At 71.2% G+C, this 57,671-nt stretch carries 47 protein-coding genes, 1 tRNA gene and 1 riboswitch (2 of these 49 cut by a window edge); of the genes, 20 read left to right on the top strand and 28 right to left on the bottom strand.

Annotation, left to right across the window (positions count from 1 at the left end; all coding sequences use genetic code 11):
* Both ACIQPR_RS13415 and ACIQPR_RS13410 read right to left on the bottom strand, forming a co-directional pair.
* Positions 1-972, bottom strand: partial view of a SpoIIE family protein phosphatase gene (locus ACIQPR_RS13415; RefSeq protein ID WP_403646422.1) — the 5' portion only. It extends 696 nt beyond the left edge of the window; 972 of the gene's 1,668 nt are visible here — the first part of the coding sequence; the start codon lies at positions 970-972; its stop codon lies off the left edge, out of view.
* Positions 973-1,205: 233 nt separating this feature from the next.
* Positions 1,206-2,573 carry an NAD(P)/FAD-dependent oxidoreductase gene (locus ACIQPR_RS13410; protein WP_403646420.1) on the bottom strand — a complete coding sequence of 456 codons (1,368 nt, stop codon included), beginning with the start codon at positions 2,571-2,573 and terminating at the stop codon, positions 1,206-1,208.
* Between the two features lie 377 nt (positions 2,574-2,950).
* On the opposite strand from ACIQPR_RS13410, the gene ACIQPR_RS13405 reads away from it, so the two are divergent.
* Positions 2,951-3,724 (top strand): TetR/AcrR family transcriptional regulator, encoded by a 774-nt coding sequence (locus ACIQPR_RS13405; RefSeq protein ID WP_403646417.1) that lies wholly within the window; start codon positions 2,951-2,953, stop codon positions 3,722-3,724.
* Positions 3,725-4,037: 313 nt separating this feature from the next.
* Positions 4,038-5,996, top strand: coding sequence for a sigma-70 family RNA polymerase sigma factor (locus ACIQPR_RS13400; protein WP_403646416.1), 1,959 nt, complete (start codon positions 4,038-4,040; stop codon positions 5,994-5,996).
* On the opposite strand, the gene ACIQPR_RS13395 is transcribed toward ACIQPR_RS13400, so the two are convergent.
* Together ACIQPR_RS13395 and ACIQPR_RS13390 are read right to left on the bottom strand one after the other, a co-directional pair.
* The gene (locus ACIQPR_RS13395) at positions 5,983-9,261 is read right to left on the bottom strand and encodes a BTAD domain-containing putative transcriptional regulator (RefSeq protein WP_403646413.1); all 3,279 of its coding nucleotides are present in this window, start codon (positions 9,259-9,261) and stop codon (positions 5,983-5,985) included. The genes ACIQPR_RS13400 and ACIQPR_RS13395 overlap by 14 nt on opposite strands.
* A gap of 392 nt (positions 9,262-9,653) precedes the next feature.
* Complete coding sequence (locus tag ACIQPR_RS13390) at positions 9,654-11,747, bottom strand: asparagine synthase-related protein (RefSeq protein WP_403646410.1); 2,094 nt, start codon at positions 11,745-11,747, stop codon at positions 9,654-9,656.
* A gap of 671 nt (positions 11,748-12,418) precedes the next feature.
* Here ACIQPR_RS13390 and ACIQPR_RS13385 point away from each other — a divergent pair.
* The 4 genes from ACIQPR_RS13385 (at position 12,419) to ACIQPR_RS13370 (ending at position 17,374) form a co-directional block, all read left to right on the top strand.
* Entirely contained in the window at positions 12,419-13,843 is a 1,425-nt protein-coding gene (locus tag ACIQPR_RS13385) for an MFS transporter (RefSeq protein WP_403646407.1), read from the top strand.
* 86 nt (positions 13,844-13,929) lie between these two features.
* On the top strand, positions 13,930-15,189 hold the full coding sequence (lhgO, locus tag ACIQPR_RS13380; RefSeq protein WP_403646404.1) for an L-2-hydroxyglutarate oxidase: 1,260 nt from the start codon (positions 13,930-13,932) through the stop codon (positions 15,187-15,189).
* Between the two features lie 12 nt (positions 15,190-15,201).
* Entirely contained in the window at positions 15,202-16,005 is an 804-nt protein-coding gene (gene trmB / locus ACIQPR_RS13375; protein ID WP_403646401.1) for a tRNA (guanosine(46)-N7)-methyltransferase TrmB, read from the top strand.
* 49 nt (positions 16,006-16,054) lie between these two features.
* Positions 16,055-17,374, top strand: coding sequence for a PrsW family intramembrane metalloprotease (locus tag ACIQPR_RS13370; protein ID WP_403646398.1), 1,320 nt, complete (start codon positions 16,055-16,057; stop codon positions 17,372-17,374).
* 6 nt (positions 17,375-17,380) lie between these two features.
* Here ACIQPR_RS13370 and ACIQPR_RS13365 read toward each other — a convergent pair whose 3' ends face one another.
* The 6 genes from ACIQPR_RS13365 to ACIQPR_RS13340 form a co-directional block, all read right to left on the bottom strand.
* Positions 17,381-18,325, bottom strand: a complete 945-nt coding sequence (locus ACIQPR_RS13365; RefSeq protein ID WP_403646396.1) for an aldo/keto reductase — start codon at positions 18,323-18,325, stop codon at positions 17,381-17,383.
* A gap of 47 nt (positions 18,326-18,372) precedes the next feature.
* Positions 18,373-19,380 carry a M23 family metallopeptidase gene (locus ACIQPR_RS13360; protein ID WP_403646393.1) on the bottom strand — a complete coding sequence of 336 codons (1,008 nt, stop codon included), beginning with the start codon at positions 19,378-19,380 and terminating at the stop codon, positions 18,373-18,375.
* An 11-nt stretch (positions 19,381-19,391) separates the two neighbouring features.
* Positions 19,392-19,548: riboswitch (cyclic di-AMP (ydaO/yuaA leader) on the bottom strand.
* A gap of 153 nt (positions 19,549-19,701) precedes the next feature.
* On the bottom strand, positions 19,702-20,886 hold the full coding sequence (locus ACIQPR_RS13355) for a PP2C family protein-serine/threonine phosphatase (RefSeq protein WP_403646390.1): 1,185 nt from the start codon (positions 20,884-20,886) through the stop codon (positions 19,702-19,704).
* 27 nt (positions 20,887-20,913) lie between these two features.
* A tRNA-Met gene (locus ACIQPR_RS13350) sits at positions 20,914-20,987 on the bottom strand.
* 52 nt (positions 20,988-21,039) lie between these two features.
* Entirely contained in the window at positions 21,040-22,245 is a 1,206-nt protein-coding gene (locus tag ACIQPR_RS13345) for an alginate lyase family protein (protein WP_403646387.1), read from the bottom strand.
* A gap of 140 nt (positions 22,246-22,385) precedes the next feature.
* The gene (locus ACIQPR_RS13340; RefSeq protein WP_403646384.1) at positions 22,386-23,516 is read right to left on the bottom strand and encodes a dihydrofolate reductase family protein; all 1,131 of its coding nucleotides are present in this window, start codon (positions 23,514-23,516) and stop codon (positions 22,386-22,388) included.
* Between the two features lie 66 nt (positions 23,517-23,582).
* On the opposite strand from ACIQPR_RS13340, the gene ACIQPR_RS13335 reads away from it, so the two are divergent.
* From ACIQPR_RS13335 to ACIQPR_RS13320, 4 genes are all read left to right on the top strand, one after another.
* Positions 23,583-24,080 (top strand): MarR family winged helix-turn-helix transcriptional regulator, encoded by a 498-nt coding sequence (locus ACIQPR_RS13335; protein ID WP_403646382.1) that lies wholly within the window; start codon positions 23,583-23,585, stop codon positions 24,078-24,080.
* A 164-nt stretch (positions 24,081-24,244) separates the two neighbouring features.
* A complete protein-coding gene (ribA, locus tag ACIQPR_RS13330; RefSeq protein ID WP_403646379.1) occupies positions 24,245-24,886 on the top strand; it encodes a GTP cyclohydrolase II in 642 nt (213 codons plus the stop codon).
* Between the two features lie 131 nt (positions 24,887-25,017).
* Positions 25,018-27,234, top strand: a complete 2,217-nt coding sequence (locus ACIQPR_RS13325) for an MMPL family transporter (RefSeq protein WP_403646377.1) — start codon at positions 25,018-25,020, stop codon at positions 27,232-27,234.
* Positions 27,235-27,416: 182 nt separating this feature from the next.
* On the top strand, positions 27,417-28,352 hold the full coding sequence (locus tag ACIQPR_RS13320; RefSeq protein WP_403646374.1) for an SGNH/GDSL hydrolase family protein: 936 nt from the start codon (positions 27,417-27,419) through the stop codon (positions 28,350-28,352).
* An 11-nt stretch (positions 28,353-28,363) separates the two neighbouring features.
* Here the strand turns inward: ACIQPR_RS13320 and ACIQPR_RS13315 are convergent, their stop codons facing one another.
* The 8 genes from ACIQPR_RS13315 to ACIQPR_RS13280 form a co-directional block, all read right to left on the bottom strand.
* Positions 28,364-29,509, bottom strand: a complete 1,146-nt coding sequence (locus tag ACIQPR_RS13315; RefSeq protein WP_403646372.1) for a GTP-binding protein — start codon at positions 29,507-29,509, stop codon at positions 28,364-28,366.
* 6 nt (positions 29,510-29,515) lie between these two features.
* The gene (rpmF, locus tag ACIQPR_RS13310; RefSeq protein ID WP_403646369.1) at positions 29,516-29,686 is read right to left on the bottom strand and encodes a 50S ribosomal protein L32; all 171 of its coding nucleotides are present in this window, start codon (positions 29,684-29,686) and stop codon (positions 29,516-29,518) included.
* A 69-nt stretch (positions 29,687-29,755) separates the two neighbouring features.
* Complete coding sequence (locus tag ACIQPR_RS13305; RefSeq protein WP_403646366.1) at positions 29,756-30,181, bottom strand: Fur family transcriptional regulator; 426 nt, start codon at positions 30,179-30,181, stop codon at positions 29,756-29,758.
* The gene (locus ACIQPR_RS13300; protein ID WP_403646364.1) at positions 30,181-31,020 is read right to left on the bottom strand and encodes a metal ABC transporter permease; all 840 of its coding nucleotides are present in this window, start codon (positions 31,018-31,020) and stop codon (positions 30,181-30,183) included. The genes ACIQPR_RS13305 and ACIQPR_RS13300 overlap by 1 nt, the downstream gene beginning before the upstream one ends.
* The gene (locus ACIQPR_RS13295) at positions 31,017-31,928 is read right to left on the bottom strand and encodes a metal ABC transporter permease (RefSeq protein ID WP_403646361.1); all 912 of its coding nucleotides are present in this window, start codon (positions 31,926-31,928) and stop codon (positions 31,017-31,019) included. Before ACIQPR_RS13295 ends, ACIQPR_RS13300 begins: the two co-directional genes overlap by 4 nt.
* On the bottom strand, positions 31,925-32,833 hold the full coding sequence (locus ACIQPR_RS13290; RefSeq protein ID WP_403646359.1) for a metal ABC transporter ATP-binding protein: 909 nt from the start codon (positions 32,831-32,833) through the stop codon (positions 31,925-31,927). Before ACIQPR_RS13290 ends, ACIQPR_RS13295 begins: the two co-directional genes overlap by 4 nt.
* Positions 32,830-33,822 (bottom strand): metal ABC transporter solute-binding protein, Zn/Mn family, encoded by a 993-nt coding sequence (locus ACIQPR_RS13285; RefSeq protein WP_403646356.1) that lies wholly within the window; start codon positions 33,820-33,822, stop codon positions 32,830-32,832. Before ACIQPR_RS13285 ends, ACIQPR_RS13290 begins: the two co-directional genes overlap by 4 nt.
* Before the next feature lie 163 nt (positions 33,823-33,985).
* The gene (locus ACIQPR_RS13280; RefSeq protein WP_403646353.1) at positions 33,986-35,332 is read right to left on the bottom strand and encodes a jacalin-like lectin; all 1,347 of its coding nucleotides are present in this window, start codon (positions 35,330-35,332) and stop codon (positions 33,986-33,988) included.
* Between the two features lie 287 nt (positions 35,333-35,619).
* Between ACIQPR_RS13280 and ACIQPR_RS13275 the strand changes: the two genes are divergently transcribed.
* The 6 genes from ACIQPR_RS13275 to ACIQPR_RS13250 all read left to right on the top strand — a co-directional run bounded on the left by ACIQPR_RS13275 (position 35,620) and on the right by ACIQPR_RS13250 (position 40,526).
* Positions 35,620-37,299: a PP2C family protein-serine/threonine phosphatase gene (locus ACIQPR_RS13275; protein ID WP_403646351.1), complete on the top strand. Its 1,680-nt coding sequence runs from the start codon at positions 35,620-35,622 to the stop codon at positions 37,297-37,299.
* The gene (locus tag ACIQPR_RS13270; RefSeq protein ID WP_403646349.1) at positions 37,296-38,384 is read left to right on the top strand and encodes a B12-binding domain-containing protein; all 1,089 of its coding nucleotides are present in this window, start codon (positions 37,296-37,298) and stop codon (positions 38,382-38,384) included. Before ACIQPR_RS13275 ends, ACIQPR_RS13270 begins: the two co-directional genes overlap by 4 nt.
* Entirely contained in the window at positions 38,381-38,800 is a 420-nt protein-coding gene (locus ACIQPR_RS13265) for an STAS domain-containing protein (RefSeq protein ID WP_403646347.1), read from the top strand. The genes ACIQPR_RS13270 and ACIQPR_RS13265 overlap by 4 nt, the downstream gene beginning before the upstream one ends.
* 168 nt (positions 38,801-38,968) lie before the next feature.
* Positions 38,969-39,553: an RNA polymerase sigma factor gene (locus ACIQPR_RS13260; RefSeq protein WP_403646344.1), complete on the top strand. Its 585-nt coding sequence runs from the start codon at positions 38,969-38,971 to the stop codon at positions 39,551-39,553.
* The gene (locus tag ACIQPR_RS13255; protein WP_403646341.1) at positions 39,550-40,170 is read left to right on the top strand and encodes an Asp23/Gls24 family envelope stress response protein; all 621 of its coding nucleotides are present in this window, start codon (positions 39,550-39,552) and stop codon (positions 40,168-40,170) included. The genes ACIQPR_RS13260 and ACIQPR_RS13255 overlap by 4 nt, the downstream gene beginning before the upstream one ends.
* Complete coding sequence (locus tag ACIQPR_RS13250; protein WP_403646338.1) at positions 40,167-40,526, top strand: hypothetical protein; 360 nt, start codon at positions 40,167-40,169, stop codon at positions 40,524-40,526. The genes ACIQPR_RS13255 and ACIQPR_RS13250 overlap by 4 nt, the downstream gene beginning before the upstream one ends.
* 45 nt (positions 40,527-40,571) lie before the next feature.
* On the opposite strand, the gene ACIQPR_RS13245 is transcribed toward ACIQPR_RS13250, so the two are convergent.
* Both ACIQPR_RS13245 and ACIQPR_RS13240 read right to left on the bottom strand, forming a co-directional pair.
* Positions 40,572-41,153, bottom strand: a complete 582-nt coding sequence (locus ACIQPR_RS13245) for a helix-turn-helix domain-containing protein (RefSeq protein ID WP_403646336.1) — start codon at positions 41,151-41,153, stop codon at positions 40,572-40,574.
* A gap of 75 nt (positions 41,154-41,228) precedes the next feature.
* A complete protein-coding gene (locus ACIQPR_RS13240) occupies positions 41,229-42,758 on the bottom strand; it encodes an SDR family oxidoreductase (protein WP_403646491.1) in 1,530 nt (509 codons plus the stop codon).
* Between the two features lie 288 nt (positions 42,759-43,046).
* Here ACIQPR_RS13240 and ACIQPR_RS13235 point away from each other — a divergent pair, with 288 nt between their 5' ends.
* Positions 43,047-45,089 carry an ATP-binding protein gene (locus tag ACIQPR_RS13235; protein ID WP_403646333.1) on the top strand — a complete coding sequence of 681 codons (2,043 nt, stop codon included), beginning with the start codon at positions 43,047-43,049 and terminating at the stop codon, positions 45,087-45,089.
* A 70-nt stretch (positions 45,090-45,159) separates the two neighbouring features.
* Here ACIQPR_RS13235 and ACIQPR_RS13230 read toward each other — a convergent pair whose 3' ends face one another.
* The 5 genes from ACIQPR_RS13230 to ACIQPR_RS13210 form a co-directional block, all read right to left on the bottom strand.
* Positions 45,160-46,041: a DUF1206 domain-containing protein gene (locus tag ACIQPR_RS13230; RefSeq protein ID WP_403646330.1), complete on the bottom strand. Its 882-nt coding sequence runs from the start codon at positions 46,039-46,041 to the stop codon at positions 45,160-45,162.
* Positions 46,042-46,098: 57 nt separating this feature from the next.
* Positions 46,099-46,791, bottom strand: a complete 693-nt coding sequence (locus ACIQPR_RS13225; RefSeq protein WP_403646327.1) for a response regulator — start codon at positions 46,789-46,791, stop codon at positions 46,099-46,101.
* 28 nt (positions 46,792-46,819) lie between these two features.
* Positions 46,820-48,160, bottom strand: coding sequence for a sensor histidine kinase (locus tag ACIQPR_RS13220; protein ID WP_403646324.1), 1,341 nt, complete (start codon positions 48,158-48,160; stop codon positions 46,820-46,822).
* A 16-nt stretch (positions 48,161-48,176) separates the two neighbouring features.
* On the bottom strand, positions 48,177-48,980 hold the full coding sequence (locus ACIQPR_RS13215) for a lysostaphin resistance A-like protein (protein ID WP_403646322.1): 804 nt from the start codon (positions 48,978-48,980) through the stop codon (positions 48,177-48,179).
* 682 nt (positions 48,981-49,662) lie between these two features.
* Positions 49,663-50,736 (bottom strand): hypothetical protein, encoded by a 1,074-nt coding sequence (locus tag ACIQPR_RS13210; RefSeq protein WP_403646320.1) that lies wholly within the window; start codon positions 50,734-50,736, stop codon positions 49,663-49,665.
* A 295-nt stretch (positions 50,737-51,031) separates the two neighbouring features.
* On the opposite strand from ACIQPR_RS13210, the gene ACIQPR_RS13205 reads away from it, so the two are divergent.
* The 3 genes from ACIQPR_RS13205 (at position 51,032) to ACIQPR_RS13195 (ending at position 53,333) form a co-directional block, all read left to right on the top strand.
* Positions 51,032-51,253 carry a hypothetical protein gene (locus tag ACIQPR_RS13205; RefSeq protein ID WP_403646317.1) on the top strand — a complete coding sequence of 74 codons (222 nt, stop codon included), beginning with the start codon at positions 51,032-51,034 and terminating at the stop codon, positions 51,251-51,253.
* Between the two features lie 303 nt (positions 51,254-51,556).
* Positions 51,557-52,177: a hypothetical protein gene (locus ACIQPR_RS13200; protein WP_403646315.1), complete on the top strand. Its 621-nt coding sequence runs from the start codon at positions 51,557-51,559 to the stop codon at positions 52,175-52,177.
* A 67-nt stretch (positions 52,178-52,244) separates the two neighbouring features.
* Positions 52,245-53,333 (top strand): helix-turn-helix domain-containing protein, encoded by a 1,089-nt coding sequence (locus ACIQPR_RS13195; RefSeq protein ID WP_403646312.1) that lies wholly within the window; start codon positions 52,245-52,247, stop codon positions 53,331-53,333.
* Positions 53,334-53,673: 340 nt separating this feature from the next.
* On the opposite strand, the gene ACIQPR_RS13190 is transcribed toward ACIQPR_RS13195, so the two are convergent.
* From ACIQPR_RS13190 to ACIQPR_RS13180, 3 genes are all read right to left on the bottom strand, one after another.
* Positions 53,674-56,388, bottom strand: a complete 2,715-nt coding sequence (locus ACIQPR_RS13190; RefSeq protein ID WP_403646309.1) for a TIGR02391 family protein — start codon at positions 56,386-56,388, stop codon at positions 53,674-53,676.
* Positions 56,389-56,684: 296 nt separating this feature from the next.
* A complete protein-coding gene (locus tag ACIQPR_RS13185; RefSeq protein WP_403646308.1) occupies positions 56,685-57,311 on the bottom strand; it encodes a hypothetical protein in 627 nt (208 codons plus the stop codon).
* Between the two features lie 93 nt (positions 57,312-57,404).
* Positions 57,405-57,671, bottom strand: partial view of a GNAT family N-acetyltransferase gene (locus ACIQPR_RS13180; protein WP_403646305.1) — the 3' end only. The gene runs 273 nt beyond the window's last position; 267 of the gene's 540 nt are visible here — the last part of the coding sequence; its start codon lies off the right edge, out of view; it ends in the stop codon at positions 57,405-57,407.

Here is a 57,671-nt window from a genome sequence, read left to right as displayed (position 1 = left end):
GTCGGCGCGCTGGACCGTGCCCGTCTCGTCGCGGACGAGGATCGGGAGGTGGCCCGCGGAGGCGTACACCAGGCGGCCCTCGTTCGGGTCGAAGATGGCGTACACGCAGGTGGCGATCTGGTTGGCGTCGATCTCCGTGGCGAGGCCGTCCAGCAGCTGGAGGATCTCGTGCGGGGGCAGGTCGAGGCGGGCGTACGCCCGGACGGCGGTGCGGAGTTGGCCCATGACGGCCGCCGCGCGCACCCCCCGGCCCATGACGTCGCCGATGACGATTGCGGTCCGGCCGCCGCCGAGGGTGATCACGTCGTACCAGTCGCCGCCGACCGCGGCCTCGGTGCCGCCGGGCTGGTAGGTGGCGGCGATGCGGAGGTCGTCGGGCTCTTCGAGTCCCTGGGGGAGCAGGGAGCGCTGGAGGGTGACGGCGGTTTCGCGCTGGCGGCGCTCGCTGGTGCGCAGGCGCTCGGCGGCCTCGGCGTGGTCGGTGACGTCGGTGGCGAAGATCAGCACACCGCCCTCGCCGCCGTCGGCGCTCTTGGCGACCGGGGTGCAGGTGAACGTGTAGGACCGGCCGCCGGGCGCCTTGCGGGACTTGAGGGTGCGGGGCTTGCCGCTGCGCAGGACCTGGTCGAGGAGCGGGAGCAGGCCGAGTTCGTCGAGCTCGGGGAGCGCCTCGCGGGCCGGTGCGCCCAGGGGGCGGTCGCCGAAGGCCGTCGTATAGGCGTCGTTGACGTAGGCGATGCGCTGGTCGGGGCCGTGGACCAGGGCGACGAGGGCCGGGACGCGGTCGAGGACCTCACGGACGGGCAGGTCGTCCACGGCGGGGACGGGCGGCGGCTCGTCGGTGAGCTGCTCGGCGCGGGCCGCGGGCACGGAGCCCTCGCCCCGGCGGTCCGGGGTGACCTGGTGGTCGGTCCGCGCTGCGGCGCGGCGCTGCGTTCCGGGGAGCCGGGCGCTCCAGCGCGTGAAGTTCACGAATCCTTGCCTCGTGTAGGTGTCGTCGGCCGGTTCCGGACCCGGCCGGGGTCCGGGGCCGCGCGGCGGGGCCGCACATCGGTCGCCGGGGGATGCAGCACAGTGGGGAGAGCCTCTTGGGTGGGACGGGCGGGCGCGGGCCCGTCCGAACGTCGGGGACCAGTCTGGCAGTGTGGCGGACCGGGCCGATATTCGTCAGACGCCCCGGCCGCCGGTGGAGTTCCTCGGTCCGGTCAGTTCGACCCCTTCGGGTCGTGCGGGGGCCTGCCACCGGCCGCGAGTTCGAACTCGGCCCGCGGGTGTTCGAGTGAACCCAGGGAGACGATCTCCCGTTTGAAGAGCCCCGCCAGGGTCCATTCGGCGAGTACGCGGGCCTTGCGGTTGAAGGTGGGGACCCTGCTGAGGTGGTAGACGCGGTGCATGAACCAGGCAGGGTAGCCCTTCAGCTTCCGTCCGTAGACCTGCGCGACACCTTTGTGCAGTCCCAGGGAGGCGACCGAGCCGACGTATTTGTGGGCGTACGTCTGGAGGGGCTCGCCGCGCAGGGAGTGCGCGATGTTGTCGCCGAGGACCTTGGCCTGGCGGACCGCGTGCTGGGCGTTGGGGGCGGTCTCCGTGCCGGGCGCGTCGGCGGTAACGTCCGGGACGGCCGCCGCGTCGCCCGCGGCCCACGCGTGCGTGGCGCCCTCGATCGTCAGTTCGGGGGTGCATTTGAGGCGGCCGTGCGTGGTGAGCGGGAGGTCGGTGGCGGCGAGGACCGGGTGGGGTTTGACGCCGGCCGTCCACACGAGGGTGCGGGTGGGGAAGCGCTGGCCGTCGTCGAGTATGGCGACACGGTCGGCGCAGGAGGCGAGGCGGGTGTCCAGGAGGACCTGGATGTTGCGTCTGCGCAGCTGGGTGACGGTGTAGGTGCCCATCTCCGCGCCGACCTCGGGGAGGATGCGGTTCGAGGCCTCCACGAGGATCCACTTCAGGTCGTCGGCCTGGACGTTGTGGTAGTAGCGCACGGCGTAGCGGGCCATGTCCTCCAGTTCGCCGAGCGCCTCGACGCCGGCGTAACCGCCTCCTACGAAGACGAAGGTCAGGGCCGCGTCGCGGACCGCGGGGTCGCGGGTGGAGGAGGCGATGTCGAGTTGTTCGATGACGTGGTTGCGCAGGCCGATGGCCTCCTCGACGGTCTTGAAGCCGATGCCGTGCTCGGCGAGACCGGGGATCGGGAGGGTGCGCGAGACGGAGCCGGGCGCCAGGACGAGTTCGTCGTACGACAGCTCTTCGGTGCCGGTGCCCTCCTCCTCGGTGGCGAGGGTGCTGAGGGTCGCGGTGCGCTTGGCGTGGTCGATGGCGGTGGCCTCGCCGATGACGACCCGGCAGCGGTCCAGGACGCGGCGCAGCGGGACGACGACATGGCGGGGGGAGATCGAACCGGCGGCGGCCTCGGGGAGAAAAGGCTGATACGTCATGTAAGGGTCGGGAGAGACGACGGTGATCTCCACCTGCCCGCGCTTGATTTCACGTTTCAACTTCTTCTGAAGGCGCAGGGCTGTGTACATCCCGACGTAGCCGCCACCGACAACGAGAATGCGCGCGCGTTCCTTCACCATCCCATGACGCACCCGGCGCTGGAGTTTGTCCACAGGCTCGACAAATTGTGTGACCGGCGAGGGAGGTCGTACGCGAGCGCCGGAATTGCCGGATTACGCGGCAGGTACGCAGGTCAGCGGGGGTGACGGGGGTACTGCCCGTGGGGGCAATCGGGATGTATGCGACCCGTACTCCGATCGGGGGGCGCTCCGTGCGGAACCTGCCCCTTCTGAATTGACCCCCTCTCAACTATGTTCGTGTGTCGACGGGGTGAAGGGGGATGCGCTCAACGAGCCCGCGAGGCGCGTGGTTCGTGAACCGGGCTTGTCTCACGATGCTCCGGCTGCCAATGGCGGGGAGTCTCCGGGGGGAGACGTCATTAACCGGGGGAACGTGTATGCATATTCAGGACTCTCATTGGACATCCGCGTCTGCCGTCGCATCCGGCGGCGCGGTCGGAGCGGCGGCGGGAAACGGACGCGGGGACAGCTCGCGCACCACGCCGTTGCGGGTGGACGCACAGCGCAATCTGGAGCACGTGCTGCGGGCGGCACGTGAGGTCTTCGGCGAACTGGGCTACGGCGCGCCGATGGAGGACGTGGCGCGGCGCGCGCGGGTCGGTGTCGGCACGGTGTACCGGCGCTTCCCGAGCAAGGACGTCCTGGTGCGCCGGATAGCCGAGGAGGAGACCTCCCGGCTGACCGACCAGGCGCGTTCGGCGCTCGGCCAGGAGGACGAGCCGTGGTCGGCGCTCTCGCGCTTCCTGCGGACGTCGGTGGCCTCGGGTGCCGGGCGGCTGCTGCCGCCGCAGGTGCTGCGCGTGGGCGTCGCCGACGAGGGCCCCGAGGGCTCCCTGTTCGACGAGGCGCGGGTGCCGCAGCAGCGGACGCAGCCGGGCGCGGGTGAACTGCGGCTGGTTCCGGACGAGTCGGCCGGGTCCCTGGGCTCGGTGGTCGACGACGCCGGGGCGGCGGCGCTGCTGGAGGTCGTGGGGCAGCTCGTGGACCGGGCGCGGGCGGCGGGTCAGCTGCGGCCGGACGTGTCGGTGTCGGACGTACTGCTGGTGATCGCGACGGCGGCGCCCTCGCTGCCGGACGCGGCGCAGCAGGCGGCGGCGTCCGCGCGGTTGCTGGACATCCTGCTGGAGGGGCTGCGGTCGCGGCCTCTGTGAAGCGGGGCGGTGACGAGGTCGAGCGGTCCGTTCGCGGGTGACTCGAATAGGTGACTGTGGTGCGTGGGCACGGTGCGGCCCGCGCCCCGAGTGATGCCCGGGATCATTCCGGGCATTTCAGTCACCGGCGCCAACTCCCTTTCCGGGGACGACAGTTGAGCCTTCCCCGGAGGGGTGAACGCTAGTACTGCGTTGCGGGAAGTCCCCACGGACGAGTGGATGGTCCGTACGACGGGGTCCTGAACAAAAGCCAATATGGCTACGCTGAGCCGGTGTTCGGGACTGGTTGGGCAGGCGGCGGGGGCTTTCCGCGATGAGCGTTGACGGGCGGGACGAGTCACGGGGTGACGGTGACCCGGAGGCCGGTGGGCTGACCTCACCACAGGTGCCGAGCCAGGGCGGGCCCGGCGGGGTCCCCCAGGCGGGCGGGGTCCCCGGTGAGGACACCGTCCCGGCCCAGCGCGAGGGCAGCGTCCTGCCGCCGCCGTACGAGCGGCCGGCGGCCGACGCCTCGCTGATCGAGCGGATGCGCGCCGGTGACGACACGGCGTACGAGGAGCTGTACCGGCGCCACGCGGACGCCGTGCGCCGGTACGCCCGCACCTGCTGCCGGGACGCGCACACCGCCGACGACCTCACCGCCGAGGTCTTCGCCCGCATGCTCCAGGCGGTGCGCGGCGGCTCCGGGCCCGAGCACGCCGTACGCGCCTATCTGCTGACCTCCGTCCGGCGGGTCGCCGCGAACTGGACGAAGTCCGCCAAGCGGGAGCAGCTCGTCGACGACTTCGCGGTGTTCGCCGCGCAGTCCGCGCGGGTCTCGGAGGTGTCGGACGACGACACACTGGACCTGGGCGCCGACGTACGGGCCATGCACGAGGCCGAGCAGTCGATGGCCATGCGGGCGTTCCGGTCGCTGCCCGAGCGGTGGCAGGCCGTGCTGTGGCACACCGAGGTCGAGGACGAGTCGCCGAGCGAGGTCGCCACGCTCTTCGGGCTCGACGCCAACGGCACGCGCGTGCTGGCCAGCCGGGCCCGCGAGGGCCTCAAGCAGGCCTACCTCCAGGCCCATGTCAGCGCCACCCTCACCGACGACGAGGAGTGCGCGCGCTACGCCGACCAGCTCGGCACCTACGCCCGCCGCCGGCTGCGCACGCGGGCCGAGCGGGGGCTGCGCAAGCACCTGGAGGAGTGCGCCAAGTGCCGGCTGGCCGCGTTGCAGATCGAGGAGGTCGCCAGCGGGATCCCGGCGGTCGTCCCGGTCGCGGTCATCGGCTGGTTCGGCGCCGCCGGGTACGCCAAGGCGGTCGCGCTCATCGCGGGCGGCGCGGGAGCGGGCGCGGCCGGTGCGGCGGGCGCCGCCGCGGCGGCGAGCGGGAGTTCGTCCGGCGGCGCGGGCGCTGCCGGCGCGTCCGCGGCGGCCGGCGGCAGTTCCTCGGGCGGGGCCGGTGCCGGTGGCGCGGCGGCCTCCGAGGGGCTCGGGGCGCCGGTGAAGGCGGGCATCGCGGCCGGTGTGGTCGCGGTGGGCGTGGTGGCGGCGGTGGCGTTCGCGCTGGCCAACCACAGCGGTCCGGCGAAGCCGCCCGAGGCCAAGCCCGCCCCGTCCTCCTCCCCCGTCGTCAAGCCCGAGCCGCCGACCCCGACACCGGCCCCGAAGAAGCAACCCGCCCAGGTACCGGCGGTGTTGGCCCCCGCACCGACCCCCACCCCGAGCCCCACCCCCAGGCCCGCACCCAGGCCGACCCCGACGCCCACCCCCAGTGCCACCCCGACACCGACCCCGACCCCCCGGCCCACTCCCACGCCCACCCCGACACCGACCCCGACGCCCCCGCCGGCCCCGACCGTCTTCCAGGTGAGCGAGCTCGCCTACAACGTCACCGGCGACGGCACCGCCCCGGAGATCCGGCTCGGCGACAGCAGCTGGGTGTGGCAGCGCTACGGCGTCGCGATCGACGGCACGCGCTACCCCCACGGCATCACCGTGCACGGCCGCTCCTCCGTGACGATCGACCTCAACCGCCAGTGCGTCTCCTACGACGCGAGGGTCGGCGTCGACGACATGATGCTCGGGCTCGGCAGGGTCTCCTTCGCGGTGTACGCCGACGGGGTCCGGCTGTGGAGCTCCGGGGAGATCGGCGGCGGGGACCCGGCCGTGCCGGTCCATGTGGACATCGCCGGGCGCAGGACCGTACGGCTGGTGGTCGAGCCGCACAGCCCCTTCGACGACCTGGCCCTCGCGGACTGGGCCGAGTCGAAGTTCACCTGCCAGTAGGACCCGGCTGCGGGGACGGCAGTTCGGCCAGCGCCTCGTCCACGGTGAGGGACTCGCCCCGGGCGCGCTCGGCGGCGTAGCGGTCCGCGCCCAGTGCGGTGCGGGCCCTCTCCTCGACGCGCTCGGTCCGCGCGCGCTCCGGCATGGGGCGCGGATGACCACCGCGCAACCGGTCGGCCACCGCGAACATCCGCACCGCGCCGGGGAGTTCACCGAGTGCGGCGAGGAGTGTCGCCGTGTAGTCGACCAGGGCCGCGGTGACCACCTCGGCGCAGCGCATCCGCACCGCCTCGCGCAGGGCGGCGGTCATCGCCACCAGCCCGCGCGCGGGGCCCGACTCGGCGGCCGTGACCAGGGCCGCGACCGCGCCCAGCGCCGCCCGGAACTGCGGTGGCGGTGTGCCGCGTTCGCTCTCCTCGTGGGCCCGGTCGCACAGCGCGCGGGCGTGCGCCGCGTCCCCGTCCTCCAGGGCGATGTGCGCGCGCAGCAGCTGGATGAACGCGTGGGCGTCCGCGACCCCGTGCCGGTCGGAGGCCTCGGTCGCCTCCTCCAGGCCCGCGACGGCGCTCTCGCGGTCGCCCGCGCGGAAGGCCAGTTCGGCGAGCCGGGCGATGAGGAACGGTGTCTCGGTGTGGGCGCCGACCTCGTAGGCGAGCGCGAGCGCCTCCTCGTACGCCCCCTTGGCCTCCTCGAACCGGCCGCGGCTCATGGCGGCCTCGCCGACCGCGCTGGAGACCTGGGCCCGCACCCAGCGGTCGCCGACGCGACGGCAGAGCACGCGCAGTTCGGCCAGGTCGTCGTCGACGCCCGCCATGCCGCCCGGGGAGTCGACGACCATGTGGGTGCGGAACATCAGGATGACGGCGATCTCCCAGTCCCCGCCGTACGCGCGGGCGTTGGCGACCGCCACGTCCATGACGTCCCGGATGTCCATCGTGTCGCGCAGGAAGTAGGCGGTGAACGGCCAGGCGAGCCCCGGCATACGGGCCGCGTCCGGGCCGCCGCCCGTGAAGTGGGCCTGCACCAGGGAGACGTACCGGCGCAGCCGCTCGTCCCGCAGTCCGTTCGGCAGGTGGTCCAGGGCTCCGGACTCGGCGCCGAGGAAGAGGTGCAGCATCCGGAGGTTCATGCGCTGGGTGCGCAGGGGGTGGCCGGTCTCCGCGTCCGGGGCGGCGAGGTAGGCGTCGAAGGGGCCCGCCGTGTCCCCCGGGGTGCTGAGGGCGAGGACGCGCTCGGTCCAGTCGACGCCCTCACGGCGGTAGTTGCGCAGCCACCAGAACCAGCCGACGGCGAGGGCCAGCGCGCCCGCCTCCGCCTCGTCGCCCGCGGTGACGGCGCGGTCGAGGGCCGCGCGGAAGTTGTCGAGCTCGGTCTCCAGGCGGGCGATCCACGGCAGTTGCTCCCCGGAGCGGAGCAGCGGCTCGGCCTCCTCGACGAGGGCGCGCACCCAGGCCCGGTGGCGGTGCTCGGCAGCCGTGCGCAGGTCCGGGGTCTCGGCGGCGCGCTCGACGGCGTACTCGTGGATGGTCTCCAGCATGCGGTAGCGCATGCCGCCCGGTGCCTCCCCCGGGGTGGCCAGGATCAGGGACTTGTCGACGAGGGCGCCGATCAGGTCCGCCGCGGGGCCGGTGCACACGGTCTCCGCCGCCGCGAGGTCCCAGCCGCCGGCGAACACGGAGACCTCGCGCAGCAGGGTCCGCTCGCGCTCGTCGAGCAGGTCCCAGGACCAGTCGACGACGGCCCGCAGGGTCTGCTGGCGGGGCAGCACCGTGCGGCTCCCGGAGGTGAGGAGGCGGAAGCGGTCGTCCAGGCGGTCGGCGATCTGGCGGGGGGTGAGCAACCGCAGCCGGGCGGCGGCGAGTTCGATGGCCAGGGGCAGGCCGTCGAGGCGGCGGCAGATCTCCGTGACCGCTTCGGTGTCCTGGAGCACGGACCGCGCGTCCGGGTGGACGGCGGCGGCGCGCTCCGCGAAGAGGCGGTGTGCCTGGTCGGGGACGAGGGGTTCGACCGGGCGCACCGACTCGCCGGGGACGCCCAGGGGTTCACGGCTGGTGGCGAGGATCGTGAGCCCCGGGCAGCGGGTCAGGAGGGTCTCGGCGAGGTCGGCCGCCGCGCCGATGACATGTTCGCAGTTGTCAAGGATCAGGAGTCGGCTGCGCGCCGCGCAGTACTCGATCAGCAGGGCGACGGGGTCGTCCTGCGGGACCGCCAGCTCGGTGGTCATCAGTACGGTCTCGCGCAGACCGAGGGCACTGACCACCGCGCCCGGCACCGCCTCCGGCCGGTCGAGCCGGGCGAGCTCGACCAGCCACGCCTGCGGGAGCCCGGCGGCGGCTTCCTCGGCGAGACGGGTCTTTCCGGAGCCGCCCGGTCCGGTGAGCGTGACGAGGCGGGCCCTGTGCACTTCGGAACGGATGGCGGCGATCTCGGGTTCCCGGCCCACGAACGAGGTAAGCCGCGGACGCAGGTTGCCGTCACGTTCGGACTGCCGGGCGGGATGGACCGACCGGGCCGAACCCGAACCCGGTGCCGGCGCTGGCGCTGGCGCCGCTGCTGTGAGCAACTCGCCGTACAGGGCTCGCAGTTCCGGCCCCGGGTCGGTGCCGAGGCCGTCGGCGAGCGCGCGCCGGACGCTCTCGTAGGCGGCGAGCGCGTCGGCGCCCCGGCCCGCGCCGCGCAGGGCGCGGATGAGGAGGGCGTGCAGCGGTTCGTCGTACGGGTGGGCCGCGGTCAGTTCCTTCAGCTCCGGTACGGCGTCGGCGGCGCGGCCCAGCAGCAGGTCGGCCTCGACCCGCGCGCGGGTGGCCTCCTGGCGCAGCGCGTCCGGGCGGGCGGCGGCGGACCGGTCGGGGAGGTCGGCGAGGGCGGGCCCGCGCCACAGGGCGAGCGCCTCGCCGAAGTCGCGGGCCGCGGCGGTCGCCTCGCCCCGGTCCAGGGCGGCCGTGCCCTGGCGCACCAGCCGTTCGAAGACGTACAGGTCCACGTCGTCCCGGGTCGCGGCGAGCCGGTAGCCGCCCGGGTCGGAGACGATCGCGTCCTTGCCGACGGTACGGCGCAGCCGCCCGACGAGGGCCTGGAGGGCGGCCGGGGCGTCCAGGGGAGGTTCGTCGCCCCACACCTCGTCGATCAGGGTCCCGAAGGGGACGATCCGCCCCGCGTGCAGGGCGAGCACGGCGAGCAGCGCACGCAGCCGCGCCCCACCGAGCGCCACGACGGCGCCCCGCTCGTCCTCCGCCCGGGTACTCCCCAGGATTCCGTACCGCACCGGGCCATTGTCCCCGCGCACGAGGCCCGAGGTCACGGCGTTTGTGAGGGGGCTCGGGGTGGGGGGTGGTTTGTGGGGGTGCGGTGCGTTGAGTCTTCGGGGCGGGGAGGGGCGGCAGGTAGACATGCAGGTAGGCACGTCCTACTGGTGGATGGCTCGGGCGACGCCTCCTGGCAGGACGCTCAGGCCACACCCACTGGCCGGGCGCCCGCGCCAGACTCTCTGGCCGGATCCTCAGATCACGCCCGTCGGCGAGCCGCTCGGCCAACGCCCATCGGTGGGCCACTCGCGCCACGCCCCCGGGCCCGGTGCTCGACCGACTCTCCCTGGCCGACCGCTCAGAGGCCGCGCCCACTGGAGAGCGCCTCAGGCAACTCCCCCTAAGGAGCCTCTCAAGCCACCCCCGCGCCCCCGCCCGAAGCCAACGCCCCCCGTTGTGGTCTGATCCCCGCCGGTACCGCTCGGGCGCGGGCCGGGGTGCCTGTCCAGCAGGTGCCTCGGCGGGCCAGCAGGCGGCCTAGCCACAGTTCCAGGGAGACGAGGTCCGCGAGGCCGTCCAGGGGGAGGGGTTCGCCCTGGGCCGCCGCGCGGAGGGCCTTGCGGACGACTCGGGCCTCGACCAGGCCGGCCTGGGCCAGCAGGGGCGTGTCGAAGAGGGCCATCAGGGAGTCCGCGGCGACCCGGAGGCCCGTGCGGGACGCGGCCGCGGCCGACGCGTGGGAGGGGGCGCCCCAGCCGGGCGGGAGTTCGCCCACGCCGGCGCCCTCCAGGACCGTACGGAGGATGGCCGCGCGGGCGCCGGGCTGGACGCGGAGGGCTTCGGGAAGGGAGCGGCAGGCGCGGACCACCTGGTTGTCGAGGAACGGCGTGTGCAGGCGCTGGGAGCGGATCTCCGCGGCCTGTTCCAGGACGCGGAGGTCGGAGGCGTGGCGGGCGAGGGCGGCCCGCGCGCGGAAGTCGCCGGGGCGCTGTCCCGGGCCGACCCCTTGGCGGCTCGGCGCCCCCTGTAGGCGAACCGATACTTCAGCCAGGGCCTCACCGGTCAGCCAGCGGGCCGCGGGCCCCGGTCTGGCCCAGGTGAGCGCGGCGAGGGAGGCGCCGACGGCACCGCCGGGCTCGTCGAAGCGCTGGTTCATCAGCCGGTCGGCGAGGACTTCGAGCCCGGCGCCGTAGGGCGTGCGGGCCAGGCGGCGGGCCGCGCCGTACACGCGCGCGGGGACCATCACCGAACCGTCCGCCTTCGCCAACGCGGCCACCGGGCGCACCAGATGGCGCCGCTTGCGGTCCATGAGGAGGTCGGCGAGGCGGGCCGGGTGCGCGTCCAGGACCTGGCGGGCGCCGTACCCGGTGAAGTGGTCGGCGCTGCCCGCGGCGAGCCGGGCGCGGTGGCGGGCGGCCGTGATCAGGGAGGGGCCGGGTTCGTCGGTGAGGGGGCCGTCGAGTTCGGCGTAGGGGAGGACGTCCTCGCCGCCGGTCACGACGACGTGGTGGAGCCGGGGGTTGGCGGCGAGGGTGCCCGCGCGCTCCACCTCCGACTCGCGTCCGCGCACGGCGAGATCGTTGAACGTGACGGCCAGGAGCCGTTCGCCGGCGCCCGTGCCGTGCCCGAGGACCGTGCCCGGCGCCCCCGGGAGGCCGGCGGCGAGCAGCGCGAGGGTTCCGGAGGCGGGCCCGCCCGAGAGGTCGGAGCCGATGCCGGGGACGGGCATCCCGCGCGCGGCACGTCGTTCGGTGGGGCCCATGCCGGGTACCGGCCCGGGGTCGATGTCGGGAACGTGCCGGGGCGCGGACAGGCGCGCGCGCACCGCGTCGACCAGTGCGTCCCGTACGGCGTCGACCGCGCTGCCGGGGTCGACGGGCGCGGCGGCGACGGCGAGGGAGGCGACCGGCTCGTACCCGGCGATCTCACGCGCCCCGGCGCGCAGGATCAGCGCATGCCCCGGCGGAATGCGCCGTACGCCGTCGTACGGAGTGGAGTCGTGCAGTGCGGCGGGCACGTCGGGGGCCGCGAGCAGGGCCGCGAGGTGCCCGAAGTCGAGGTTGGCCTCGATGAGGTCGGCGAGGGGGAGCGCGGCGGTCGAGTACGCCGTGCCGCCGGCCCAGGGGGTGTAGAACACCGGCTTGGCGCCCGCGAGATCGCCGCAGACCATGGTGCGGCGGCCGATCTTGACGACCGCGGTGTAACTCCCCGACCAGGCCGTCAGATGCCGAAGTGCCCCTCCGCGCGCGGAGAACAGGCTCAGCCGCAGTTCCTCGTCGGTGGCGCCGCAGGTGCCGAGGACGGCGATGCGGGTCTCCGCGTCGACCTTCACGACCCGGACCTCGTCGGGCCGCCAGTCGCCGACCGCCCACAGCGGATCCGGGTCTCCCCACAGGAGTTGCGACCCCACCGGATGCACGGTCTCACCGTCGAGTCCGGTCGCCCCCGCGGAACCGATCGCGGCGGCTCCAGCGGCGGTACTGCTCCATCCCACCAACCACCGCATCGACGCCTCCACAGGCTGTGGACAACCAGTGCACCGCACGAACTGGGCACCATGCTGCCATGAAGGACGCCTTCCGGAGGGCTTGGGAAGCCGCTTGAGATCGCGCGAAGACGCCCTGGACGAGGGACAACCGGACAAGGGCGACCCTATGTCCGCGACGTGAATGCGCCCCCGATACGCTCCCCCAAAACCCCTAACGCGCCCTCAACTCCCGTGGTAGGAGCGGTATTCGACGCCGAGAGGCGGGGGCGATTTTCGGCCAAATCGACGTTTCGAGCACAGGCTCGCGCACGCTCCGTACATGCCGTGCGCACCGCTTCGCACCGCGCACAGTCCGGGAGGCGGAGTACGCCTCCCGGACCGGTCCGCCGCCCGCGGGGATGTAGGCGGCGGTGTCCCCCAGCCCACTGGATCCAGTACAGCGGGCCGACCCACGCACGATCCATCGAAGCGCTCCCGCGATGGCCGGAGAAGAGCGCACGCACAGGCGCACGGCCACACGGCGGGGGCACGTCGCAACCCTCCGTGCAAACCCCGCACTCGCGTACGGACCACAATCCCGCCATCCGGAACAATGCCCCTTAACGCTTGGGATGCGGCGAACTACGCTGGGTTTACGAATGCCGCATGGTTATGCCAGCGCGGCAGCCGTCTGTGTCGAGGGGTGGCGCATGTCCAGGGAGCAACGCGGGCCGAACGAAAAACTCGGCACCGTTCTCGCCCTCGCGGGAATCAGCAACGCAGGACTCGCGCGTCGCGTCAACGATCTTGGCGCTCAACGCGGGTTGACACTTCGCTACGACAAGACGTCGGTGGCGCGCTGGGTGTCGAAGGGAATGGTGCCCCAGGGCGCCGCCCCGCACCTCATCGCGGCGGCCATCGGCCAGAAGCTCGGCCGCCCGGTGCCGCTCCACGAGATCGGCCTGGCGGACGCGGATCCCGCGCCGGAAGTGGGCCTCGCATTCCCCAGGGACGTCGGTCAGGCCGTGCGTTCCGCAACGGAGTTGTACCGCCTGGACCTCGCCGGCCGCCGGGCCGGCTCCGGCGGTATCTGGCAGTCCCTCGCCGGCTCGTTCGCAGTCAGCGCATACGCAACGCCCGCCTCACGCTGGCTGATAACCCCGGCCGACAGTTCGGTGGCGCGCGAGGCCAACTCCGCGGAGGGCGCGAGCGCACCGCTCAAAGTCGGCCACAGCGATGTGCAGAAGCTGCGGGAGGCCGCGGAGGACGCCAGGCGCTGGGACTCCAAGTACGGGGGCGGCGACTGGCGTTCGTCGATGGTGCCGGAGTGCCTGCGGGTCGAGGCGGCACCGCTGCTGCTGGGCTCGTACTCCGACGAGGTCGGCAGAGCGCTCTTCGGCGCGAGCGCCGAACTCACCCGCCTCGCCGGGTGGATGGCCTTCGACACCGGGCAGCAGGAGGCGGCGCAGCGGTACTACATCCAGGCGCTGCGGCTCGCCCGCGCGGCGGCGGACGTACCGCTGGGGGGCTATGTGCTGGCCTCGATGTCGTTGCAGGCGACCTACCGGGGCTTCGGCGACGAGGGCGTCGACCTCGCGCAGGCCGCGCTCGAACGCAACCGGGGGCTCGCGACCGCCCGCACGATGAGCTTCTTCCGGCTCGTCGAGGCGCGGTCCCACGCGCGCGCGGGGGACGCGCAGGCCGCCGGGGCGGCGCTGAAGGCCGCCGAGGGCTGGCTTGAGCGGTCCCGGGAGGGCGACAACGATCCGTCCTGGCTGGGGTTCTACGGCTACGACCGGTTCGCGGCGGACGCGGCGGAGTGCTACCGGGACCTGAAGGCGCCCCGGCAGGTGCGGAGGTTCACGGAGCAGGCGTTGTCGAAGCCGACCGAGGAGTTCGTGCGGTCGCACGGGCTGCGGCTGGTGGTCTCCGCGGTCGCCGAGCTGGAGTCGGGGAACCTCGACGCGGCCTGCGAGCAGGGGGTGCGGGCGGTGGAGGTCGCCGGGCGCATCTCGTCGGCGCGGACCACGGAGTACGTGAAGGACCTCCTGCACCGGCTGGAGCCGTACGGGGACGAGCCGCGGGTGGTGGAGCTGCGGGAGCGCGCCCGGCCGCTGTTGATGGCCCCGGCCTGAGCGGCACCGCGCATCCCGGAGATTTCCCGCGTTTGAAGTGACTGTCAGTGGTGCAGTGCACTATCGGATGCGGGAGGTGGTGCGCGGTGGTCGGGTACGACTGTGATGTGCTCGTGGTCGGGGGTGGGATCGTCGGGCTGTCGGTCGCGTATGCGATCGGCCGGGCCGCGCCGGGGACACGGGTGACCGTCCTGGAGAAGGAGGCGGGCCCCGCCCGGCATCAGACGGGCCGGAACAGCGGGGTGATCCACAGCGGGATCTACTACCGGCCCGGCTCGCTCAAGGCGCGGTACGCGGTGGGCGGCGCCGCCGAGATGGTCAAGTTCTGTGCGGAGTACGGCATTCCGCACGCGGTCACCGGCAAGCTGATCGTCGCCACCGAGCGCGCCGAGCTGCCCCGCCTGCACGCGCTCGTGCAGCGCGGCCGGGAGAACGGCATCCCGGTGCGGGAGCTCGGCGGCTCCCAGATCGGCGAGTACGAGCCGGAGGTGCGCGGGCTCGCCGCCATAGAGGTCGCCACGACCGGGATCTGTGACTACGTCGCGGTCGCCCGGCACCTGGCCGAGGCCTCCGGCGCCGAGATCCGCTACGGCGCGCGGGTCGCCCATGTCGACCGGCGGCCGGAGCGCGGGGTCGCCGTGCGCACGGCGGACGGTGCCGGCGGCGGTGACGTGGTCCGCGCCCGTGTGCTGGTGAACTGCGCGGGCCTCCAGTGCGACGAGGTGGCCCGGCTGACCGGTGACGACCCCGGGATGCGGATCGTGCCGTTCCGCGGCGAGTACTACACGCTGACGCGGCCCGAGCTGGTGCGCGGCCTGGTGTACCCGGTGCCGGACCCGGCGTTCCCGTTCCTCGGGGTGCACCTCACCCGGGGCATCGACGGCAGCGTGCACGTGGGACCGAACGCGGTGCCCGCGCTGGCCCGCGAGGGCTACGGCTGGGGTGTCGTGCGCCCCCGTGAGATCGCGGCCACGGCGGCCTGGCCCGGGGTGTGGCGGATGGCGCGGCAGCACTGGCGGTACGGGGCGGGGGAGCTGCGGCGGTCGGTGTCCAAGGGCGCGTTCACCAGCGCCGTGCAGCGGCTGCTGCCGGCCGTGGCACCGGAGGACCTGGTGCCTTCGGCGGCCGGGGTGCGGGCGCAGGCCGTGCTGCGGGACGGCACCCTCGTGGACGACTTCCTGATCAAGGAGGGCCCGCGCGCGGTCCACGTCCTCAACGCCCCGAGCCCGGCGGCGACCGCGTCCCTGCCGATCGGCCGGGAGGTGGCCCGGCGGGCGCTGGCCGTGCTGGAGCGGGCGGAGGGCGTCCGGCTCCCGGTGCGGCCGACGGCTCCCGGTGCCCCGTAAAATCGACCCATTGTGTCTGACTCCCCCAACACCCCCGACGCCCCCGCCCGGCCCGCGCAGCGCACCCGCAGGGACGAACCGCGTTTCCCCGACGGCCCCAGGCCCGACCCCGCGGGCTCCCACTACGAGCGCCGCATCCGGAGCTTCCAGCCGCGCCGGAGCCGGGTGACGACCGCACAGGCGGAGGCGCTGGAGCGGCTGTGGCCCAAGTGGGGGCTGGACATCGACGGGCAGCGGGTCATCGACTTCGGGGAGCTGTTCGGCAACGACAACCCCGTCGTGCTGGAGATCGGCTTCGGGATGGGCGAGGCGACCGCGCAGATGGCCGCCGCCGACCCGGCGACGAACATCCTGGCCGCCGATGTGCACACCCCGGGCCAGGGCAATCTGCTGGGCCTCGCCGACCACCACGGGCTCGCCAACGTCCGGGTCGCCAACGGGGACGCGATCATCCTGCTGCGCGAGATGCTCGCCCCGGACTCGCTCGACGGGCTGCGGGTCTACTTCCCCGACCCCTGGCCGAAGAAGCGCCATCACAAACGGCGGCTGATCCAGGAGGAGTTCCTGACGCTGGCCGCGACCCGGCTCAGGCCCGGGGCGACCGTGCACTGCGCCACGGACTGGGAGCCGTACGCGGAGCAGATGCTCGAAGTGCTGGGCGCGCACCCGGACTTCGAGAACAGCCAACCCGACGGCGATTTCGCGCCTCGTCCGGACTTCCGGCCGCTGACCCGTTTCGAGGGGCAGGGACTGGACAAGGGTCATGTCGTGAACGATCTGCTGTTCCGTCGCGTACCCCACGACGACCAGCACTGACGCCAGGCTCCCTCGCGGGCCGTGCCCTTACCTCGTTAGGGTCGATGCCGTGGCCACGTACTCGCCGTACCCCCCGCACCCCGGCCACCCGGCCGGTGGTGTGCCCGGGCACGTGCCGCGCGGGCGCTGGTGGCACCGGACCGGGGTCCGCTACGGCGCGCTGATCGCCCTGCTGGCGCTCTCCGGGCTCGTCATCCTCGCGCTGGTACGCCAACAGACCGGCACGGAAGGGTTCTTGGTGGGTCTCGGGCTCGCCGTGCCGCCGGTGCCGCTGCTGATCGCCGCGTTCCGCTGGCTGGACCGGGTCGACCCCGGGCCCTGGCGGAACCTCCTCTTCTCCTTCGCCTGGGGCGCCTGCGCCGCCGCGCTGATAGCGATCGTCGCCAACAGCTTCGCCACGCGCTGGATAGCGACCGCGACCGCCGACCCGACCAGCGCGGACACCCTGGGCGCGACGGTGATAGCGCCGATCGTGGAGGAGTCGGCGAAGGCGGCGGCCGTGCTGCTCGTCTTCCTGTTCCGCAGACGGGACTTCACCGGGATCGTCGACGGGATGGTGATAGCCGGGGTCACCGCCACCGGCTTCGCGTTCACCGAGAACATCCTCTACCTCGGCACCGCCTTCGGCACCGACCAGCTCACCGGCGACCGCGGCTTCACCTCCGTGACGGCGGCGACCTTCTTCGTGCGGATCGTCATGTCCCCGTTCGCGCACCCCCTGTTCACCGTCCTGACCGGCATCGGCTTCGGCCTCGCCGCCCGCTTCCCCGACCGGCGGCACGTCCGGCGCGTCCTAGCCGCGCTGACCGGACTACTGCTCGCGATGGGCATGCACGCGGTCTGGAACGGCTCCTCGACCTTCGGCCAGTACGGCTTCTTCGAGGTCTACGGCCTGTTCATGGTGCCCGCGTTCGGTCTGCTGACCTGGCTGGCGGTCTGGACCCGGCAGCGTGAACTGCGCGCGGTGCGCGAGGAGTTGCCGGTATATGTGCTCGCGGGCTGGCTGACCCCGGGCGAACCGTTCGTGCTCGGCTCGATGCGGGGCCGCCGGCTGGCCCGCGAGTACGCCGGCCGGCATCTCGGCCGCCCCGGCGCCCGCTCGGTGGCCCGCTACCAGGCCCGCGCGACCTCCCTGGCGTTCCTGCGGCACCGGGCGGCGCGGGGCCGCGCCCGCGCCGACTTCGCCGTACGGGAAAGGGAGTTGCTGCACGAGCTGTGGCAGGGGCGGGAGGTGGCGCGGCCCGCGCTGGAGTACGCGGCGCGGGCGGTCGCGCCGCCGGTGCCGGTGGTGGTGCCGCCGTGGCCGGTGTACGGGGTGTACGGGACCGCGGCGGCGCCGCAGTCCGCGTACAACCCCTACCGGAGCTGACGACCCTCAGGCGGAGGCCTGGTTCAGGCGCTCGATCTCGGCGTCGGTGAGCGTCAGTTCGGCCACGGCGAGCAGGTCGGGCAGCTGCTCGACGTCGCGGGCGGAGGCGATCGGGGCGGCGACCGTGGGCTGGGCGGCGAGCCAGGCCAGGGCGACCGTCGCGACGGCGGCGTCGTGGGCGCGCGCGATCTCGTCCAGGGCGGTCAGCACCTGCCGGCCGCGCTCGGATTCGAGGTGGCCGGCGGCCCGTCCGGCGCGCGGGCTGTCCACGGTCGTGCCGGGCCGGTACTTGCCGGTGAGGAAGCCGGCCGCGAGGGCGAAGTAGGGCAGCGCCGCGAGGCCGTTGCGCTCGGCCACGTCCCGGAGTTCGCCCTCGTAGGTGTCGCGGGAGACGAGGTTGTAGTGGGGCTGGATCGCGACGTAGCGGGCCAGGCCCTCGCGGTCGGAGAAGTCGAGGGAGGCCTGGAGGCGTTCGGGCGTGATGTTGGAGGCCGCGATGTACCGCACCTTGCCCGCCGTCACCAGTTCGTCCAGGGCGCCGACGATCTCCTCGACCGGCACCTCGACCTGGTCGAAGTGGGTGTAGTAGAGGTCGATGTGGTCGGTGTCCAGGCGGCGCAGGGAGGCGTCGGCGGCGGCCTTGATGTTGGCGGCGGACAGGCCGGGGAAGTCGGGGTGCTGGCTGACCTTGGTGGCGATGACGACGTCGGAGCGGTTGCCGCGGGCCTTGACCCACTTGCCGATGACGGTCTCGGACTCGCCGCCCTGGTTGCCCGGGGCGAACGCGGAGTAGGAGTCGGCGGTGTCGACGAAGTTGCCGCCCGCGGCGGCGTAGGCGTCGAGCACCGCGAAGGAGGTGGCCTCGTCGGCGGTCCACCCGAACACGTTGCCGCCGAGGTTCAGCGGGAAGATCTCCAGGTCGGACCGGCCCAGCTTGCGAAGAGAAGTCATGCTCCACGTCAACCGCCGGACCGGAACCGGATATTCCATCAGGTGGGTCAGGGGTTGAGGCCCTTGCTGCGCAGCCAGGGCGCCGGGTCGCTCGCGGTGGCCGCGCCGTTGATGTGGACCTCCAGGTGGAGGTGCGGCCCGGTCACGTTGCCGGTCGCGCCCACGCGGCCGATGACGTCTCCGGTGGCGACCTTCTGGCCGACGCTGACGTTGATCGAGGACTGGTGGCAGAACCACAGCTCGGTGCCGTCGTCGAGGGTGAGGATCGTGCGGTAGCCGTAGGAGCCGGCCCAGCCCGCCTCGGTGATCGTGCCGCTGTGGATGGCCTTGATCAGGGTGCCGGTGGGGGCGGCGAAGTCGAGTCCGGTGTGGTAGCCGGAGGACCACATGGAGCCGGCCTGGCCGAAGGTGCCGGTGATCGTGTACGAGGCGACCGGCAGCGTGTACTGCTTGGCGAGCGCGGCGAGTTTCGCGCTCTCGGCCTTCTTCTTGGCGGCGGCCTCGGCGGCCTTCTTCGCGTCGGCGGCCTTCTTCGCGGCGTCCTGCTCGGCCTTCGCGGCGGCGGCGTCGAGCTGCTTGGCGACGGCGGCCTCGGCGGCGGCCTGGGACCGGCCGTCGACCTGGAGCTGCTGGTACTCGGCCTGCTCCATGATCCGGTTGCGCAGCAGTTCACCCGCGTCCGAGGTGCCCTTGGCGGTCTCGTTGGCGGTGACGCCGACGCTGCTGAGCGCGGTCGCGGAACCCTTGGGGGTGCTCGCGGAGTCGTCCAGCAGATGACCCACGGAGGGCAGGTCGGGCAGGGAGATCGAGACGGGCGGCTTGCCGGTGTTGGCGCTGGCCATCCCGCCGGCGCTCACGGCGGCTATGACACCGACGCCCAGGACGGTGGAGCTGCGGGCGAATCCCCCGCCACCACGCTGCTTGGCGACACGGTGCTTGCCGCGGTTGGGAAGAACGGTCTCCGCGCTGGGATTCCACTCCTCCCAGGGGCCCTCGTCGGGACGGTGACCGCCGTAGACGAACGGGGCTTCTGGGGCAGCCTGGTTGGACGCCACGTGGGCGTGCTCCTTTCCTTCCTTCTCGCCTACCGGGTTAGCTGACGGGTTCGGAGCAGGAAGGTCTCCTACGCGCGTAAACCGGTCGTGTTCCCACGACTGTCGACGTGCGATTCACCCCAAGTGGTGGTTCCCCGGTTCCCTCGCGGGATTCGGCGCGTGCGCACGGAGCTGTCTCTTGTGACGGCTGGGACGACCGTGCTGCGTTATCGAACGTTAATAGACACGGGCGTCCGTTTCCAAGCCCGTTCGCTTGATCATTAACCTTTCCTTGCTGGACGAAAGGGCCCACCACCGGCGAAAAACGGGTGAGTTGACCGGTCACGGCCGACGTACGGCGATCATCGCCATGTCGTCCGCCATCCCGCCCCCGGCATAACGGCGCACCTCTTTGGCGAGGATTCCGAGCAGTGCCACCGGACTGCGGAAGGTCCGCCCGGCCAGCCGCTCCCCCGGGTCGTAGAACACACCGTGGCCGTCGCGGGCCTCGGTCAGCCCGTCGGTGTACAGGAGCAGGGTGGCGCCGCCGGGGAACGCGAACTCCTCGGCCCGGTCGGGCCAGTAGCCCAACTCGCCCATTCCCAGGGGCAGTGCGGGCTCCTTGACGAGCAGGGCGTCCACGCTGCCGTCCGCGCGCAGGAGCAGCGGCGGCGGATGGCCGCGGTCGACGATCCGTACGACACCGTCGCCGTGCGGGAGTTCGGCGAGGACGGCCGTGGTGAAGCCCTCGACCGCGTCGAGCCCGTCGCGCCGGGTGCCCTCGCGCGCCAGCGCCCGCTCCAGCCGCTGCGCGACCGCCTCCAGGGTGGCCTCCTGCTCGGCCGCCTCCCGGAACGCCCCGATCACCACGGCCACGGCGGCGACCGCGCCCATGCCCTTGCCGCGCACGTCGCCGACGACCAGGCGTACGCCGTGCGGGGTGTCCTGGACCGCGTACAGGTCGCCGCCGATGAACGCGCCCTCCTGGGCCGCCTCGTAGCGGGCGGCGATCTCGAACCCGCCGATCCGCTCGGCCGGTTCGGGCAGTACGGCGCGCTGGGCGGCCTCGGCGATCTCGCGCACGGAGGCGAGCTGTTCGCTGCTGCGGCGGACCAGGACGTTGATGAGGACGGCGAGCGCGGCGACCGTGGCCACGGTGGCCGACTCGGTGAGCGCGTCGATGTGGAGGAGGATGCCGAGCCTGAGGTGGATCACCAGGACGACGGCGACGGAGGCCAGCCCGGTGAGGACGGTGCCGCGCCGCGAGTAGAGCGGGGCGGCGATCAGCGGGGCGGCGGTGAAGAAGGGGGCCGCGGTGAAGTCCTGCGGGGTGAAGTAGTCGTAGAACGCCCCGACGACGAGCAGCAGCGCGGGCAGCCGGCGGACGAAGGCGAGGCCCCGGTCGGGCACGGGATCGCTGCGCACATACCGACCGTCCTCCACGCGTCCAGTCTTTCGTGGCGGGGGGAGGGTGGCGAGCGGGGTGGGCCGACCGTGGCGGGAGAAACACCTAGGGCCGGAATCCATTTCTGGACTCCGGCCCTAGGCCTTGAGTAGCGGGGACAGGATTTGAACCTGCGACCTCTGGGTTATGAGCCCAGCGAGCTACCGAGCTGCTCCACCCCGCGCCGTTGTGTCTCCAACTATACGCCATCCACGGGGCCCGATGTCACACACGTTTCAGTCGGCGGGGTTACCGGCGTGCGTGAGGGTCTCCCAGGAGACGAAGAGGTCGTCGCTGCCGGCCGGGCGGGTGCTCGCGGCGAGCCGGTGCGCGGCGGGCACCTTCATGCCGAGCCGGTCCTCCAGGTGGTTGAGCGGGACCTCCAGGTCGGTCCCCATGTTCCGGTCGACCTTCCCGCCGCACAGCCAGGCGGGGGCGGCCTCGCCCAGCTGGTAGCGGGCGTGGAATTCGAGGGCGGCGGCGAGCCGGTCCTTGACGTCCTTGTAGAGGTCGACGCCCTGGTGCCAGGCGGTCTCGGCGATGTGCCCGGTGGCGGCCAGCGAGTACCCGACGTGCTTGAAGTTGCGGCAGGTCTCCTGGGCGATGCCGTCCTTGAAGGTGGTCTGCTTGAACCAGTACGTCGTGAGCTTCTGCGGGGTGGTGACGGTGGAGCGGGCCGGGGTGAGCGGCACCTTGCCGTCCTTCTCCAGGTAGAAGTAGGCGGGCACGCGGTCGCGGAAGCGGGCGACGGCCGCGTCGAAGGCCTTGTGGTCGTCGAGGAAGACGGCGATGCCGATCGCCGCGTCCGTCATCGCGAGGTCCCAGTTGCCGTTGTAGTCCGGCAGGTCCTTCGTCACCTCGGGCTGGTAGGCGGTGCGCAGCATGGTCGCGAACCGCCGCACCCGGTCGGCGGGCCATCCGGCGCCCGGCGCGTACCGCACGATCTCCGCCGCCCGCGCCCAGGTCGACCCGGCCCACGCGGTCTGGAGTCCGGCGTCCTCGGAGGTGTGCTCCTTCATCTTCGCCGACCAGTCGTCCATGATCTCCCGCGCCTTGAGCGCGTGGTGCTGCTTCCCGGTGATGCTGAACAGCAGGGCCTGCGTGTACGCGGCGATGGCGTCCTCGCGCTCCTCGACGCACCCGTGCGCGGCCTTGCCGTTCCAGGGGCAGTCGACGTCGGCGTAGGGCTTCGCCGTGTACTTGTACGACCCGTACTTGCTGTCCCGCATCCCGAAGTACGCCTTCAGCCAGGGCTGCTTCCCGGCCGCCACGTTCTTGCGTACGGCGTCCAGCTGCGCCTTGCTGACCAGCACTCCGGGATGCGTGAACGCCGCACCGGCGGGCAGCGCCCGTGCCATGGTCCGCGTACCGGTGTCCGCCGCCCCGCACGAGGCGAGAAGCCCTACGGCCACGGACGCGCCCAGCACCGCCACTGCCCTCATGTGTCCTACCTCCGCGTTGTCCCTACCGGGTCCTTCGCAGCGTGGCCCTTCGGGGAGCGGGCCGCAGGATTTGATGGGCCGATCGGTCGTGACGGCCCGGCGCCGGGAGGGCCGTGAGGTGCCGGGCCATGCCGGGGCACTCAGCCGAGCAGATGACGGTTCGGCGCCTTCGCCCGCTCCGCGTACTCCGGGAGTACGACCACGCAGACCCCCCGCGCGGCCAGCGCCCCGCTTCCGTCGGCCGCCGTCACGAACGTGTCCGGCTCGCGCCAGGCCGTGACCACGCGCCGTCCGCCCGCGTCGAGGATCAGCCGGGCGCAGGGCCTGGGGCGGGAGGCGCGGTGGGTGCAGGGTTCGAGGCTGGTGTAGACGGTGGCGGTCGCCAGGCGCGGGTCCGCCGGGTCCAGTTTGGCGAGGGCCGCCTCCTCCGCGTGGACGACCGGGTCGCCGGCTTCGCGGGAGTGGCCGCGGGCCAGTTCCGTGCCGTCCTCGGCCACCACCACCGCGCCGACGCTGAACGCGGTCCGCGAGGGCGGGCAGTCGGCGGCCAGGTCGCAGGCGAGGGCGAGCCAGTGGTGGTCGGCGGCGGCGGGGAGGCCGCCGGTGCCGGGGGCGGTGGGTTCGTAGCGCATGAGGACGACGTCCTCGATGGGGCGGGTCTCGACGAGACGCAGTCGGCCCGGCTGGTAGGTGCCCGGGCCGAAGAGGCGGGGGGCGTCCGGGGTGCCCACGAAGAGGGGGGACAGGACGAGTTGGAGTTCGTCGGCCAGTCCCTGCTGGAGGAGCTGGGTGTGGATCGTGCCGCCGCCCTCGACCATCAGGCGGTCGACTCCCCTGGCGGAGTGCAGGTGTTGGAGCAGCCGGCGCCAGTCGAGTTCGGGGCCGAGGGCGAACACGTCGGCGGCCAGGCCGAGTTGGCGGGCCCGCTCGGCGCCCTTGTCGGTCGTGAGGACGAGCTTGTCGCCGCCGGTGTGCCAGAAGTTGGCGGCCGGGTCGAGGTCGCCGGAGCCGCTGACCGTGATCTTGAGGGGGTATTCCGGCCGGCCGGCCGCGACACGGGCGGCGCGGCGCTCCGGGGAGTTCACGAGCAGCCGCGGGTTGTCCGCGCGGATCGTGCCGGCGCCGACGAGGATCGCGTCGACGGAGGCGCGGACCGCGTCGACGCGGTCGAAGTCGGCGGGGCTGGAGAGGAGCAGCCGGTCGGGGCCGGTGTCGTCGAGGTAGCCGTCGAGGGAGACGGCGGCGGACAGCAGGACGTGGGGCAGGGACATCGACGCGCTCTCTCCGGGAGGCCGGCGGGTCTTGGTTCAAGTTTGAAACAAACCTACACTGGGGGTATGACGACTCGCTGGCTCACCGCCGAGGAGCTGCGCGCCTGGCGCGCGTACATCGCCGCGACGCACCTCCTGGAGGACGCGATCGACCGGCAGCTCCAGCAGGAGGCCGGCATGCCCCACCTGTACTACTCCATCCTCGCCAACCTCTCGGACGCACCGGACCACCGGCTGCGGATGACCGACCTGGCCGAGCGGTCGAAGATCACCCGGAGCCGGCTGACGTACGCCGTGACCAGGCTGGAGAAGGACGGGCTGGTCCGGCGGGAGGGGTGCCCCTCGGACAAGCGGGGCAGTACGGCGGTGCTGACCGACGAGGGGATGGCGGTGCTGGTGGCCACGGCGCCGGGGCATGTCGAGACGGTCCGGGCGGCGATCTTCGACCATCTCACTCCGGAGCAGGTGGGGCAGCTGGAGGAGATCAGCACGGGCATCGTGCGGGCGCTGGAGGCACCGGAGGACGTCCCGTGGCGCCGCCGCTCCACGCCGCCGTGTTCGTGAGGCGTGCTCGCGAGGCGTGCTCCTGAGGCGTATTCGTGAGGCGCCCCACAAATCTGTTGCTTCAAATTTCAAGCATGAGGTAGGGTCCGTGATCGTGGATGTGCTTCAGTTTTGAAACACACTGGGACACATCGCTACGTCACCCTTCGGACCCGGAGACCCGCATGCCCGACTTCCCCGCCGCCACCCCGCGTGCCCGCGTCCGGGTACCGATGCGCTTCCACGACGGCTACAGCGTCGACACCGAACTCGTCACCTTCCACGGCCTGACCGACGGCCAGGAACACCTCGCCGTCGTCCTCGGCGACCCCGCCCCCGGCACCACCCCGCTGGTCCGGCTGCACTCCGAGTGCCTGACCGGAGACGTCTTCGGCTCCGCCCGCTGCGACTGCGGCCCCCAGCTGCGCGAGGCCGTCGAGCGCATAGCCGAGCGCGGCGGCGTGCTGCTCTACCTGCGCCAGGAGGGCCGGGGCATCGGCCTCTACAACAAGCTCGACGCGTACGCCCTCCAGGACCAGGGCCTCGACACCTACGCGGCCAACACCGCGCTCGGCCTCCCCGAGGACGACCGCGACTACACGGCCGCCGCCCAGATGCTCCAGGCCCTCGGCATCACGTCCCTGGACCTGCTCTCCAACAACCCCGACAAGGCCGAGCAGTTGCGCGGCCTCGGCATCGACGTGCGGGACCGGGTGCCGACCGGGGTGTTCAGCACGCCCCACAACGTCCGGTATCTGCGTGCGAAGGTCCTCCAGACCCACCACACGCTGCCGCTGGGCCGGCTGACGGACCTGAACGTGGGCTGACCGCCGCCGAGGATGGTGTAGCGGGCTACACCCTCCATTCGGGAGGGCACTCCCTCGTGACCGGGGGCCGTCGACGGAAGGGTTGGGACCACGATCCCGACCGACCGCCGACGTGGAGGCCTTCCCCAGCCATGGCTACTCTCCTCTATCACTTGGGCCGTGTGGCCTTCCGGTGGCGCTGGTTCGTCACCCTCCTGTGGGTGGCGGTCCTCGGCGCCGTCGGCTTCGCCGCCGCCAAGGCCCCCGCCGCCCCCGACGACGGCTTCACGATGCCCGGCATCGAGTCGCAGAAGGCCTTCGACCTGCTGGAGCAGCGCTTCCCGGGCACGGCGGCGGACGGCGCGAGCGCGCGGATCGTCTTCGTCGCCCCGAACGGCGAGAAGGTCACCGCGACCGACAACCGGGCGGCCATCGAGAAGCTGGTCACCGAAGCGGCGGACGGTGCCCAAGTGGCCTCCGCCGTCGACCCGTTCACCGCGAAGGCGGTGAGCGCGGACGCGTCCACGGCGTACTCCACCGTCACCTTCGAGGCGAAGGCCCACGACCTCACCGACGCCGCCAAGACCCACCTGGAGCGGGCCATCGACACGGCCCGGGACGCGGGCCTGACCGTCGAGGTCGGCGGCGACGCGCTCGCCACCCAGCCCGCGGCGGGCGGCAGCGCCGAGGCCATCGGCATCGCGATAGCCGCGATCGTCCTGCTCATCACCTTCGGTTCCCTGGCCGCCGCCGGACTGCCCCTGCTCACCGCGATCCTCGGCGTCGGCATCAGCATGTCCGCGATCCTCGCCCTGGGCAGCGCCTTCGGCCTCTCCGAGACCACCGGCACCCTCGCCACGATGCTCGGCCTCGCCTGCGGGATCGACTACGCCCTGTTCGTCGTCTCCCGCTACCGCGAGGAACGCGCCAAGGGCCACGCGCCCCGCGAAGCGGCCGGACTGGCCGCGGGCACGGCGGGTTCGGCGGTCGTGTTCGCCGGTCTGACCGTGGTCATCGCGCTGGCCGGGCTGTCCGTGGTCGGCATCCCGATGCTGACGAAGATGGGTCTGGCGGCGGCCGGCGCGGTCCTCCTCGCCGTCCTGATCTGCCTCACCCTGGTCCCCGCGGTCCTCGGCTTCTGGCCGAACGCCGTGCTCTCCCGCCGCGACCGCAAGAAGAAGGCCAAGCGCGGCAACGGCGAGAACGGCGGCAGCCGCTGGGCCCGGATCGTCGTACGCCACCCGGTCCCGGTGCTGCTGCTCGGCGTCGTAGGACTCGGGGCGATGGCCCTGCCCGCCCTCAACCTGCAGCTCGGCATGCCCGGTGACGAGGCCAAGTCCACCGCCACCACCGAACGCCGTGCCTACGACGACCTCGCCGAAGGCTTCGGGCCCGGCTTCAACGGCCCCCTGACCATCGTCGTGGACGCGAAGGGAGCACCGGACGCGAAGGCCGCCGTGGCGACGATCTCGAAGGAGCTGGCCGCCACGGACGGGGTGGTCTCCGTCTCGCCGGCCCGCTTCAACACGGCGGGCGACACGGCGGTGTTCTCCGCGACCCCCGCCACCAGCCCCACCGACGAGAAGACCAAGCAGCTCGTCCAGACCATCCGCGACGAACGGCCGGGCATCGAGTCCCGGGCCTCCGGCGCGAGCTTCGAGGTCACCGGCACCACCGCGCTGAACATCGATGTGGCGCAGAAGGTCCAGAACGCGCTGATCCCCTATCTGGCGCTGGTGGTGGGCCTGGCGATCGTCCTGCTGCTCCTGGTCTTCCGCTCGCTGCTCGTACCGCTCAAGGCGGCCCTCGGCTTCCTCCTCTCGGTCCTCGCGGCGCTCGGCGCGGTGGTCGCGGTCTTCCAGGAAGGGCATCTGGCCTCCTGGCTGGGCGTCGACCAGACCGGCCCGATCATGAGCCTGATGCCGATCTTCCTGGTGGGCATCGTCTTCGGACTGGCCATGGACTACGAGGTGTTCCTGGTCTCCCGGATGCGCGAGGCCTACGTCCACGGGGACGGCCCGCGCCAGGCGGTGGTGTCGGGATTCCGGCACAGCGCCCGGGTGGTGGTGGCCGCCGCGCTGATCATGATGGCGGTGTTCTCCGGCTTCATCGGCGCGGGCGCCTCGATGATCAAGATGATCGGCTTCGGGCTGGCCATCGCGGTCCTGTTCGACGCGTTCGTGGTCCGGATGGCGATCGTCCCGGCGGTCCTGTCCCTGCTCGGCGACAAGGCCTGGTACCTGCCGAGGTGGCTCGACCGGACGCTGCCCCGCGTGGACGTCGAGGGCGAGGCGCTGAGCCACAAGGTCCCGGCACCGGCGACCGAGCCGGCCGACACCCCGACCGTCCACCTCACAGCGGTCCCGTAACCGTAGGGACCCCCCAGACCGGGGCCGCCGAGAGCGGAGGCGGCCCCGTGGCGCCCGGATCCCGTGGGGACGGGGACCCGGCGCAAGTCCCGGGCCCGGCGACGGAGCACTCCCCCCGCCCGTCGCCGGGCCCGCGGACGTCCACAACCCACCCGTCAGAGACGGCAAGAGAGGACACTTCGATGAAAACCTCAGTGCAGGCCGGGGTGGCCGGGCTCCTCGCCTGCGGCACGCTGCTCACGGTGGTCCTGGTCAGCCGCGACGGCGGCGACAACACCACCCGAACCGCCGGATCGGCCACGTCGAACGGCCCGTACGTGGCCCTCGGCGACTCCTACACGGCGGCCCCCGGCATCACCGAACCCACCGGAACCCCGGCCGGCTGCGACCGCTCCGCCGGCAACTACCCGGCCGTGGTGGCCGCCGAACTCGGCCTGAAGGGCGACAAGTTCCGCGACGTGAGTTGCAGCGGCGCCACCACCGCCGACCTCACCTCCGCCCAGGACACCGACCACGGCACCAACCCGCCCCAGCTCAGGGCGCTTTCGTCGGACACCCGGCTGGTCACCATCGGCATCGGCGGCAACGACATCGGCTTCGGCAAGCTGCTCAAACGCTGTGTGGCGATGGGCGCGCTGTATCAACTCACGGGCAGCGGAAAGTACTTCACGTTCACGGAGGACGCACCCTGCGCACGCGACGCCGGCCCCGTGGCGAAGAAGATCGCCACGGCGGGCGACCGACTGTCGAGAATCCTGACCGAGGTGAAGCGCCGCGCCCCCGAGGCCCGCGTCTACGTCGTCTCCTACCCGGCGATCCTGCCGGCCGACAGCGCCGACTGCGGCCGGGGCATGTCCCTGGCCCCCGGCGACGTGACCTACCTCCGCGAGACGGAACAGCAACTCAACACCGCGCTACGGCAACGGGCTTCGGAGGCCGGGGTCAGCTACGTCGACACGTACACCCCCTCCACCGCCCACAACGCGTGCGCGCCGAAGGACACCCGCTGGATCGAACCCCTCGCACCGCAGAACCCGGCGGCCCCGGTGCATCCGAACGCGCGCGGCGAGCGCGGGATGGCGGAGGCGGTGCTGCGGGAGGTGAGGTCGGCGCTGTAGGGGGCGGTGGCCTAGTGCTCGCAGCTGTCCTCGATGCCGTAGGTGTCCCAGGCCGGGAACGGGTCGGCGGGCGGGACGCTCTCGCCGGGGGTCATCAGGCAGGCGGTCAGGGCGCTGTGGAGTGCTTCCGCCCGCAAGTCGGTGCCGATGAAGACCAGTTCCTGGGCGTCGGGGGTGTCGGGGTCGTGGGCGGCCGACGGTTCGAAGCGGGCGACGGAGCCCGCCTGGGACCACAGGCCCGTCACGCCGGGGCGGCCGGCCAGGGTGAAGAAGCCCTTGGAGCGCAGGACGCGGCCGTATCCGCCGCTGTCGAGGCCCTCGGTCACGAATGTCCACAACCGGCCGGGGTGGAAGGGGAGTTCGGCGCGGAAGACGGTCGAGGAGATGCCGTACTCCTCGGTCTCGGGGACGTGGTCGCCGTTGAGTTCCCGTACCCAGCCGGGGGCCTGCTGGGCGCGTTCCAGGTCGAAGAGGCCGGTGTCCAGTACGTCGGCGGGCCGTACGCGGCCGTGGACGGCCGGGACGACCCGTGCGGCCGGATTGAGGCGGGTGAGGGCCGCGCGCAGGCGGTCGGCCGACTCCTCGTCGACGAGGTCGAGTTTGTTGAGGACGATGACGTCGGCGAACTCGACCTGGTCCATCAGCAGGTCGCTGACGGTGCGTTCGTCGTCCTCGTACTGGTCGAGGCCGCGTTCGACGAGGTCGTCGCCGGCGGCCAGTTCGGGCAGGAAGCCCAGCGCGTCGACGACCGTGACCATGGTGTCGAGGCGGGCGACCTCGCCGAGGGTGGCGCCGTCGTCGCGGGCGAAGGCGAAGGTCGCGGCCACCGGCATGGGTTCGGAGATGCCGGAGGACTCGATGAGGAGGTAGTCGAAGCGGCCCTCGCGCGCCAGCCGGTCGATCTCCTCCAGCAGGTCGTCGCGCAGGGTGCAGCAGATGCAGCCGTTGGTCAGCTCGACGAGGCGTTCCTCGGTGCGGGAGAGGGCCGCCGTGCCGCCGCGCACCAGCGCCGCGTCGATGTTGACCTCGCTCATGTCGTTGACGACGACCGCGACGCGCAGGCCCTCGCGGTTGCCGAGGACGTGGTTGAGGAGGGTGGTCTTGCCCGCACCGAGGAAGCCGGACAGCACGGTGACGGGGAGGCGGGCGGACGGCATGGACGGTCAGCCCTCGGGGCGCAGCAGGCCGCGTTCGTACGCCTTGGCCAGGCGTTGCGGGACCAGGTAGGGGACGCCGTCGATGGTGATCGGTACGAGCGCCGGCGTGCTCGCCTTCCACTGGGCGCGGCGGTGCCGGGTGTTGCTGCGGGACATCTTCCGCTTGGGAACGGCCATGGGGGTCCTCCTGCTCGGGTGGGTGGCGGGTCGCGGACGACGCTACATGAAAATGGATTCCATTACTAACTAACCTTGCCCGCCCGTGCGGCACCGCGGGCAGCGTCCCGTGAGCTCGACGGTGTGCTCGACCTCCGCGAACCCCGAGGTCTCGGCCACCTCCTCCGCCCAGCTCTCCACCGCCCGCGCGTCGACCGGGACGCTCAACCCGCAGACCCGGCACAGCAGATAGTGCCGATGCTCGGGGAACGGGCGGTGCCGGAACAGCCGTTCACCACCCCGGTCGCGTACGACGTCGGCGCGACCGGCGTCCACCAGCGCGGCCAGCGTGCGGTAGACGGTGTTGAGGCCCACCCGGGCGCCGTGCGACTCCAGGATGCCGTGCAGCGCGCGGGCCCCGACGAAGCCGCCGTGGTCGATCAACGCCCCCACGACACAGGCGCGTTGGGCGGTACGGCGTCCGATCAGGTCCAGGTCGTCGGCCGGTGCGCCCATCACGCCACCACGAGACCGGCACGCGCACGGGGCCGCCGTACGACGAGGATCGCCGTCGCGTAGACGGCGGTGGCGACGGCCATGATGGCGAAGCTGGGCGGCAGTTGGGGGACGCGGTAGCTCAGGGCCAGGCCCGCCCACATCTCCGCCACCGCCAGTCCCCCGGACAGGGCCAGGGCGTGATACGGCCGGTCGGTGAGCCGTTGGGCCGCGCCCGCGGGGGCGGCGAGCAGACCGAGCAGCAGCAGCGAGCCGACCGCCTGGGTGGCCTCGGCCGCGCAGGCGCCGACCAGGACCAGGAAGACGAGGCCGAGCAGCCGTACCGGCACCCGGCGGGCCGTCGCCACCGCCTCGTCGACGGAGGCGAAGAGCAGCGGGCGGGCGACCGCGAGCACGGCGAGGCAGATCCCGCCCGCGACGACGGCCGCCCACCGCGCCTGCCCGGCGGAGAGTCCGAAGATCGAGCCGAACAGGACGGTGACGCCGGCGGTGCCGTTCCCGGTGTTGCGGGAGGTGGTGTAGAGGGTGAGGAAGAAGACCCCCAGGCCCAGGATCCAGGAGAAGAGGCTGCCGATGACGATGTCGTCGGCCCGGCTGCGGCGGCCCAGCACGCCCAGCACCACGGCCAGCAGCAGGGTCGCCGCGAACAGCCCCAGCCGCAGGTCGTAGCCGAGCGCGAGCGCCGCGAGCGCCCCGGTGAACGCGACATGGCTGAGCGCGTCGCCGGTGAACACCTGGGCGCGCAGCACCAGGAAGTACCCCACGAGCCCGGCCGCCAGCGCGATGGCCGTACCGGCCAGCAGCGCGTGCGTGAAGTAGGGATGCGAGAACGCGCTCATACCGCGGCACCTTCCGTCGGCCGGGGCTGTCCGGCGGAGGCGGTGAGGGCCCGGCCCGTCCGCACCAGGACGTAGACGGCGAAGGCGAAGGTCGTCACGTAGAAGCCGATCGGGTACGGCGAGTAGTAGGCGGCGATCAGCCCGGTCCAGGTCACCGCGACCGCGATCGCCACCGAGAGCGCCAGGCCGGCGCCGGGCCGGGCCGTGAGCTGCTGCGCGGCCGCGGCGGGCATCACCAGCAGGGCGAACACGAGGAGCGTGCCGGTGATCTGGCCGGCCTCGGCGGTCGCCGCCCCGAGCAGGACGAGGAAGACCACGGACAGCGCGCGCACCGGCACCCCGCGTCCGGCCGCGACGTCCGCGTCGACGGAGGCGAACAGCAACGGCCGCCCGATCACCGCCAGTACGCCGAGCGCGAGGACCGCCACGACCGCCAGCACGGTCACCTGGACCGTGGTGATGCCCAGGAAGCTGCCGAACAGAAGGGAGTTGACCCCGCCGAGGAACCCTTTGTACAGCGCGACGAAGAGGAATCCGCAGGCCAGCAGGAACGCCTGGACGGTGCCGGTGAGTGCCGACTCCTGCCCTCCGCCGTCGCCCCCGCCCGCGCCGGCGCGCGGGATGGCGGCGATCACCAGGGCGCCGCCGACGCAGAACGCGAAGTAGCCGAAGCCCGCGCCGATGCCCAGCAGGGTCGCGCAGGCCGCGCCGGGAAAACTGACCACGGCCAGCGTGTGCCCGGCGAAACTCTGCCGGCGCAGCACCATGAACCAGCCCATCACGGCGGCCAGTACGGCCACGACCGTCCCGGCCCGGAAGGCGTTGACCATGAACGGGAACGCCCACATCTGCTGGAGGTCGGTCACCGGGTTCCACGACCAACCGGCGCTCGTGTCGGCCCAGTTCATCGACCGCCTCCCGTGCGGTGCCGGTCGGTGTGGCGGGCGGGCGCCTCGGGCTGGCCGACGACCACCAGCCGCCCGTCGCCGGTCCGCAGTACCTCCACCGGCACGCCGTACAGCCGCGACAGCGTCCCCGTGGTGATCACCTCCCGCGGCCGGCCGGCGACCGCGCCGCCCTCGGCGATGTACACCACCCGGTCCAGCCACGGCAGGATCGGGTTGACGTCGTGCGCGACCATGACGACACCGACGCCCGCCTCCCGGCAGATCCGCCCGACGAGCGCGGCGACGGCGCTCTGGTGGGACAGGTCGAGACTGTCCAACGGCTCGTCCAGGAGCAGCAGTTCGGGCCCGCGCACCAGCGCCTGGGCGATCAGCAGCCGCTGCTGCTCGCCGCCGGAGCACTCGCCGATCGGCCGGTGCGCGTACGCGCTCGCCCCGACCAGCTCGACGACCTCGGCGACCCGGTCCCGGGCGGCCCGCCGCCGGGCGCCGAACCGCCCCGGCAACGGCAGCGGCACGCCCCAGCGGTCGCCGTCGAGACCGAGCCGCACGATGTCGGTGCCACGGATGCGCAGGCTCGCGTCGAAGCTGCGCCGCTGCGGCAGATAGCCGACGCGGTGACCGGCCCGGCCCGGCGCCCCGCCCAGCACCCGCACCTCGCCGGCGGCCGGCGGAAGGACCCCCAGCAGCACCTTCACCAGGGTCGACTTCCCGACCCCGTTGGGACCGAGGACGGCCACGAACTCCCCGGCGCCGACGTCCAGATCGACCCCCGACCACAGCGTCCGGCCGCCGACGCGCACGCTCGCGCCGCGCAACGACACGACGGGAGAGGGCGGTTGGGCGGTGTCGGCGGCCGTGCCGTCCGGCCGGGAGGCAGCGGCGGCGGCGGAACGCACCGTCCTCACCGCCCCGTCGCCTGCCCCAGAGCCTTCTCGATGCCCTGCAACTGCCGTACCTGCCAGGCCTGGAAGGAGGCCCCGGCCGGGGTGAGGGTCTCGGTCACCGTCGCGACGGGGATGCCCTTCGCCTTGGCGGCGGCCACCTGGGCCCGCACGTCCGGGGTGGCGTTCTGGCTGTTGTAGACGTACACCTTGATCGACTTCTCGCTGATCTGCCGGTCGATCGTCTGCTTGTCCTTGGCCGTCGGGTCGGTGCCCTCGCTGATGGCGTCGAGGAAGGACTCGGGCGTGAGCATCTTCAGCCCGAGCCCCTCGGCGAGCGGGCTCACGATGGACTCGGAGGCGCCGATGGGGGTGTTGGCGTACTTGCTCTTGATGTCGGCGATCAGTTCGTTGTACGGCGCCAGCGTCTTCGTCTCGAACGCCGACTTCCGCGCGTCGAAGTAGGCGGCGTCGGCCGGGTCCAGCTTCTTGTAGTCGGCGGTGATCCGCTCGATCACCTGGTGGACGTTGTCCGGCGAGTACCAGCGGTGCGGGTTGCCGCCCGGCTTGATCCCGACCAGGTCACCGACCTTCAGATCGGTGCGGCCGCTCTCGGGGTTGGCCGACAGCAGCTTGTCCGCCCAGGCGTCGTAGCCGATGCCGTTGACGATCGTGTACTGCGCCCCGGCCACGAGCCGACCGTCCGCGGCGGTCGGCTCGTAGTCGTGCGGGTCGGCGTTCGGGTTGTCGATGATGCTCTTGACCTGGGCGTGGGTGCCGCCGAGTTGGGCGGCGATGCTGCCCCAGAAGTTCTCCGCGGCCACGACCTTGACGGTCCTGCCCGCTGTCGTGGACCCGGCGTCGGCGGTGTCGGAGGACGCGGAGGTGGAGCATCCGCTGAGCGCGGCCAGCGCGGTGACGGCGGCCAGACCGCCGACGACCGGGCGGGAGGAACGGGACGGGGTGATGGAGCGGGCTGCGGAGCGGGATATCGGGATGCCGGTGGTGCGCACTGCTCGGTCTCCTTGACGGGCGGGGGCTCACACGCGGGCAGGGGCCTGCGGAGCGGGTCGCCTCCGACCGTAAATGGAAATGATTGTCACTACTAGAGAACCGGCTATCTCTAATGAAAATCATTATGGAAACTTGACCACCCGGCACCGGGCGTGGGGTGCGTCAGCGCTTGGTGTAGATGAAGCCGAGCTTGTCGACCTCGTCGCCGGAGCGGCCGTGGAAGCCGGCGATCTGCCAGCCGGAGGGGGCGGTGCGGGTCACGCAGTCCGAGGTGGTGGTGCCGCCGGCCAGGGTGTTGCCCAGGTTGGTGGTGAACCTGGCGTAGAAGATCCGGGTGTGGCCGCTCTTCTGGCCCTGGCACAGGTACGCCGACGTCACGTACTCGCTGCTGCCGAGGGTGAGGGAGGTCGCGGTGCCGCCGGTGCCGCCGTGGGTGAGTGTGGTGCCGTTGGCGAGGGTGATGCCGACCTGGTCGACGCGGGAGCCGGAGCGCAGGGAGATCTTCGTGGCGCGGGCGGCGGCGGGGACGTTGTCGATGTCCTGGTAGTAGTCGCCGTGGGGGCCGCCGAACTGGTCGCTGAGCTGGTAGTCGGTGTTCTGTGACCAGGTGAAGCCGACGGTGATGGGGTCGTGGTCGGAGAGCATCAGTCCGTCGTCGGTGAGGAACTTGGCGTGCTCGTTGTTGTAGGAGGTCGCGTTGAGGGTGACGAGTCTGCTGCTGCGGTAGAGGACCTTGTCGACGACCTCGCAGGTGTTGGGCACGGTGGCGCCGCTCTGGTCGCACACCAGGGCGTCGCTGCCCTTGGCGGGTGCGACTCCGCCGCGGACGAGCTGGACCCAGGCGTCGGTGAGTCCGTTGGCGGCGCCGAACTCGGCGATGGTGTCGGCGGAGCGGGTGTAGCGGGTGTTGGTGTCGCCCATCACCACGACCGCGTTGCCCGCCGAATGGGTGCTGATGAACGTGGTGAGCTGGCTGAGGTTGTCCGCGCGGGAGGCCTCGTCGCCGTCGTTGGTACCGGCGTTGGTGTGCAGGTTGTAGAAGTCGACGTACACACCCTCGGAGAGGCGCTCGCGCATGAACGTGAAGCCCTTGGGCGTGAGGCAGTCGCCCGAGTCGATCTGGCAGGAGTTCCAGTGGACGCGCTCGAAGTCGTCGGTGTCGTAAGGGAGTTTGGACAGGGTGTTGAGTCCGCTGCCGATGCCGGCGCCGCCGCTGGTGGGGGTGCGGTACGCGTGCGCGGTGTCACCGGCGTAGAGGTAGGCGTGGTAGTTGAAGTCCTCCTGGACGTTCACGATGTCGTAGGGCGCGATGTGTTGGCCGATGGCCGTGGTGCTGGACTCGCGGGGTGTGGAGGCGCTGGAGAGTATCTCCGGCAGACCGGCGACGTTATAGGTCAGGGCGCTGAAGGACCCGGAGGTCGGGTCCGCGGCGGCGGCCGGGAACACGCTCGCGACGAAGCCGCCGCAGGTGACGGCGGCGGCCGTGAGGCACGCGAAGAGACGGCGCATGAGGCGGGACTCCTGTGAAGTGGGGTGGGGCAGCGGGAACTTACCGCCGGTAACCCACTTCCGTCGCCGGCCCGGACCGCAGTGATCGAAACTTGATCGCGTGGTCCAGGCCAGAGGGTTCCCACGACGGCGGACTCGGGACGCGGACCGCCCGGTGTCCGGCGGGGGCCGGTTGCCAGAGAAGAGGCGATGGGGGATGGTTGCCGGACGGCAACGTTTTCTACGAGGGTATGAGGTGAGGGGTTCGCGCAGCGGATCCTCAATTCTTGGTGACTCCCAAATCCTTGGTGACTCCCACCAATGCCGACGGCGGCATCGACACACCGGACGGGTCCCTGTGGACCAGGGCCCCCTATCCCGTCCTGGTCGCTGATCCCCAGGGCGCGCTCGTCCTGGTCAACGAGGCGGCCGGAGCGCTGCTGCCCCGCGCGCGGCCCGGGGTCCCGCTGGCCGACGCCGTCCCGGCGTGGCTGTCGTCGGCGCACACCGCGCTGCGTGTCCCCCGCCAGGCCGCAGGGGCCGGAGGGGCCGGAGGGGCCGGAGGGGGTCGCTCCCGCACGGTGTCGGGCCCGCTGGACGAGCGGGTCTTCGAGGCCCGTCCCACGGTCCACGACGACGGCACGGTGTGGTGGTGGCTGGTCGACGCCGACGACCACCACCTGGTCCGGGAAGCGCTGCGCGTGGAGCGGGAGCGGACCGCGTTCCTGGGCAGGGCGTCCAACCTGCTGCTCTCCTCCCTCAACCTCGACCGCTGCATGGACGTCGCCGCGCAGCTGGCGGCCGAACACCTCGCCGACGCGGCCCTCGTCGTCGCCCCTCGGCGCGGCGCCCGGCTCCCGGTCGTCGCCTGCGTGCGGGGCGGGAGCCCGGCCGCCTCGTACGAGAGCGCCGACCCGGACGACGTACCCGGCCTCGGCGAGGCCCTGCGGGGCTTCCCTCCCGTACCCACGCGCTGGGTCGACCCGTCGGCGGCCCCGGAGTGGGTCGTACCGCGGGACTTCGGACCGGTCGGCTCCATGGTGATCACGCCCCTGCCCGGACACGGTGTTCCCGCCGGAGCGCTGATCCTGCTGCGGCGGGCGGGCAGCGCGGTGTTCACCGGGGAGGAGGAGGTCTTCGCCCGGCTGTTCGCGGCCCGCGCCGGAGCGGCGATGTCGGCGGCCCGGCTGTACGCGGACCAGTCGGCCATCGCCGACGTCCTGATGCGCGAACTGCTCCCGCCGACGCTCCACCAGGTCTCCGGCGTGGACTTCGCCGGCGGCTACCGCCCCTCGGACGACCACCAGCGGATCGGCGGCGACTTCTACGACGTCCACCCGGCGCTCACCGAGGGCGACCCCTCGCTGGTCGTGCTGGGGGACGTGTGCGGCAAGGGCCTGGAGGCCGCCGTACTGACCGGGAAGATCCGCAACACCCTGCACGCCCTGCTGCCGCTCGCCGACGACCACCAGCGGATGCTCGGACTGCTGAACATGGCGCTGCTGAACTCCCATCACACCCGGTTCGCCACCATGGTCCTGGCCTCCGCCGTCCGGGAGGGCGGCTCCGTACGGATGCGGGTGACGAGCGCCGGCCACCCGCCCCCGCTGATCGTCCGCGCCGACGGCACGGTGGAGGAGGCCGACACCAGGGGCACCCTGATCGGGGCCATCCCCGACATCCACGCCGAGACCGCCGACCTCGTCCTCGCGCCGGGCGAGACCTGCGTCCTGTACACGGACGGGATCACCGAGGCCCGCGGCGGTCCGCTCGGCGACACCATGTTCAGCGAGGAACGCCTGCGCCGCGCCCTCGCCGAGTGCGCCGGCATGCCCGCCGAGAGCATCGTCGAGCACATCCAGATGCTCGCCGCGCAGTGGGTCGGCCGGGGACAGCACGACGACATGGCCGTCGTGGTGGTCTCCGCGCCCCGCAGTCACCACCTCAGTGCGGTGAACGGCCGCACTCGGGGCAGGTTCACCGCATGAACACCGATCTGCGCCCCACGCGCTCGGACCCCGCCCTCCTGGTCGCGGGACTGTGGGAGGCCGTCTTCGCCGGGGACGAGCACACGGCGACCAGGCTCGTGCTGCGGGCCCTCGACGACGGACTCGCCCCGGAGAGCGTGCTGCTCGACGTGATCGCCCCGGTCCAGGCCAGGGTCGGCGAGGAGTGGGCCGCCAACCGGATGAGCGTCGCCCAGGAGCACGCGGCGACCGCCATCAACGACCGCGCCGTGGCCGCCCTCTCCGTCCACCCGGCCGCGCGTACGGTCGCCCGCCGCGGCCGGATCACCGTGGCCTGCGTGGACGGCGAATGGCACGCGCTGCCCGCCCGGCTGCTGGCCGAGGTGCTGAAGCTGCGCGGCTGGCACGTCGACTACCTGGGGGCCCAGGTCCCCGCCCCGCACCTCATCGCGCACCTGCACCGCACCGGGCCCGAACTGGTCGCGCTCTCCAGCTCCATCGCGACCAGGCTGCCCACCGCGCACGCCGCGATCACCGCGTGCCAGGCCGTGGGAGTACCCGTCCTGGTCGGCGGCGCCGCCTTCGGCCCCGACGGCCGCTACGCCCGGCTGCTCGGCGCCGACGCCTGGGGCGCGGACGCCCGCTCCGCCGCCGACCAGGTCCAGCACGGCCCGCTGCCCCGCCCGGAGACCGGCCACCAGACGATCGACGACCTGCCGCACCTGGACGACCAGGAATACACGCTGGTCACCCGCACCCGCACCCGCCTCGTGCGATCGGTGCTGCACGGCCTGGAGGCGGCCTTCCCCACGATGCGGGAGTACGACGACCTCCAGCGCGAGCACACCGCCGAGGACCTGGCGCACATCGTGGACTTCCTCGCCACGGCCCTCTACCTCGACGACGTCGACCTGTTCGTGGACTTCGTCACGTGGACCGCCGCCATCCTCACCGCACGCGGTGTGCCCGCGCACAGCCTCCCGCCCGCCCTGCGCCTCCTGTCCGACGAACTCAAGGACTTCCCCCGGGCGACCCGCGTCCTCCGGCTCGCGTACGACGGGCAGGCCACCACCATCGCCACCGCCACCGCCAGGAACCACCCGTGAGCAACCGCCCCTCAAGTCACCTGCGTCTGACCGCCGTCGACAGCGAGCGCGCGGTGCGCCTGGATCTGCACGGCGACCTCGACCACGACAACGCCGACGTGCTCCTTGAGACCGTCACCGGCGAACTGGCGGCACACCCGCGCCTGCGCGACCTCCACCTGGGCTGTGCCGGACTCGGCTGCGTCGACTCCATGGGGCTGTCGACGCTGCTGATGATCCGCCGCCGTACCGATGAAGCGGGTGTGCTCCTGCACCTCGAAGAGCGCACCCCGGCGTTGAACCGGCTCCTCACCGTCACGGGCAGCCTGGAGTACCTGACGGCCTTCCCCGACAGGGCCGCACGCGGGACCTCCGGCTCGGGGGATTCCCGCGCGGACACCGAGGAAGCCGTACCGGACCGGCCGGCCGACGGCTGACACCGCCGAGACGGCTCCGAACAGTTCCGGCGACCGGAGCGCCGCCGCGCCGTACCGCCCGCTGCCGACTCGGGGCATCCGTGGAGCACCCGTCTCGGGAAGTCGTACGTAACAAGGACGGCACAGCGGTGTCCAACCTTGAGAAGACCGGACGAGAGGAGCCGCCCAGTGGCGGGGGCCCGCACCCAGAGCGCACCACCCGGCAGCCGGGGCGACACGGACGACACCCTGCTGACGGTCCGGGCGGCGGAGGGCGACGAGGACGCCTTCGCCGTCCTCGTCCAACGCCACGCACCGGCCCTGATCCGGCTCGCCACCCGGCTGCTCGGCACCCGGGTCGAGGCGGAGGACGCGGTCCAGGACGCGTTCCTCAGCGCCTGGCGACGGCTGCCGGAGTTCCAGGGCCACGCCTCCTTCGCCACATGGATGTACCGGATCGTCACCAACCGCTGCCTGAACGTGCTGCGTTCACGCAGGCCCGTGGCCCCGCTGGAGGCGGCCGGCGACCTGCCCGCGGCCGAGCACGCCACCTCGCCGGCCCGGATCGCGGAGGGCCGCGACGCGGTCCGCGAGGTGCGGGAGGCGCTCGACCTGCTGTCGGCCGAGCAGCGGGCCTGCTGGGTGCTGAGAGAATTGGACGGCCGCTCCTACGAGTTCATCGCGGACGCGGTCGGCATCAGCCAGGAGGCCGTCCGCGCCCGGGTCTTCCGCGCACGCCGTTGTCTGACACAAGCACTGGGGGCCTGGCGATGACCACCCGTCACGATCCGCTCGACGACGCCCCCGGCAGCGAGGACGAACACCTCGCGTGCGGACGGTTGATCTCCCTGGTGTGGGAGGCGTGGGAGCAGCGCACGCAGGACCCGCACATGCTCTCCTGCCCGCACTGCCGGCAGGCCGTGAGCGAACTCGAAGCACTCGGGACCGCCGTACGCGGCCTCCGCGACGACACGGCGGACCCCTCGGGCGACGACGTGGCGACGCTGACGCGACGGGTCATGGACGTCGTCCGGCTCGAACTGCGCCCCGGCCGGCCGATGCCCCTGGGGGAACCGGGCGAGGATCTGTGGATCATGGAGGCGGTGGCCGCCCGGTCCCTGCGCGCCGCCGCCGAGCAAGTGCCCGGTGTCCGGGCCGGCTCCTGCCGTCTCGTCCCCGGACCGGACGGCGGCGGGGCGGGCGCGGTGGAGGTCCGTCTCGACGTCCACGCGCCGTCCGGGGCCGTCCTGCCGGACCTCGCGGAACAGGTCCGGCGCCAGGTGTGGGCCACCGCCGAGGGCGAGTTGGGCATGGCCATAGCGTCGGTGGACATCCGTATCACCGACATCGTCGACACCCCGTCCGACAGCCAGGAAGGCTTCGCCTCATGACCCGGACCGCCGTTCACGTCACGCTCACCGAGGAGATCGCCCGTGCCGTGGAGCAGGTGCCGGGGGTGGCGTTCCTCAAACCGGGGCTGACCGACCGGCTGCGCTCCGCCGTGCAGCCGGGCGTGCCCCGGCCCGGCCGGAACACGGCGGCCACGTCGTCGGCGGGGGTGCGGGTGAGCAGACCGAGCGGCTCGGCGGGCTGGCACGTCGAGATCAGCCTCGTCGCGCTCCGCGAGACGCGCGGGGTGGATGTCGCGCGCGCCGCCCGGCGCACCGTCGAGGAACGCGTGGCCGCGCTGTTTCCCGCCGAGACGGCGCAGGCGCGGGTCAGCGTCACGGTCACGGGACTGGTCTGAGCCGCTGCCCGCCGGCTGCTCCTTCCCGCTCATCGTCGCGGCGGCCTACAAGTGCGGCGGCGGAGACGTGACCATGAGGTGCACGAAGACCGTCCAGGCGCAGGCCGCCGCAGCCATGACTCGAAATCTGCGACGGCGTGCGGGTGCGACCGGATCAGGCCCCGCTCCCACGGGACGGGCGACCGCGACCGGGGCTCTCCCGGGTACGGCCTCGGGCGTCACGGACACCGGCGGCGGCGGAACGGGCCGGGGTGCCGGTCGGGCCTGCGGCTGGACGAGATGCCGGTCGGCCCGCCGCGCTGGGCGGCGCCTCGTGGCCCGGCGGGGCGGGTGCACCGCCGCCGGTGGGGCCGCGGTCCCGGCCGCCGCGGGGGCCAGTCCCTGGGCAAGGCCGCTCAGGAACGCGGCGTAGGCGGCCCGCCGCAGGCCGGTCGGGGTGGTGCGTCCGCTTTCCCAGGAGCGCACCGTCGCCGTGGTCACGCCGAACGCGGCGGCGACCTGCTCGTCGGTGAGCTGCCAGGCGCGGCGCAACCGGGCGCGCTCCTCGGGTGCGGGCAGGGGCGCCTTTCCGTCGCGGCGGCGCGGGTGGGAGGGCATGGGCTGCTGAGGCAGAAGGTTGATCGTCACGACGGTATGACAACCGGCAACCAGGTCATGTGATCACCGGGCATCCCGATTACACCCGTATGCCGTAACGCGGGGTCAGCGGCGGGCGAACCGCCCGGACCCGCCGCTGTCCTTGGCGGCGGCCCGGGTGATGTTGCGGGCCATCCCGCCGAAGACGACCGCGTGGAAGGGGGACACGGACCACCAGTAGAGGTGGCCGAGCAGACCTCGGGGGTGGAACAGAGCGCGCTGACGGTAGCGGGTCCGGCCGTCGGCGTCCGTCTCGGCGTACATCTCCAGCCAGGCCAGACCGGGCAGCCGCATCTCCGCCCGCAGCCGCAGCAGCCGTCCGCGCTCGATCTCCTCGACCCGCCAGAAGTCCAGCGAGTCGCCGACCCTGAGGCGCTCGGCGTCCCGCCGGCCGCGGCGCAGCCCGACCCCGCCGACGAACCGGTCCATCCAGCCCCGGACCGCCCAGGCCGGCGGGAAGGAGTACCAGCCGTTGTCGCCGCCGATGCCCTCGATCACCTTCCACAACGCCTGCCCCGACGCGTCGACCGACGCCTGCCGCTCGTCCTCGTAGAGGCTGCCGCCCGCCCAGTCCGGGTCCGTGGGCAGCGGGTCGCTGGGCGCGCCCGGAACGGATGCCGACGACCAGCGGGTGACCACCTGTGCTTCCCGCACCCGCCGCAGCGCCAGGGCGAGTGCCTCGTCGAAGGGCAGCGGCCGGCCCGGCAGGTCCGGCACGTGGCGGGCGATGTCGTGCTCGTGGCAGACCACCTCGTGGCGCAGCGACTCCGTGAGGGGCCGGGCGATGGAGGCGGGCACGGGCGTGACGAGACCGACCCAGTGGCTGGACAGCCTGGGCGTGAGGACCGGGACGGGCACGATGATCCGGCGGCGCAGTCCGGCGACGCGGGCGTAGCGGCGCATCATCTCGCGGTAGGTGAGGACGTCCGGCCCGCCGATGTCGAAGGTCCGGTTGACGTCGGCGGGCATGGTCGCGGAGCCGACGAGGTAGCGCAGTACGTCCCGCACCCCGATGGGCTGGGTGCGGGTGTGCACCCAGCTCGGGGTGACCATCACCGGCAGGCGCTCGGTGAGATAGCGCAGCATCTCGAAGGACGCCGAACCGGAGCCGATGACGACCGCCGCCCGCAGTACCGTGGCGGGCACCGGCGACTCCAGGAAGATCCGTCCCACCTCCGCCCGGGACCGCAGATGCGGGGACAGGGAGCTTTCGGGCACGCCCTTCGGCGTGAGTCCGCCGAGATAGACGATCCGTCGTACACCGGCGGCCCGGGCCTGCTCGGCGAAGACGTGCGCGGCACGGCGGTCGGTGTCCTCGAACCCGGCGCCGGATCCGAGGGAGTGCACCAGGTAGTAGGCGACGTCGATGCCGCGCATGGCCGGGGCGACGGACTCCGGGTCCGTGACGTCCCCGCGAACCGTCTCGGCGTCGCCGGTCCAGGGGTGCTCACGCAGTCGGTCCGGCGAACGGGCCAGGCACCGTACCCGGTGGCCGGCCTCCAGCAACTCCGCCACCAGGCGTCCGCCGATGTAGCCGGACGCCCCGGTGACCAGGCAGTGCAGCCGCTCGGGTCCCCGGCCGCCGTGTCCCGCCACGGCGTCCGCCGCCGCGTTCCGCTGTCCGTCCGCGCCGCCCACGATCGTGCCTCCACGCGCTTGATCCGCCGCTGTGGCCTCGTCGTCCGATCATCGCCGCGCCGGGACGACCGTGCCTGTCGGGCGCCGCCACGAGGCCGCTGCCCTGCTCCGGCCGCTGCTCGGGCCGCTGCTCAGGCCACTGTTCCGGTCGCGAGAACATTCCTCCGGTAATGATCGAAATCATCAGCCGTACGACTATGTCTGATTTCCGCGACGAGTCGTCGGGCCGAGCGGAATGATGACGGCATGGCGATGATGATCCAGGACGAGGACACCTCTTTCGTCGGCCGTTCGGCGGAGCTCGACCTGATCGGCGCCGTACTGGGCACCAGCCGGCTGGTCACGCTCACCGGTCCGGGAGGCGTCGGCAAGACCAGGCTGGCCCGCCATGCCCTGTCCCGTGGGACGTGGGCGGACGAGGACGACCTCGCCTGGGCGGATCTCTCGCCGCTGCGCGACGCGGATCTGCTGTCCGCGACCGTCGCCGACGCGCTCGGCCTGTCCGATCACACCCCGCGCATGCCGACGGACGCGATCCGCGCGTGGATCGGCAGCCGCCGTACGGTGCTCGTGCTCGACTGCTGCGAACACCTGCTGGCCGAGTGCCGCGGCCTGGTCGCCGACCTCCTGGCGGCCTGCCCCCGGCTGCGGATCCTGGCCACCAGCCGCCAGCCGCTGAAGGTCCGGGGCGAGACCGTCGTCCGGATCGAGCCGCTGGCCACCGTGCAGGAGGCACTCGATCTGTTCGCCGACCGTGCCGCCGCGACCGGGAACCCGCTGAAGGACGACACCGACCACCGTCTGGCCGCCACCCTGTGCGAGCGCCTCGACCGGCTGCCGCTGGCCCTCGAACTCGCCGCCGCGCAGTTGCGCGCCATGCCCCTGAACGAACTGTGCGTACGCCCCCGGTCGGCGGTCGACCTCCCGCCGGCCCCGCCCCACACGAAACCGCCCCGGCACGCGGCCCTGCGCACCACGATCGGCTGGAGCCACGAACTGTGCACCCCGCTGGAGCGGCTCCTGTGGGCCAGGCTGTCGTTCCTGCCCGGCGCCTTCGACGAGAACACCGCCCGGCAGGTCGCCACCGGCGGCCCCCTCCACCCCCGGACGACCGCGCAAACGCTGCACGCGCTGTGCGACAAGTCCGTGGTCACACACCGGGCGGGTGCCTACCGGATGCTGGACACGGTCCGTGAGTACGGCCGGATGTGGCTGTCCGAGATCGGCGAGGAGCAGGCCGTCGCGCGCAGGCACGCCGAGCACATGCTCACCGAGACCCGCCACGCCCACCGCGCGTGGCCGGGCCCACGGCAGCGGAGCTGGTACCGGCGGATCGACTTCCTCCACGCCGACATCCGCCTGGCCACCGGACACCTCCTGGCCACCGACCCGGCAGCCGCCCTGGAACTGCTCGGCCACGTCACCTTCTACTGGGTCTGCTCCGGCTACCTGTACGAGGCCCGCCAGCACCTGGAGCAGGCCGTACGGCTCCTGCCCGACGCGAGGCCGGACGAGCCGTGGGTGCAGGGGCTGTGGAGCCTGGGACTCACCCTGACGTTGCAGGGCGAACACGACGCGGCCCTGCCCGTCGCCATCGCCTGCCGACAGGCCGCTTCAGCCGCCCGGGACACGGAGGGTTCGAGACGGGCCGCCTACCTCGAAGGCCTCCTCCACCTGCTCCAGGGCCGTCCACTCGCCGCGGCGCACGTCGTGGAGTCGACAGCGCTGGGGACCGCCGCCCCACCCCCCGACCAACCGACCTCCGCCACCCTGCTGTGCCGCCTCCTGCACGTCTTCGCCCTGACCGCGTCCGGCCGACTGCGCCAGGCACGTCATGAGGCTCTCGAACTCCGGGACACCTGCGCGGAGTTGGACGAGTACTGGACACGTTCCTACGTCGATCACCAGCTGGCACTCATATCGCTGCTCGAACAAGACGCCCAGGACGCCGTACGCCACGCGCGGGCCGCGCTCGACGCGAAGCAGCACATCGGGGACGCCTTCGGGATCGCCATGCTCATGGACCTGCTCGGCATCGCGCTGGCCGACACCGGACAGGAACGGGAAGCCGCCCACGCGTTCGGGGCGGCGGACCGCTTCTGGGAGACGATCGGTCACCCGCAGCGCGGGACACCGGAGTTGGCGGCGCTGCGCGACGAGTGCGAAGGCCGGCTCGTACGCGCCCTGGGAGACGCGGAGTTCGACCGGATCCGGGCGCGGACGGCGGCCTGCGACAGACGGACACTCGTGCGGTGGGCCTCGCGCGGCGGACCTTTCCCACCGGGCTGACGCCGGACCTGCCTCCAGGCGCCCGCACATACCTCCAGGCGTCCCCGCATCCGCAGGCGGGCGAGGGACGTCAGACCTTGCGCCAACGGGCGTTGGCCCAGGAGAAGACCCCGAAGGTCATGAGGCCGACCGCCATGAGCGCCAGCAGCCAGGGGCCCGCCGGAGTGTCGGCGAACGTCCGCAGGGTGTCGTCCATGCCCTTGGCCCTGCCCGGCTCGTGCCGGACGGCCGCGGCGACGGCGAACCCGCCCGCCGTGGCGAACACGACACCCCGGGCCGCACCGCCGAACACCCCCAGGAACGCGACGACTTGACGCGTCCTGCGGGACATCTCCCCCATCTTCAGGTGCTTCTCGAACTTGCGCATGACGGCCCGTACGGCGATCCACACGCCGGCCGCGGTCACCGCGGCACCGGCGACGCCGACGATCCACTGCCCGCCCGGCCAGTCCAGCGCCTTCGCCGTGACGTCCCGCGAGGTCCGGTCGGAACTGCCGCTGCCGCTGCCCTTGTCCCCGGCCGCGTAGGAAAGCACGGAGTACGCGACGAAGCCGTAGAAGACGGAACGGCCCGCCGCCATCGCCCTCTTGCCCGGCTTGCCGCCGTCGGGGCCCGCTTGGCCGAAGACGGCCTCGGACAGCCGCCACAGGGCCATCCCGGCCAGGGCGATCCCGAGCAGCCACAGCAGTACGGTGCCGAAGGGCTTCCGGGCGATCTCGGCGATCGCGCCGCCCCGGTCCGCCTGCTCGCCGCCGCCGAAGAAGGCGATGCGCAGGGACAACACCCCGATGAGCACATAGATGACCCCGCGGGCGACGAACCCCGAACGGGCCGCCGCCGCGACCGCCGGGCTGTTCGCCGCACGCAGGACCTGACCGCGTGCCCGTCCCCGTCCCCGTCCACTCCCGCGTCCACGCCCGCGTCCGCCTGCCGTTGCCGATCCAGTAGCCATGCCCTGCCGTATGCCCCCGAAGGACGGGACCATCCCGGCACCGGCCGGGCCGCCGTCTCACGGTGTGCCGGACACCAGTCCGATCCGGTGGGCGAGGACGACCGCCTGGACCCGGTCGCGCAGCGCGAGCTTGGCCAGGATGCGCGAGACATAGGTCTTGACCGTCTCGGGGGTGATGTACAGCTCCGCCGCTATCTCCGCGTTCGACAGCCCCTCGGCCAACTGCCGGAGCACGTCCAGTTCGCGGGGCGTCAGCGCCCGTACGACGTCCTCCCTGGCCGGCCGGGACGACTCGGCCGGGCGCAGGTGCTCGGCGTAGTGGCCGATGAGGTGACGGGTGACGGCGGGCGCCAGCAGGGCCTCGCCCCGGGCGACGGTCCGGATGCCGTTCACCAGCTCCGCGGGCGGCGCGTCCTTGAGCAGGAACCCGCTGGCCCCGGCGCGCAACGCGTCGTAGACATGCGCGTCGACGTTGAACGTCGTGACGACCAGCACCTTCGGCGGCTCCCCGGCGTCGGGACCGGCCAGTTGCCGGGTCGCCTCGATGCCGTCGAGGAGGGGCATCCGGATGTCCATCACGACCACGTCGGGGCGCAGCCGCCGGGCGGCTTCCACCGCCGCGTGCCCGTTCTCCGCCTCGCCCACGACCTCCATGTCGGGCTGGGCCGAGAAGATGGTGACGTAGCCGGTCCGCACCAGTTCCTGATCGTCACAGACGAGCACACGGATGGGAGGCGGCGCGTCGCTCACGGGGTCACTCCTGGACGGGCTGGGGGTCTCAGTGGGACTGAGACTGAGACTGGGCCTGGGGCTGGAACTGAGACGGGGAACGGGGCTGGGACGGAATCGTGGCACGGACCTCGAAGCCGCCACCGGGGCGGGGTCCGGCCTCCAGTTCACCATCGAGCATCCGCACGCGGACACGCAGCCCGGCCAGCCCGCGTCCGCCGCCGGGGACGAGGCTCGGGCCGGGGACGGGCCCTTGGCCGGGGCCGGAGTCGGAGTCGGAGTCGGGACCAGGGACGGAGCCGAGGCCGGGGCCGGGGCCGGGGCCATCCGTGCTCACCCGGATCTCGACGCACTCCCCACCATGCCGGACGACGACCCGTGTCGGCCGCCCGGTCGCGTACTTCATCGCGTTGGTGAGCGCTTCCTGCACCACCCGGTACTCGGCCAACTCCACGTCCACGCTTCGCGGGAGCGGCTCGCCCCGCTCACTGAACTCGACCGGCTGACCCGACCTGCGGGCCTGCTCGACGAGGTCTCCCACGGTGCCGAGAGCGGGTCCGCGGCCCCCGTCCGAGGAGCCCCCACGGGCGGAGCCCTCACTCGTGGACTCGCCGGTCGCCTCCAACACCCCGAGCAGATAACGGAGTTCGGTCAGGGCCCGGCGGCCGGTGTCGCTGACGGAGGCCATGGCCGTGGTGGCGCGTTCCGGCGCGGACGTGATCAGGAACTGTGCCGCGTCCGCCTGCACCACCATGGCCGTCACATGATGGGTGACCACGTCGTGCAACTCCCGGGCGATCCGCGCCCGCTCGGCGGCCGTGGCCAACTCGGCGGCCAGCCGCCGCCGTTCCGCCTCTTCACGGCGCCGCCCGCGCACACCGCCGCCCACCAGCCGGACCGCCGCCAGCACCAGATAGAAGGCGAGATAGTCCATCGTGTGCTGCGGGGAGCCGAGCCGGTGCAGGACGACGGCCAGCACCACGTACCCCGCACTCGCCACGCCCGCCAGCCCCAGGCGGAAGCGGACCTGGTGGGCACCGGCCGAATACAGCGCCAGATACAGCCCCATGCTGCCGAACGTCGTCGCGAAACCCAGCGCCTGGTGCGCGGCGAACGCGGCGGCCACGACGACCAGACACCCCGCGGGCCACCGGCGGCGGACCGCGATCGGCAGGGTCTGGGCCAGGACCAGCCCGAGGCCCAGCGCGTTCGCCGGGCGCTCGGGCAGATCGCCGATCTGCGCCCCGATGACGGACAGGGTCGGCACGAAGGCGAGCAGGGTGAGCACCAGCGCGAGGACACCGTCCTTGAGGAGGGCGTCCCGCTCCCTCCACCGTGCGAGCGGTACCCGCAACCACGGTGCCCGCAAAAGGCCCTGATGGAACGTCACTTGCCCCTACCTCCGATCAGCGGGCGTCCCGTGCGGCGACGGCCTCGCCCCGGCGCCGCCCGGAACGCCGGGGCAGCAGACCGCCGTTCCGGCGGGCGAGGACGAACATCCGGACGGTGAGCAGCACACCGATGAGCACGGGCACGATCGATGCCTCCAGACCGAAGGTGCCGCCGCTGAGCAGGGCGCTGCCATGGGTGTCGACCGTGAACAGGCCCTTGGGAGTGTGCCCGGAGACCGGGATGCCGAGCAGTTGCTCGGCGGTGTTCCAGACGAAGTGCAGGCCCGCGACGAACCAGATGTTACGCCGCCACAGGAACGCGACACCGAGCATCACACCGGCCTCCAGGGCGATGGCGAGCGCGCTCCACGCACTCGCCCCCGGAGCGGCCAGGTGGGCGACGCCGAAGAACAGCCCGGTGATCACGATGGCCGCCCGGCTGCCCCACCGCTGCTCCAGGGCCTGGAGGGCGAGCCCCCGGAACAACAACTCCTCGGTGACCGCGGCCCCGGCCTGAACCATCGCGGCGGACCACACGACGGAGGAGAAGCCGTTGCCCGCCCAGGAGAACGTGTAGCCCCCGAACACCGTGATCAGGAGGGCGGAGACCAGAACGAAACCCAGCCCGACCGCACCGCCGCGCAGCGCCTCCCGGCCGGCCCCCTGCCGGGCGATCTCCGGGGTGGAGCGTCCCGCGACCCGGTGCATCACCACCCAGTACACGGCGACCGCCGCGACCGCACCCAGCACCGGCACCGGACCGGGCCCGGTCGCGGTCAGCCCCGAGACCAGGCCGACACCCACCAGCCCCACCAACATCCAGCCGAGCGGAGCCCGCACGACCCGCCCGAGCCGACCACCCTGCCCGCCCGGACGGGTCCCGTCCGGACGGGACCCCGCATCGTCGTGCGCAGCGGACGACATACCCATCGTGACCTCCCGACAGCCCCGGCCACTCCGACGGCGACCGACCTGACGACCACGCTAGAAATCCACGGCGATCCGCGAATCACCCGCGCAGGGACGGTCGGGGTAGCTCTCACGGGGGATGCGCGGGACCCTGGCCCACACCCGCTCACGCACACCTCAAGCAGCACCACGAAACAAAAAAGCGCCCGAGCCGACCGAAGCCGACCCGGACGCCACGTAGCAGGTCAGAGGACATGTCCCCCGCCTACGACTCGTAGGCCCTGTGGGACTCGAACCCACAACCAATGGATTAAAAGTCCTGGCCAAGGCTTGCCGGGTGGTTCCGGATGCTACTTCGAGGTCCGGAACTACCTGGTCAGGCAGGGTGGTACACCCCATCGAGTCCACGCCGTGATCGCTTGTGCCCCACCATCCGCTCACGCATCGCTCACGCATAGCGGGTCGCTGAGCAGGCGTTTCACTCCGAAGGGTCGACGCGCCAAACCGCGTCGACCGCACACTGACCGCGAGCATCTCGGTGGGGACGCCGTCCCGGCCGGGCAGGCCCGACAGAGCGCAGGCGCCAGCCGCCTTAGTCGTCTCCCGACACCATTCGGAAACGGTCGAACCGTTTCGGGGTACTGAACATAGGGCGGCCCCAGAAACCACCGGTGTCACGCCGCTGCAGTACGTCCTCCACGATCGTTCCCGCATCACGGTCGAAGCCAGCCGGGGCGAGCGAGACACGGTGGCAGAGCAGGTCTGAGTCGTCCTTCGAGTACCCCTCCCACTTGCCCGAGTCGTAGCGCTTCTCGGGCCGGATGACGTCGAGCAACTGATAAGCGTCAAGCGCCTGGTGGGTCTCATACGCCTCCCGTCCCAAACCGTAGAGGCCCTGCCTAACATCGCCCGAGACGTAGGTAACCGTGACTGGGTCGCCTTCATCGGCACCGACCACGACCCCGGAGTACTTGAGGCGGTCGAACCACATGAGCAAGGCCGCGATCTCGCTGTTCGTGAGCACGTGCACCCAGCCGCAGGTGAAGAACTCGACCGGGATCTCCACGTACATCTCGGTGTCGTCGGGCATCGTGTACGGGATGGCCGAGCTGACGGTGCTCGTTCCGTTCTCGCAGAGGAGCTGCAACCCGGCGGTGAACCGGCCAGGTTTGGTGTTCGCCCGCACGAGAGCCATCCCCTCCAGCGTCTTGAGGGCCGCCATGATCTGACGTCGACGGTTCACGTCCTGAGACGCCAGCTGGATGCCGGGACCGGCGTACTGGCTGATGGAGGCCGACAAACTCATCCACGACAGTGGCTGCTTCGCTGTCGACTCCACCGGGTAGGGGGCGTCCCACTGCTTCCCTGGCCCCACGGCGCACTGCGCGGCATACAGCATCGTCAGTAGAAGCCGGAGGTGGAGTCCCTTGGGGGTGACCATGCGGGCCGCGAACGGCTGCTCTTTCGTCGGAAGCGGCTTCCGCTCGTCCTTCAGGACCTTCATCTCGTCAAGCCGGTAGAAGGCCGAGCGAACTCGGATAGAGCTGGGCTTCTGCCCGCTCGCCCAGATCTGGCGCATCACCAGGTTGACGCCGCCGAGCATGCCGCTGCGAAGAGTTTGGAGGTGCGCGAGGCGGGTCTCGACCTTGCCGTCCTTGGGGCGCAAGTTGATCTACCTATTGGTCGCTACGGATTGATCTTAATGCCACCTTGATCCATTAATTTCTCAACTTTATCAACTTAATCAAGTGGGACAGCATGAGGATCAAAGCGTAGTCGAGCGTACCCGATGACCCGTCAAACGGGCTAGATGATTAGGGGGTGAGGTGCTGAACAGGCCCTCGCAGGCGGCCCGGAGGGCTTCTCCGGCCGCGTCCAATCGGGAGGGCCCCGGAGCATCGACGCCGGCAAGCACTTGGTGCTCCGGGCCCTCCAATCTCAAGGAGGCGGTACCTCTCTACATGGAACGTACAACAGAACAGCAGATGCAGCCCAGCCCTCAGGCTGGGGCGGAGGTCGGTACGAATCCCAGCAAGGCTCTGGGGTGGGCGACCTTCGGCCTCACGGCGACGTGCGCCGTGGGAGGGACGGTGATCGCCCTGGCGGTCTCCGCGCCGGTCGGACTGGCCGTGCTGGCGGTGGCTGCGGCTCCCGTCATCACTATCCAGATCATCCGCCGGTGAATCACGGAGGGCCGCAGTCGGACGCTGCGGCCCTCCGAGGCCACTTCCTACATGTCCAGACGCGGAGCGCGCACCATGAAGCCGTTGAGCCTGGCGCCCGTGTGCCGTACGACCGCCGAGAACACGAGCCGGCAATGGGCCTCGCGGCAAACGACACCGGACGGCGGCGAACCTTATAAAATTCCCACCACGAGCGAGGTAGAGTCTTTATAAGCCTGCCGCCAACCCTCGGAGGTCCCTTTGGCCCTGTCCGTCGCGACGCCGTCCCCTGAACCCGATAACGTACGGGCCCAGTTGGGCGGCATGGGCACCCGACTGGAGTTCCTGCACGACGTACTGCGTGCAGGAGAGGCAGCGCGGCGTACGGCCGTTCCAAATGACCCGACGGGAACGGCTGGTCGACGGGCCTACGAGGCGCACGTAAGGACCATCCGCGAGCTGCACATCGAGCGGGAGGGGTGGGCCCGACTCATCCACGGTCGTCTCGAACTTGTCTGCAACGCGGACCGGTCGATCGCGATGGGCGTGATGGTCGGCGACGCCGCCACGGGGCAGGTAAGTCTGTTCCCGAAGAACGCGCGTCGACGCGGACCTGCAACCGGCATGGTCACTCGCGCCAATGCTGGCGAAGGCGCCCCGCACATACAGACGGCTCTGTTCGTAGCCGGTGTCGGACCCGACGGGGTTGCGCTAAGCGAAGAAGAAGCATGCGCCCTGAAGACGTGGTTCCTGCTGTCCTTTCGCACCAAGATCGGCGAGACAGTACGGATCGACTGTGAGCTGTCGCAGCCTAAGACCTTCGAGGACGGCTTCGTGATCGAATGGGGTAGGCGGATTCCGCTCCCGGCTCTCGTGATGGACGGAATCGAACCTACGAACGATGATGGGCCCGAAGAGATTGACATCCCCGTCGACTTCCGCTGAGGCCCATCGGGTGGGGCGGCGAACCTTGTCGCCTCACCGTGCACCACCAATAACTGAGGCAGCCCCCATGGTGACCCCGTCCCGTATCACACTGGCCCGCAAGCGCAGGGGCCTCACCCTTGCCGAACTCTCGGGCCGGGCTGGGGTGTCACTTCAGAGCCTCTCGAACTACGAGACGGGGCGCACTGCGCCACGTTCTGACACGCTCGACAAGATCGCCTCGGCGCTGGACTTCCCCGTTGCCTTCTTCGGCGGCCCCGCCCTGGACGAGCTCCCGGCGGAAGGCATCTCCTGGCGAGCCCGCAGTAAGACGTCGGCACGGATACTCGAAGCCGCTCGGGCCGCCGGCACGTTGGGCGCAATGTTGTACGACTGGATCGACGAGAGATTCCGCCTGCCAGCAGCCAACGTGCCCTCGCTGGGCAAACCCGACCCTGAGACCGCCGCTGGCATGGTCCGCACCCGCTGGGATCTGGGAGAAGCGCCGGCACCCAACATGGTGCACCTGCTGGAGGCGCACGGAGTGCGGGTGTTCTCGCTGGACCCCGCTCATGCCGAGGTCGATGCATTCGCCGTATGGCGCGACGGCGTTCCTTTCGTGTTCCTCAACACGCTCAAGTCAGCTGAGCGAGGACGATTCGACGCAGCACACGAGCTGGGCCATCTCGTCATGCACGGCACGGAGCATGCCTGCTCAGGGCCCGAGGCCGAACGACAAGCGAACGAGTTCGCCTCCGCCTTCCTGATGCCTCGGGCGAGCGTTCTCGGGCACATGCCGTCGGGTGCACACGTCGACCAGATCCTTCGCGCCAAGCAGATCTGGAACGTTTCCGCCATGGCCCTGACTTACCGCATGCACGACTTGGGTCTGCTCTCCGAGTGGCAGTACCGGTCCACGTGCGCCGAGCTGAGCCGATTGGGGTACCGGTCCGGCGAACCGCGGGGCATGGGTCAACGCGAAACGTCGCAGGTTTTGACGAAGGTCTTCACCGCGCTGCGTTCGAAGCGAGTTCGCCCCTCGGCCATCGCGGCTGAGCTCGGGCTAACAAGTGAGGAAATGAACCGGCTCCTGTTCGGACTCACTCTCACCACCTTCGAGGGTGAGGGCCGATTCGCGACGGCCTCGGTGAAGCGCAGTCTGTCAATCGTTCCCTGAGAAGACGGCAGGCGTCGGGGGATCGCTAGTCACAGGAGCGCCTGGACGGCTTCTACTCACGGCTTGATCTTCGTGCTCATCTGGTTGGTAGTGAACGCGGTGCAGACGAATGCGGCAGCAATCGCCATGTTTCGGTGTTTCCCGTCGCGTACAGCTCGTTGTTTGCCTCGGCCCACGAGTTGTCGTCGGCACCGTCGATGAAAATGCCGCGTCACCGAAGGCTTCCCGCAGGCCGGGGAGATGAGCGACGAGGAGGCATGCCAGAGGCAAGACCCTCCTCAGTCTCCGTGCGGCAAGACGTTCCGAGGTAGGACTGGTATCCCACTTCGAACCCTGATGCCTACGGAAGGATCCGCCTGACCGAAGCATGATCGGCGAAGTCCGCTACGTAAACGGTGCCTTTGTCGTCAAGGCAGATCGCATCAGGGTTCTGCAAGCCTGCGGCTACCGCGACGAGCTCGCCATCTCTGAGACATAGCAACTGCCCTTTATAAAAGGCCGCAACATAGATTTCCCCGCTGGGCGCCGCCGCCAAGGCGCCGTGTGTATTGCTGCTCAGCGGCTCGTTGAGAAGGTCCTCAGGTGTCTCGGGGTGGTCTGGGTCCAGGCGGCAGATCTGTTGTTCCTCCCCATGCCCAGTGATGGCGAGCAATCTGCCAGTGCCGGGCTCTGAGGTAAGTCGCTCGATCGCGGTAGGGGTCTGGCCGAGCAGAGTGCACTGGCCATCGGAGGTACAGCGCCACAGAGTCCTGCTATGCATGGCAACGATCAGCTCTGCTCCCTGCCAGGCGAAGCCCGTGATGGACTCTTCAGGTTCAGGCTTGGTGATTGTATAGCTGCAGCTCAGGTTGGAGACGGCTGTTAGGACGAGCAGATCTGGCTCGCCATGAAGTTGCAGAGCCACGTCCCCATTGGCCGCCGACGCCAGCATGTTGACGCCGCCGTAATTTGGTGGTTGGAGTTGGACAGCTGCTGCCGGCTGAAAGCAACCGGTCTTCGGGTCGACGCGCCAGATGGTCGCTTCCCTGGTCGCGATGAGCACCCCAGTTCGGCCGGTAAAGGCGAGGCTGGTGACTGGTGGAAGAGCAGTAACCCAGTCCGCGAGAGTGCCGCGAGGATGAGCGACGGCTTCCACCGCTGCCTCGGCATACTGCCCGTCGTACTCCAGGCGCAGCGTGCACCGGCCAGCTGTGAGGACTCGCAGGGAGCCCTTTTCAAATGAGACGATCTTCTTGTCATCGGTCCGAATACCAGGGTTCTCGATGATTTCGGTCCAGGTAGCTGTCCCGTCCGTCTTCCACACCAGCGCACGGATAGGGGGAGCCTCGCCGACACGGGCTTTGATGAGCGGCGGCTCCAGGGAGACCTGCATCGTGCGCGCCGGGTGAGCTGCGGCCTTAGGATCGCCGTCAAAGAGATTCGATGCGTTGAAGACCATGAAGGAAGGTTCGTTGGAACGCCCTCGGGCCCATGCTGTGGGCAATGTGGTCGTACTGTCCCAGCTCCAGCTGACGTAGTCACCGGGCGTGTATGGAGTCCTAGTCGCTACGATGCGCTGGCCCTGGACACTAGCTTCCATTGTTGCCAGCCGGATACCTGTCGCGTCCAGAGGAACGGCACAGTTCTGGTCGGAATAGAGAGGGATATCGACCTCTACTACTCGGTACCAGTTCACTTGCCCTGCTCCGCGGACCAGCCAGATCGACTTACTGGGGCTTTGAAGCGACCCATCAATCAGGACGATGTCATGTTCATCGGTTGGGATCCCAGCTGTAGTTACAGTGATTGTGCCTACATCACGCCGCAGCACTCGACATGGTTTCTCATCGATGAGGACGCGGGTGGTGGGGGAGGCTCGCACCACCCTCAGGGTCAGCGTTTCGTCGTGCCGTTGTGCGTATCCAGTGATGGCGGGAGTAACGGCGATGTCTCGGTCAAGGAGGTCGAGCAGAACGCAGGCATGAGCGAGAATTCGAACGCATTCGGTCAGGGTACGACAAACGAGGTTGGGCCTATTTTTGTGGGCACGGTCTCCACGATGTAGGCCGATCGCAGCACTGAACATCTCATGAAGCCGCTGCTGATCCTGTTTCCTCTCGGAAACCCGGATTCTGTATGGCTCTTCCAGAAAAGCTTGGTGCAGAAGCAAGCCGCCGATCGTGTCTGTCAGACCAGTACGGCGTTGGACGCGTTCTTCGACATGGCGGAATGCGTCGAAGATTGCGTCGTCGTAGCGGCCTTGGCTAACCGCTTCGGTACACAATTCGACGACATCGTCTCTCAGTACGGACAGCAGCAGCTCGTGGACCCCTTGTCGGATCACAACAGCCGCGCTCTCACTGGCCACGCCGGTGTCTTCTGCAGCGACCGAAACACTCACGGTATCCGTAGCGGACGGCTGCAAGGTGGGGTTTTTCACGCTGCGTTGGAAATCATCCTCCACCGCGAGAAGATCAGCGACACTGCGCACGTCACGGTAATTCCGCAACCGACGCCGGTCAATTGAGAATGTCCAGTCCCAGGAACCTGCAGGGGAGTACCCCGCTGACTGCCAAAAACTGGGTACGAGCATCCCTAGGAACCGGATGCGGGTCATCTGCACGCGGGCCCAGACTGCGTCCGCAGAAACCGGCCCTGCACCCACGGATTCCGGTTCCTCCGGATCCGGCAAGGGTCCCAAGTTCAGTCCGAGGGCCGCGGAATACTCGCGGCTGGTGAGCGCCAGCTCCGTCTTGTCGACAGACGCATCTAGCTCTTGCTCGCAGGCCCAAGCGAGGAATGCAGCCAGTGCTTCAAGGTCTTGCCGGCCGCCCTGACACACGTCGATACCACGCAAGGTCAGACGCACCTCGTCATTGTCGTAGAATCCGGTTCGCTGCCACGGATGCATTAGCAACTGATCCGGAATAGATAGCAAGGCCGCCTGCGTGTCACTGATACCCAAGGACCTGTCCATGTGCAGGTCAACCGTGCGATATGTGGGCCAGGTACCCTCGGGGTAGACCAAGCCATAGACCAAATCCAGAATCTCTTGATCCTGCCTCTCAACCACCATTGGCCCATTCTGGCTGAGTGCGAGAGCTACCGCAGGACTTCAGCGCTACCGAGAAGGCCCGTCTGGTGGAACACCGGGTTGCCCTAGCCAGGTTGACGGCGGTGCCACTGGCACGCCTCCGTCTCTGGTTCAACGGGCTCCCGAGCGGTTCGGCGATCCGGTCTGACAAGCACTGGAGTTCTCTGAAGCGTTAGCCGCTAGCGTATGAGGCGTGACCACTCTTTGATGCGCGAGCGATCTGGTTGACATTGACGCCGATCAAGATGATCAGTCAGGCACCCAGGAGGTCATAGCAGTCACTGCAACGCATCGATGATCTTAGATAGCTGGTAGATCGACTCCCCGCTGTGCCTCTTGGCCACCATGCAGCCCAAAACGGTGGCCCGATCCAGGCGCCCTTGGTCGCGCATCTCCCGCAAGGTGTCACGTGCCCGGTCCTGCCCAAAGCCCCTGGCCCATCTGTTGTTGCCATTGGCGTGAATAAACTCCAAGTCCGCGAGCTCAGATGCAGTTCGTGTGTCCTCGGTCGTTTCGTTAATCAGCAGGTTTCGGGCACCAAGTTCCATCGCCCATCCGATCAGAGGGTCCATCCTGTGCTCGACCGCAACCAGGGACGAGCCCTGGGCGTAGTCCGCTGCCATACCCATGAGCTTGTAGTCCGGGAGGTAAACCAACACAGGACCGTTACCGTTCCTGGGATTTCTGGCGCGCGCCGTCGTTGCCGAATAGTTGCTGGCGAACCAAGTGATGGGGGCCACTCCCATTGTCCATGGTGTCTTGTCTGGAGTGAGCAGTAGCGGTTCAACTCCAGAGCGCTGCGCTTCCTCCAGCACCCAATCGATCGCCAACTGGGCGGCATCGCCGGGGGCGGTCAAAGGAGCTTCGTCAGGAACCCATGCGGTGGCGTAGGACACATCGCTCATAGAGCGAGAGTATCTGGCGCTACTGACATACCCCCTCTCACGACCACGCTCACCGGAAGGGTGGATACAGCGGATGGACGTGTGTTTGGCCAGTCAGCGGGTCGCACGGAGCATCACGGTGAGGACTGGCGAGGCGGGTGACGGCTGGCTCTGTCCGATGTCCTCGTACCCCCACAACTCGTAGAGCGCGTGGACCTTTCCGTCGCCGGCGGCCGGGTTGACCATAAGCGTGACGTACGGCTCGTCGCGGGTGGCCAGGAGAGCGTCGTGGATACGGCGAGCGGTGCCGGTCTTCCGCCAGGTCGGCCGGACGCCGATCTCCTTCAGGGCCACGGCCGGACGCTCGGTGTACTTCTCCGC

This window comes from Streptomyces sp. NPDC091280 (assembly GCF_044768565.1).
Taxonomy (GTDB): Bacteria; Actinomycetota; Actinomycetes; order Streptomycetales; family Streptomycetaceae; genus Streptomyces.
This window is presented reverse-complemented; position numbering and strand designations above follow the sequence as displayed.

Coding starts and splice junctions, on each gene's coding strand:
- ACIQPR_RS13410 (WP_403646420.1), bottom strand. CDS start 2,573: ATGGTGAAGGAACGCGCGCGCATTCTCGTTGTCGGTGGCGGCTACGTC.
- ACIQPR_RS13405 (WP_403646417.1), top strand. CDS start 2,951: ATGCATATTCAGGACTCTCATTGGACATCCGCGTCTGCCGTCGCATCC.
- ACIQPR_RS13400 (WP_403646416.1), top strand. CDS start 4,038: ATGAGCGTTGACGGGCGGGACGAGTCACGGGGTGACGGTGACCCGGAG.
- ACIQPR_RS13390 (WP_403646410.1), bottom strand. CDS start 11,747: ATGCGGTGGTTGGTGGGATGGAGCAGTACCGCCGCTGGAGCCGCCGCG.
- ACIQPR_RS13385 (WP_403646407.1), top strand. CDS start 12,419: ATGTCCAGGGAGCAACGCGGGCCGAACGAAAAACTCGGCACCGTTCTC.
- ACIQPR_RS13365 (WP_403646396.1), bottom strand. CDS start 18,325: ATGACTTCTCTTCGCAAGCTGGGCCGGTCCGACCTGGAGATCTTCCCG.
- ACIQPR_RS13355 (WP_403646390.1), bottom strand. CDS start 20,886: ATGGATTCCGGCCCTAGGTGTTTCTCCCGCCACGGTCGGCCCACCCCG.
- ACIQPR_RS13345 (WP_403646387.1), bottom strand. CDS start 22,245: ATGAGGGCAGTGGCGGTGCTGGGCGCGTCCGTGGCCGTAGGGCTTCTC.
- ACIQPR_RS13340 (WP_403646384.1), bottom strand. CDS start 23,516: ATGTCCCTGCCCCACGTCCTGCTGTCCGCCGCCGTCTCCCTCGACGGC.
- ACIQPR_RS13335 (WP_403646382.1), top strand. CDS start 23,583: ATGACGACTCGCTGGCTCACCGCCGAGGAGCTGCGCGCCTGGCGCGCG.
- ribA (WP_403646379.1), top strand. CDS start 24,245: ATGCCCGACTTCCCCGCCGCCACCCCGCGTGCCCGCGTCCGGGTACCG.
- ACIQPR_RS13325 (WP_403646377.1), top strand. CDS start 25,018: ATGGCTACTCTCCTCTATCACTTGGGCCGTGTGGCCTTCCGGTGGCGC.
- ACIQPR_RS13320 (WP_403646374.1), top strand. CDS start 27,417: ATGAAAACCTCAGTGCAGGCCGGGGTGGCCGGGCTCCTCGCCTGCGGC.
- ACIQPR_RS13315 (WP_403646372.1), bottom strand. CDS start 29,509: ATGCCGTCCGCCCGCCTCCCCGTCACCGTGCTGTCCGGCTTCCTCGGT.
- rpmF (WP_403646369.1), bottom strand. CDS start 29,686: ATGGCCGTTCCCAAGCGGAAGATGTCCCGCAGCAACACCCGGCACCGC.
- ACIQPR_RS13305 (WP_403646366.1), bottom strand. CDS start 30,181: ATGGGCGCACCGGCCGACGACCTGGACCTGATCGGACGCCGTACCGCC.
- ACIQPR_RS13300 (WP_403646364.1), bottom strand. CDS start 31,020: ATGAGCGCGTTCTCGCATCCCTACTTCACGCACGCGCTGCTGGCCGGT.
- ACIQPR_RS13295 (WP_403646361.1), bottom strand. CDS start 31,928: ATGAACTGGGCCGACACGAGCGCCGGTTGGTCGTGGAACCCGGTGACC.
- ACIQPR_RS13280 (WP_403646353.1), bottom strand. CDS start 35,332: ATGCGCCGTCTCTTCGCGTGCCTCACGGCCGCCGCCGTCACCTGCGGC.
- ACIQPR_RS13270 (WP_403646349.1), top strand. CDS start 37,296: ATGAACACCGATCTGCGCCCCACGCGCTCGGACCCCGCCCTCCTGGTC.
- ACIQPR_RS13255 (WP_403646341.1), top strand. CDS start 39,550: ATGACCACCCGTCACGATCCGCTCGACGACGCCCCCGGCAGCGAGGAC.
- ACIQPR_RS13250 (WP_403646338.1), top strand. CDS start 40,167: ATGACCCGGACCGCCGTTCACGTCACGCTCACCGAGGAGATCGCCCGT.
- ACIQPR_RS13235 (WP_403646333.1), top strand. CDS start 43,047: ATGGCGATGATGATCCAGGACGAGGACACCTCTTTCGTCGGCCGTTCG.
- ACIQPR_RS13230 (WP_403646330.1), bottom strand. CDS start 46,041: ATGGCTACTGGATCGGCAACGGCAGGCGGACGCGGGCGTGGACGCGGG.
- ACIQPR_RS13215 (WP_403646322.1), bottom strand. CDS start 48,980: ATGTTGGTGGGGCTGGTGGGTGTCGGCCTGGTCTCGGGGCTGACCGCG.
- ACIQPR_RS13205 (WP_403646317.1), top strand. CDS start 51,032: ATGGAACGTACAACAGAACAGCAGATGCAGCCCAGCCCTCAGGCTGGG.
- ACIQPR_RS13200 (WP_403646315.1), top strand. CDS start 51,557: ATGGGCACCCGACTGGAGTTCCTGCACGACGTACTGCGTGCAGGAGAG.
- ACIQPR_RS13195 (WP_403646312.1), top strand. CDS start 52,245: ATGGTGACCCCGTCCCGTATCACACTGGCCCGCAAGCGCAGGGGCCTC.
- ACIQPR_RS13190 (WP_403646309.1), bottom strand. CDS start 56,388: ATGGTGGTTGAGAGGCAGGATCAAGAGATTCTGGATTTGGTCTATGGC.
- ACIQPR_RS13185 (WP_403646308.1), bottom strand. CDS start 57,311: ATGAGCGATGTGTCCTACGCCACCGCATGGGTTCCTGACGAAGCTCCT.